Origin of the sequence: Flavobacterium sangjuense (assembly GCF_004797125.1) — a bacterium.
GTDB lineage: Bacteria > Bacteroidota > Bacteroidia > Flavobacteriales > Flavobacteriaceae > Flavobacterium > Flavobacterium sangjuense.
Map to the genome: position 1 here is coordinate 2,883,570 of NZ_CP038810.1, position 57,671 is coordinate 2,941,240.

Genomic DNA, 57,671 nt, shown 5'->3' on the forward strand with positions numbered 1-57,671 from the left:
AATTTACGATGGAAGTAGTGCTTCCGGAACATTATTGGGAACCTATACAGGTACAACTTTACCTCCAACTTATACTTCAAGCTCTCCGGGTGGATGTTTGACTTTTGTTTTCGATTCTGACTTTAGTGTTGTATCAACAGGTTGGGCTGCAAATATAACTTGTGGACCAGCTCCAACTTGTAGCAAACCTACAACTTTAACAAATACAACAGTTCTTTCTACTTCAGCTGTTATAGGTTGGACACAACCAGCAAATCCCGATACATCAGTTGCTACAGCATGGGAAGTTCTGGCTTTACCATGTGGTTCAACACCTCCAACAGCGGCTTCAACCGGATTTGTAAGTGCATCCACAAATCCATTTACTTTAACAGGATTAACTCCTTTAACTTGTTATGATGTTTATGTTAGAGCAGTATGTTCGGCTTCTGACAGCAGTGCCTGGTCAACTGCAACTACTTTCACTACGCAGGCTTTACCTCCGGTTTGTGGTGGAAACTTCGTGGATTCTGGCGGCCCAGCCGGAAACTATGGCAATAATGCAAACACCACTACGACTATTTGTCCAACCACTCCTGGTGATTTAGTTACGGTTACCTTTACCTCTTTCAACACTGAAGGTGGAGTGGATATATTAAGAATATATGATGGTGATAATACTTCAGCTCCTTTATTAGGCTCTTATTCGGGTACGACTGTTCCACCAACTTATACTTCAAATGCTGCAAATGGATGTTTGACTTTTGTATTCATATCTGACACTAGTGTTGTATCAACAGGTTGGACTTCCAATGTTACTTGTGCTCCGGCACCTTTATGCCGTAAACCTATTAATATAACGACCTCAGCGGTATCTGCCAATTCTGTCAATCTTGCCTGGACGAATATTGGTAATGCCACTTCTTGGGAGGTTTTAGCCTTACCATGTGGTTCTGCTACTCCAACAGCTGCAACTACAGGTTGGGTTCCGGCTGCAACTAATCCGTTTGTTCTTACTGGTTTATTCCCAAATACTTGTTACACTATATATGTTCGTGGAAATTGCGGTACTGATGGTGTTAGTGAGTGGTCAACTTCAGTGACAATAACAACTCAAATTGCACCGCCAGGTTGTGGTGGAAATTTCTTAGACTCAGGAGCATTAGGTAATTATGCAAATAATTCAAACATAGGGACGCTTATTTGCCCTTCGTCACCAACAGATAAAGTTACTGTAACTTTTACTTCTTTTGATACAGAACTCAATAATGATATTTTAAGAATTTACAATGGTGATAATGCTTCAGCACCTCTAATTGGCACCTATTCGGGAACAAATTTACCTCCGTCAGCTACATCATCTGCAGCAAATGGATGTTTGTATTTTGTATTTATCTCAAATAGTTCAGTTACGCAAACAGGTTGGTCATCAAATATTACTTGTGCGCCAGCGGCTGCTTGTCCTAATCCTTTAGGAGCATCTTCAACTACAGTAGTGACTACAACATCGCAATTAAGTTGGATTGAAGCCGGAAGTGCTACTTCTTGGCAGGTATTAATTTTACCTTGTGGTTCTCCACCGCCAACAAACAGTACCCCGGGTTGGATTTCAACCACTTCAAACCCATACACAGTAACAGGCTTAACACCTAACTGTTGTAATCAATACTATGTTAGAAGTGTATGTTCAGGTTCAGAAACAAGTACTTGGACACCCGCTTATATGACTCAGACTGGAAGTTATGTTGTTTGGAATACCGCTAATGGAGCAGCTTCGGTGAGTGGAACATTCCCTGGCGGAACAGTTACCGTTACTCAGACTGGAGGTGGAAACGCTGTAACACTTACAAGCCCAGCTGCTTTTCCTGCTAATTTAGTTGTGACTGGAAACAACACATTCTCAACATTTGGACCAACAACAAATCCACCATCGAGAAGTTTGACATTTACATTTTCAACTCCTGTAATTATTGATAGATATAGTATGTCCGATGTTGATTTAGGTGGTTCTTGGAATGATACATTTAATTTTGGTGGTGTTACATTTACATCAACAACATCAACAAACCTTACTACTACAGTAACTGGTGCTGTAGCTACTACTGAAACTGGTAATAATGCTGAGTACGGTTCGTGGTATATGAGTACGACACCTGTTTCAAGTTTTTCAATAGATTATGCAACAACAGGAGGACGAACACATGCTTATTTAGCTTATGCTTTAAAAGTATTTTTACCATGCCCAGTTCCTCTTGCCACTTTAGAAGTAACTGTCAATAGTCCAACCGTATGTCAAGGAACGCCGGCAAACGTAATTGCAACACCAAATACTCCCGGAACTTATAATTATGTATGGACTGTTCCATCGGGAGCTACCAATCCAGGAAATGTGGCTAGTTTCAATACTAGTGTGGCCGGAGTATATAGTGTCATTATTACTGACACCACTACAGGAGCAACTAGTTCTAGTGCTTCCGGAACTGTTACTATAAACACACCTATAGTTCCAACATTTATATCGCCAGCACCTATTTGTACCGGAACTCCTGCTCCAACATTGCCTACAACTTCGTTGAATGGTATAACAGGAACTTGGTCGCCTAGTGTTGTTAACAATACACTAACTGGAGTATATACCTTTACTCCAAATACTCCTCAATGTGCCGATGTAGTAACTTTAACGGTAACAGTTTTACAGGATTGTTCTTTTGGAAGTTTTGCCAGCGCAGTTTGGTTAACAAATTGTGAGGATAATAATTTCTTTAATACTGTTGGTTCAGGAACTTCAATAATTGGTCCGGTTGAAAATGTTTTCCCTGATACTGATTTTGGAACGTACATTTCTAATTCGAACACTTTCAAATTAAGAGGTGCCGAATTAAAAACATTTAAATCTGCTACAGCCAACGTTTGTAGTGCCCGATTGAATTATAGAATTTATCCGCAAGGAGGAACTCCGGGTACGTTTACGGTACTAAACCTACCTTTCTTTGAAGACTGTACATCTGGCAGCTTCCCTAGTGGTGGCCCTTGTAATACTGGTGATCAAAAATGGCAGGAAGTCCTGAGTGATGCTGAATTCCCGGTAGATTTAACAGCTTTCCCAGCTGGTGATTATGTATTGGAAGTGTTTTATGATATTACCGGAGATGTGGATTCTACAACACAATGTGATGATACTATTTTTATAAATAATGCCGGAAATAATTTTATAGCAACCTATACACTACAGGAAAACCCAACGTATACCTCAATAAATCCTTCGATTTGTAATGAGGATGATGGATCTATTACGATTGAAAATTTAGCTCCAAATACAACTTACACTATGACTTATACTCATAATAGTGCTGTTGTTGGTCCTATAACAATCATCACTGATAATTCAGGTCAATACATATTAAGCGGGTTAACAGTTGGCGTATATGCAAACTTTAATTATGCAGTAAATGGCTGTACTTTCGCCTCAACTGAAGTTATAACACTTACTGTCCAATCGACAGTTCCTGTTTTGGGTACTGATCCTTTAACTTGTAATAGTAATACCGGAACAATTACTATAAGTAATTTGGTTCCAAGTCAGGCTTATTCGGTAACGTATACAGATGACACGGTTGTTGTTGGTCCAACTACAATAATAGCTGACACGAGTGGTCAAATAGTATTAACCGGATTGAATGCGGGTGTTTATGCCAATTTCAGTCTTACTACTACTTATTGTACGGCTACATCTACTCAGATTATAACTTTGGTTAATCCTGCACCTCCGGTTGTAACTGTGAACAGTTCAACTATCTGTGCTGGTCAATCGACAACTATAACTGCCACTCCTCAAGTACCGGGTAGCTATACTTATGTGTGGACTGTCCCTGCTGGATTCACAAATCCAGGGAATGTGGCTAGCTTTAACACAAATGTTGCCGGAACTTATAGTGTGGTAATTACTCCAACAGGAACTTCTTTCTGTAATGGTAGTTTTGAAAGTCCGGCTACTAGTGGTGCTTTCCCAAATATGTTAAACGAAAATGTAATTGATTGTTGGGACACTACTGCTCCAGACGGAATTATGGAAGTTTGGCCTGCAGCCGGATTTGAAGGCTTTTTTGCTTATCAAGGAAGTAATTTTATAGAAATAAACGGAAATTCAACGGCAACAGCATTCCAAGATTTCACAACATATCCTGGAGCTCAATTACAAATTTCATTTGCTCATAGAGGTCGTCAAGGAAATGATGTTGTTGGAGTTGAAATCGGTCCAATTGGTGGTCCATACACAAGTTTAGGAAACTTTAACGATTCTAATGCTGCATGGGTATACCGCACTTTAAATTACACGGTTCCGACTTCTTCAGGAAGTAATTATACCTTACGATTTGTATCCGTGTCAAGTACTGGCGGCGATCCAACTGTTGGTAATTTCTTAGATGCAGTGAGTGTTACTTCGGTTGAATGTAGTTCGCTTGCAGCATCCGGAACGGTATCGCTATTGCCTACAGTGACAATGAATTTAACTTCGGCGAATAACATTCAAACTGTTTGTATTAATACTGCTATTGCTGCTATTACTTATGCTTCAACAAACACTACAAACGTTACCGCAACCGGACTTCCAACAGGAGTTAGTGGTAATTTTGACTCTGGAACCGGAGTATTTACGATAAGCGGAACTCCAACACAATCAGGAACGTTCCCTTACACTGTAAGTACCGTTGGTGGTTGTAATACAATAACTTTAAATGGAACTATAACTGTAAATCCAACTGTTACCGCAACATTTAATCCAATAACAATTTGTAGAGGAGATGTGGTAACATTGCCATCAACTTCATTAGAAGGATTTACGGGTACTTGGAATCCGGCTACAGTTGACAACACTCAAACTGGAACGTATACATTTACGCCAAATTCAGGTCAATGTGCATCAAACGGAAGTTTAACCATAAACGTTAACCAACCTACTCCAAGTACATTTGCCGCTATAGCTGCTATTTGTAATGGAGATACAGCACCTGTATTGCCTGCAACTTCATTAGAAGGATTTACCGGAACTTGGTCACCAAGTACAGTGAGCAATACACTAACGGGAACGTATACATTTACGCCAACTGCAGGACAATGTGCATCAGGAGGAAGTATAACAATAACTGTTAACCAACCAACGCCAAGTACATTTGCTGCAATAGCTGCGATTTGTAATGGAGACACAGCTCCTGTATTACCTGCAACTTCATTAGAAGGATTTACCGGAACTTGGTCACCAAGTACAGTGAGTAATACCGTATCGGGAACGTATACATTTACGCCAACTGCCGGACAATGTGCATCAAACGGAACCGTTTCGGTAACTGTTAACCAAAAAATAACTGCGACATTTAATCCTATTGCTCCGTTATGTATTGGAGAAACTGCTCCTTCACTTCCGGCAACATCTATTCAAGGATATACCGGAACCTGGACACCATCGGTAATTGACAATACACAATCCGGAACTTACACGTTTGTTCCTACTGCAGGACAATGTGCGAATAACGGAAGTCTTGCTGTAACAGTTCAAAGTGCTTTTGATTTTGAACTATCCGGAAATTGTGTTGGTGATGATTTTATTATAGAAGTTACGGCTTTAAATAATTCAATTGATCTCACTACGGCTAGTTTTGTTTGGAGTAACAGCAATGGGCAGACAGTTGGAAATAACGCAAGTACGTTTAATGTTACTGAATATTTAAATTCAACAACAGTAAATGAAGAAATGCCTATTACTTTCTCTGTGACTGTTACCAATGCGGAAGGATGTTATAAAACAGAACCAATTACGTTAGCTAGAATATTCTGCGGAATCCAAAAAGGAATTTCTGTAAATAATGATGGTGATAACGAATTCTTTGACTTAACCCAATTAAATGTGAAACATCTGAGCATTTTCAATAGATACGGAATGAAAGTCTATAGCAAAGGTGGTTATACAAATGAATGGAAAGGACAATCTGATAAAGGTGATGAACTACCGGATGGTACTTATTATTATGTTATCGACTTTAATGATAATCTACCGGCGAAAACGGGTTGGATTTATATCAACAGAGCTTATTAATTTAAATGAAAAACGTCCCGAATATCGGGACGTTTTTTTATAGTATGTTTTTACTTTTAGTCGATTCCATATTGATCAAACAAATACATCAGTGAAGCCATAGTTGCTGCGCCAAGTTCCAGCTCACGTTTATTAACAGCATCAAATGTATCATTAGCAGCATGATGATAATCAAAATAACGCTGCGAATCCGGAATCAATCCTGCTTTTACAATTTTGGCAGAAGTTAGATGTTCGATATCCGAACCAGTATGTCCAATAAAAAATTGATGTATTAAATAGGGCTCAAATAAATATTTCCAGTTGGTTACTTTTTGGAAATTTGTGGCGTTACATTCAAAAGAAAATCCTCTTGGCGAAAATCCACCTGCATCACTTTCAAGTGCAAAAATGTGGTTCTCTTTGTTCTGTTTAGATAATTCCTCATATTTTCTTCCACCTCTTCCACCAAATTCTTCATTCATAAAAAGTACAGCCCTAATCGTATTCTTTGGCTTGTAATTTAATTTTTTAAATAACTCCAAAACTTCCATGCTCTGCACAACACCGGCGCCATCATCATGTGAACCATCAGCCAAATCCCAGGAATCAAGATGCCCACCAACAATCATAATTTTTTCAGGATGCTCCGAACCTGTGATTTCACCAATCACATTATACGAAAGTACTTCGCCAAGGTTTTCACAGGAAAGTTTCATAAAGAATTTTAAACCCTTATTTTCTTTAAGTTTTTTGCTCAATAGTTCTGCGGCATTCGTACTAATCGCAGCCGTTGGAATATATTTATCTCTTGGCAAATCACCATAGCTCTGCGCACCAGTATGTGGAAAATCATCTAACCTAAAACCCATGGAACGGACAATAGTGGCAACAGCTCCCATTTTTGCTGCCTTTTCAGCTCCGGAATATCTTTGGTCAACACAACCACCATACGATTTAAAAGCATCAATATTAGCAGCTTCAAATGGTCGGTTATAAAAAACAATTTTACCTTTTACTTTGTCTATACCCAGAGTTTCCAATTCTTTTAAACTATGCACTTCAATAACTTCAGCCGTTAAACCATTTTTTGACGTCGCTATAGAACCACCAAGTGCACAAATTGGAATACTTACTTTTGTTTTATTATCAAAAAAATAGGCTGTTTCTTTTTCACCTCTCACCCATTTTGGCACCATTACTTCCTGAAGATAGACTTTATCTAAACCCAAAGTTTCGAGTTGCGCTTTTACATAAGCAACACCTTTTTCAGCTCCAACAGAACCCGACATCCGGGAGCCAATTTTATTAGACAAATCATCTAACCAGGGATAACATTTTGAATTGGTCAATGAAAGACTATAAATATTCTTAAGCATTTGTTGGTCGTTGCTTTGCGAATAAAGAATAGATGTGAATAACAGGGCGGAAATGGCAAATTTGTTCATAGTTTAATTTTTTATCAAAAATAAATCAAAAAACATTTGGTCACAGCAAAAATATTTATTTACTTTGTTTTTCAAAGTACTTTAAAAATGGAAAAAGAAAAATATCTTAAGGACATACAAGACATCAAGGACATGATGTCAAAATCAACACAATTTATTTCATTAAGTGGCTTATCCGGAATTTTGGCTGGGATTTATGCATTAATTGGAGCATATATAGTTAATACACTTTTAGAAAAAAACAAATATGATGTTGTTATTATCGAAGGATTAACCTTTAAACTAATTGTCCTGACTGCATTCGTTGTTTTAGTACTTTCATTGGTTACAGCTTTTATTATGACCAAGCAAAAAGCAAAAAAATTAGGAGAAAATGTGTGGAATGCTTCGTCCAAAAGACTATTGATAAACTTTTCTATTCCATTGTTCACAGGCGGAATTTTTGCTTTACTCCTATTGCGTCACAGTGTTTATGGTCTGATTGCACCAATAACTTTAATTTTTTATGGATTAGCTTGCTTGAATGCCAGCAAATACACTTTGAAAGACGTCCGTTATTTAGGCATAACTGAAATTATTTTGGGCTTAATTGCCGTTGAGTTTTCCGGATATGGTTTGTACTTTTGGGTTTTAGGATTTGGTATTTGCCATATAGTTTATGGAGCGGTGATGTATTTTAAATATGATAGAAATTAACATGAAAAAGGTCTATATAGCTTTTATCGTTATCCTATTAACTGCATTTTACTTTATTAGTAATGCCCGTGAAACGTCTATCTATAAAAATCCACACGTATTAGAAAAAATACAAGATGGCGATATCATTTTTCAAACTTCAGAATCTAGGCAATGTGAAGCGGTAAGGATTGCAACTAATTCAAAGTTTTCTCATTGTGGTATAATTTATGAAATCAAAGGCGAAAAATACGTATATGAAGCCGTTCAGCCAGTTAAAATTACTCCGCTGAAGGAATGGATTTCACATGGCAAGGGAAACAATTATTTGGTTAAACGCTTAAAAAATGCCAACACACTTTTAAAGCCAGACATTCTTGAAAAAATGAAATCTTATGGAAGCCAATTCAAGAACAAGGATTATGATCTATATTTTGAATGGAGTGATGACAAAATTTATTGTTCGGAATTAGTTTGGAAAATATATAAAAATGGTGCTAATATTGAGCTTTGTAAATTGGAAAGCCTGAAAAATTTTAATTTAAATAACCCAAAAGTTAAAGCCATTTTGGTTGAGCGATATGGAAATAAAATTCCATTAGAAGAACAAGTTGTTGCTCCTTCTCAGCTCGTAGACTCTCCTATTTTAGAAACTGTTATTGACACCTACTAACCTTGAAAACCATCATCCAAAATATAAATAAAGCCTTTGATCACCGAATTCGTCTCGGGATTATGTCTGTGCTGATGGTCAATGAAAGTGCCGATTTTAATATGCTCAAGGAAATGCTTGGCGTTACCGATGGCAATCTTGCCAGTCATACCAAAGCATTAGAAACCGAAAACTATATTATGATTGAAAAACAATTCATCGGAAAGAAACCCAACACAAAGTATATTGCGACGACAGCCGGGAAAAAAGCATTTAGGGAACACATTGAAGCACTTGAAAAATTAATATCAAAACCATAACCTATTTTTTTATTTACAAACTTTGAATTTCAAAGTACTTTTAAAAATACAAATAAAATGAACAAAATCTTAACCATTTACTTTTTAAACAAAAAACAAAATCCAGTTTTAATACTGTTAGCCATGTTATCATTGACTTTGATTCTATTGCGCGTAAAAATTACACAGGAAGTGTATTTGCTTTTTCTGATTTGGAATCTCTTTTTGGCTTACATTCCTTACTTTCTCTCCTCTGAAATAAAGAATATAGTTCCGGGCACTTTTACTTTTTATTCAGTTTTACTGATATGGTTGCTCTTTCTTCCTAATTCTTTCTATCTGATAACAGATTTTGTCCATCTGCATCACGTTACTAAATTCCAGTTCTTATTTGATGCTGTTTTATTTAGCTGTTTTACCGTTGCCGGATTTTATTCAGGCATACTATCGTTATTTGATATACACTTCTTGTTGCAAATGAAATATTCTTCACAAAAATCATGGATATTAATCGGAACTGTTGCTTATCTGTCGGCATTTGGAATTTATCTCGGGAGAATTTTACGTTTTAACAGCTGGGATATTTTACGTCATCCTTTTAGTCTTTTATCAACTAGCTGCAAAAGCATTCAAAACACCGAAACCTTGCTATTCACAATAGTTTTAGGAACATTTATTTTAATTTCTTACTGTTTAGCTCATTCATTTCTAAATAAAAAAACACTAAAATCATGACACAAACACAAGCAGCACCTGGTCCATTTTCAACCTATTTGGCCATTACGTCATTTGGCATTGGAACACTTTTATTACTAATTCATCTCAGCTTTCAGGACGACATCGATATTATGATTATGGGTTTTTTCTATATTCTTATAGCAATTCTTTTGAATAGTATAACATTAATACATCTGCTCTATAATTTTATTATCAATCGCTTAGAAAGAGAAATTATCGCCATTCGAATGCTTATTCTTTTGGCAAACATTCCAATTGCATTACTCTATTTAAACATCGTATTACATACAACTAATTAATTCTAATTTAAAAACAATTAAAATCATGGAAAATTCAGAAAATCAAGTTACCGAAGTCAAATCATTCTTTCAATCGAATACTGCCAAAATGATAATGGTCGGATTCCTAACCTTAGTGCTATTAATTCCGCTATTCTTTGTACAGGATTTAATCCGCGAACGTTCTATGCGAAAAACAGCAATGGTTGATGAAGTCACCGAACTATGGGGAAGAGATGTTATGTTCTACGGACCGATTTTAAGGATTCCGTACACAAGTTATGAAGCTTATAATGTAACAAATCCTAAAACCGGCGTAACAACAATCGAGAGAAAAGCAGTAAGCAATTATGCTTATTTCTTTCCGAATGAATTGAAGAACACTTCTAATATCAAGAAGAATGAATCGCTGAAACGAGGCATTTTTAATCATGTTGTCTTTACAGCAGATATGAATTTTAAGGGTGATTTTACAAAACCCAACTTTTCTAAATTGGGCATCACCGAAGAAAATATTCAATGGAATAAAGCTTCCATAATCGTAAAAACAACCAATTTAAAAAGCATCAAAAGCGAACTGAAAATTCAATTGAACAATGATAAATTTTCTTTTGAACCACAAAATAATGACAAAAGCGATTACAGCGTTTTAGCCACAAACAACTTTGATTATAAAACATTAATCAATAATGAAAAAATCAATTTTAATTTTGGAATCACGTACAACGGAAGCAATAGTGTGAAATTTATTCCAGTTGGAAAAATCACAACTGTAAGCGTAGATTCTGATTGGGAATCACCAAGTTTTGAAGGCTCATTCGCTGCAAGTGACACGACAAAAACCATCAGCAATAAAGGGTTTCACGCCGATTGGAAAATTCTGGACATCAACCGAACTTTTACACAGCAATATGTGAATGCATTACCCGATTTGGATGATTATCTTTTTGGCGTAAAACTTATTCAAACTGTGGATGAATACCAACAAAACGAACGCGCTTCCAAATATGGTTTTCTGGTTATTGGTTTGACGTTCCTGATTTTCTTCCTAATTCAATCAGTTAGCAAAATCAATATTCATATTTTCCAGTATTCGATGATTGGGTTGGCGTTAATCATGTTTTATACTTTGCTGATTTCAATTACAGAGCACAGTACGTTTAGCTTTGCCTATACTGTTGCCGGAACTTCTGTCGTCGCGATGATTACGATGTATTCTATTTCGATTTTGAAGAACAGAAAGTTTCCAATGTTTATTGGAGTATCACTTTCGGTTTTATACACCTTTATTTATGTGATTATTCAAATGGAAGATTACGCCTTACTTGTTGGCAGCATTGGATTGTTCCTAATACTTGGCGCTGTGATGTATTTCTCAAGAAAAATTGATTGGAGTAAGTAAATTTGTAACTGATAATAAAACTAAAATGAAACTGTTTGTTAAAAAAGATTCGATAGTTAGAGAAATCTGGGGAAAGAGCGATACGGTGCTTTTTATTTTTGCCGGAGCTTCTGGTGAGTTTGCCCTAAATAAGGCTGTAGACTGGCTATATTTTACCGGAAAACTACCTTCAGATCCTTTGGGAAGATTGTTCTCCACAGTAGAATATGCAAAGTATATCGTCTTTTCGCCTGTTGAAGAAGCAAATGCTTCGATAGATATGTTGCGAAAAATACACGGAGCTGTAGAACAAAACCGTGGTGCTGTGATTCCCGACTGGGCTTACCGAGATGTATTGTTCATGCTTATTCATTATTCCATTGCGTCTTACGAGCTTCTCGAAAGGAAATTGACTTATGAAGAAAAGGAAGAAGTCTATAACGTTTTTTATCGTGTTGGAACCCGAATGGGATTAGTTGAACTGCCGTCAACATACACTGAATGGTTGCCGGTAAGAGAATCACATTTAAAGGAAAACCTAAAACAAAGCAAATACACTTTTGATCTTTTTAAGCAATACAAAAAAAATCTCGGTTGGTTCCGATATGAAGTGCTGGTAGAAAGTCAAAAACTGGTGGTGCCAAAGCGTGTAAAAAAGCTATTGTATTTAAATGATTTTTCTTTGCTTGCGATTGTAATTCCGATTTACAAATTCAGCCGAAATATGAAAATGGGGAAATTTTTAAAAAATTTATTGCTCCCATCGGAGTACAAAACTCAAATTAAGAAGTTGGATATACAACCCGGATAAGATAATTTTTCAAAAGAAAAGCCTGTTCATTTGAGCAGGCTTTTTTTATAAATTAAAATTCCAATCTTTATTTTTATCATACCAAAGTTGTCCATCAGAAACTGTCAACGGACAATCAAAATTATTGGTAAATAAACTTCCGGTTCCTAATCCTTGTGGCATCAAATTATTTTGTAAAAAAGTAAATTGAGCTATTGCATTCAAACCGACATTACTTTCCAAAGCGGAAGTAATCCACCAACCGATATTTAATTTTTCGGCTATTGAAATCCATTCCAAGGTGCCGCGAAATCCACCAATAAAACTTGGCTTCAAAACAATGTATTGCGGTCTGATTTTTTGGAGTAAATTTTCCTTTTCTTCTGTTGTAAAGACACCAATTAGCTCTTCATCCAAAGCTATAGGAATTTGGCTATTTTTACATAACACTGACATCGTGTCAGTATAGTTTTTTTTGATTGGCTGTTCGATACTATGAATCTTAAAACCAGTTATTTGATTAATTTTATTTAAAGCATCATTTTCAGAAAAAGCACCGTTAGCATCAACCCGAATTTCAATTGTGTTTTCATCAAAATTAGCTCGAATAAAACGCAATAAATCAATTTCTTTATCAAAATCTATCGCTCCAATCTTTAATTTTATACAGCTAAAACCTTGGGATATTTTGTCCTCAATTTGGGTTTTCATAAACGTTTCATCGCCCATCCAAACCAAACCATTTATCGAAATGCTTTTAGTGTTTTTTGTGAAATCCGAAGGAAATAAAACGAACTGATTTTCCCTTTTTAAAGACAAAAAAGCCATCTCAATTCCAAATTGAATTGACGGAAATTCGATTAATTCATCCCAAAGTTTTTGTTCTCCAAGATGAATATTTTCACAAGTCCATTTTAATTTTTGTTCATAATCCGGTCGGTCATCTGCAGATAATCCACGTAGAATTCCGCACTCGCCTATTCCTTTTTTACCGTCTTTTTCAAGTATAATAAACCAGGTTTCTTTATCGGTTAAAATACCTCGTGAAGTTCCTGAAGGATTTTTAAAATGAAGTATGTATTTGAAGTAGGATGCTTTCATCATTAAAGCGAAATGCTTTCTCCAATATCTAAAAGCATTAAATCTTTTCCGGCATCAAAGAATTTCTTTTTGGCTTCGTCATGATTGATAATTATAAAACCAAACGTATCATAATGACATCCTAAAATCTTATCGCAATCTACAAAATCAGCCGCTAAAATAGCATCTTCAACATCCATAGTAAAGTTATTGCCAATTGGAAAAATCGCTAAATCCAGCTTAGTTCGCATCGGAATTAGTTTCATGTCCATCGTAAGAGCCGTATCGCCTGAAATATAGATGTTTTTGTGTTCACCTTCGATTACAAATCCACCCGGATTTCCACCATAAGTACCATCAGGAAATGAGCTTGAATGTACAGCGGCAACATATTTCACTTTACCAAAATCAAATTGCCAGCTTCCACCATGATTCATCGGATGATACTGAAAGCCTTTATTCCCATAATAAACAGCGGTTTCATAGCCGGAAACAATGATTGCATTAGTTCTTTTAGCAATAGCTTCAACATCTAACGTATGGTCGTTATGAGCGTGCGTAAGCAAAATATAATCCGCTTTTAGATTATTTATGTCAATATGGGCCGCCTTTGGATTGCCGGTAATAAATGGGTCAACAATAATATGTTTCCCACTAACTTCTATCCCGATGCAGGCATGGCCGTAGAATGTAATTTTCATAACGCTCTTTTAATTAATTAAACGTAATTAATAACCATATCCGAAATAAAATAAATCAAGCCCAATGCCAAAAGAACCGAAAGTAAAAAGGTACTAAGAGCAAGTTTTTTCAATTCAGGGTCCAAAAGTTTAGGGTTCTTGTTTTTATAAACCGTGATTAGATGACTTGTTAAAGGAAAATAAGCCACCAAAAAAAAGTAAATATCAAAATTAAACTCTTCAGGATGAGCGGCATCAATATAATAATCAAATAGGATCATAAATGCTAAGACAAAAACCATCGCTGAAATGATTAAGAAGAAATGATACTTTTTAGCCCAAGCGCCACCATTTTTAACCACAATGGTATATTTTCCTGATTTCCTATCGCTTTCTTCATCACGCATGTTATTTAAATTCAAGACACCAACACTTAAAAAACCTATAGCTGTGGCAGGCAGTAACAACAGCAAGTCAATCTCTTTGGAAAACATAAAATAAACACCAAATGTGCTTACCAATCCGAAGAAAATAAAAACAAACACATCTCCATAACCACGATAACCATAAGCGCCTTTTCCAACTGTATAACGAATAGCAGAAGCAATGGCCAAAATCCCTAAAATCAAGAAGATAAAAGAATATAACAAATAACTTTCCTTGAAAGCAAAGTAGATTAATAAAACAGCAAAAATCAAAGTGATGACGGATGTAATTACCATCGCTCTTTTCATTGCCTGAGGTGTAATCAATCCGCTTTGAATAGTCCTTTTTGGCCCAACCCTGTCATTATTATCTGTTCCTTTTACACCATCTCCATAGTCATTGGCAAAATTGGACAGAATCTGCAACCCTAAAGTGGTCAATAAGGCAAAAGCAACTATGTTCCAATTGAACATGTTTTTCGACATGGCGTAAAAACTTCCCACAATAATTCCGGATACCGAAAGCGGTAAGGTTCGAACTCGTGCGGCTTCAATCCAGTGTTTCATTTTAAAAGTGTATTTAATTCCGCGGCGCTCCATTCAGTTCGGCTTCGCCTCGGGTGGTTATGCGGTTATTTGGTTATTCGAATATTTAATCTGGTGGTTATAAGGCCTTTTTTCAAATAACCGAATAACTGAATCCACAAATTACGGTAACCATTTTTTATCAAAGTTTGGCTTTCTTTTTTCTAAAAAAGCATCTCTACCTTCTTTGGCTTCATCAGTCATATAAGCTAATCTGGTTGCTTCACCAGCAAAAACCTGTTGCCCAACCATTCCGTCATCAGTCAAATTCATGGCGAATTTTAGCATTTTTATAGATGTTGGTGATTTTTGCAAAATTTCCTTCGCCCATTGATAAGCAGTGTCTTCAAGTTCAGCATGCGGAATAACAGCATTGACCATTCCCATTTCAAAAGCATCCTGAGCCGAATAATTTCTACCCAAAAAGAATATCTCACGGGCTTTCTTTTGCCCAACCATTTTAGCCAAATAAGCCGAACCATAACCGCCATCAAAACTCGTTACATCAGCATCGGTTTGCTTAAAAATTGCGTGCTCTTTGCTGGCTAAAGTCAAATCGCAGACTACGTGCAAACTATGTCCGCCACCAACTGCCCAGCCCGGAACCACACAAATAACGGCTTTTGGCATAAAGCGAATAAGACGCTGCACATCCAAAATATTCAAACGATGATAACCATCATCGCCTACATAACCTTGATGACCACGCGCTTTTTGATCTCCGCCTGAACAAAATGACCAAACACCATCTTTGGAGCTTGGACCTTCAGCCGAAAGCAAAACCACGCCAATAGAAGTATCTTCCTGAGCATCCTGAAAAGCTTGTAATAATTCACTGGTAGTTTTTGGACGGAATGCATTGCGAACATCGGGACGATTGAAAGCTATTCTCGCAACGCCATTGCATTTTTTATAGGTGATGTCTTCAAAATCTTTAACTGTCTTCCAATTAATTGAATTCATGTAAATGCTAAAATTTGTTAAAATAAAATGTCAAAAAATAAATTCTATTATTTTAGCGTAAAAATAAAGCATTTTTATTCTTAATCTACAAAAACAATTAGTAATTCCTTATGAACAAATCGATATTTTACGTTGCAATCCTATTATTCGGTTGTGCCGGGTTTTCACAAACTTATGAATTCCATACCATTAAAGATATTGAAGCAATGCCGGTAATTTCACAAGATAAAACAGGAACATGCTGGAGTTTTTCCACCACATCTTTTTTAGAAGCGGAAATTATTCGTTTAACAGGGAAGAAAATCGACCTTTCTGAAATGTACAATGTCCGTAATACCTATCTTGACAAAGCTGAAAATTATGTCATGCGTCAAGGGAAAGCGCAGTTTAGTGAAGGCGGATTGAGTCATGATGTAATCAACAGCGCCCGAAAATATGGTGTTGTTCCAGAGAGCAATTTCACTGGAAAAACAAACCCTAATTCAAAATACAATCACGAAAAAATGGTTGCCGAATTAGAAAAAATTGTAAAAAAAGCGGTAGCCGAAACTCCTAAAAATTATCCAAACTGGAAAGCTGATTACGCAAAAGTTTTAGATACATATATGGGTAAATTCAATGAAAGTGATAAAATAGTTTCTTCCCAACAAGCTATCGATAATAACAAAATTAATTACGAAGGAAAATCGCTTACACCAAAACAGTTTTTGGCAACAACCAAATTGAATTTAGACGATTATGTAACCATCTCTTCTTTTACAAACGAACCTTTTTATACTAACTTTATTTTAAATATTCCTGATAATTTTGCCAATGGGAATTATTACAATCTACCTCTGGATGAGTTTATTCAAAATATTGACAATGCGCTGGATAAAGGATATACATTGGCTTTAGATACCGATAATAGTGAAAGAACTTTTTCAGGTGAAGAAGGAATTGCGGTTATTCCTGAAGACGAAAATGATTCAGATACAATTCTAACCCAAATCAAACCGGAAAAAAAAATCAGCCCTGAATATCGTCAAGCCGAGTTCGAAAATTTTGACACTGTGGACGACCATTTGATGCACATCGTTGGGAAAGTTGCCGACCAAAAAGGAAATCAATATTACAAAGTGAAAAATTCCTGGGGAAAACAATCCGGGAGAGATGGCTTTGTTTATATGAGTGTTCCTTATGTTCGGTTGAAAGCTATTTCGGTGATGTTACATAAAGATGGCTTAATCAAAAAGACAAAATCTTCTTTGGGAGTATAACAAAAGAACTACTATAATCAATGACCTGCCGGAATCAAATTCTTGCAGGTTTTTTGTTATATTTATCCTTCTAAAACCAACCAAATGAAACAATTTTCCACCAAAGAAAAATTCCGTATTCTTTTTAGTTTTCCCGTAATCATTGCCGCACTTGGCTATTTTGTTGACATTTATGATTTATTGCTTTTTGGTATTGTACGTATCCCAAGCCTAAATGACATGAATTTGGACGCTGATAAAGTCGGAACCATGATTATCAATTACCAAATGATAGGATTAGTACTTGGAGGAATCATTTGGGGTGTTTTTGGTGATAAAAAAGGGCGGCTTTCAGTGTTATTCGGTTCTATCATTGTGTATTCGTTGGCCAATATCGCCTGCGGATTTTTACCTGAAATGAATTTTGCCGACAAAGGAACTATTTATGCAGTGTTGCGTTTCATTGCCGGAATTGGTTTAGCGGGAGAATTAGGCGCCGGAATCACTTTAGTTTCCGAAACTTTGCCCAAAGAATTGCGGGCAATCGGAACCTCAATCGTGGCAGGTTTTGGTGTACTTGGTGCTGTGGTTGCCCAATTTACCGTTGAATTAGCCGGAAGCTGGACAACGGCCTACATCATTGGTGGATGCATGGGTTTGGTATTATTGGTATTGCGAATTAGTGTGGCTGAAAGCGGTATGTTTAAAAGCGTAAAGGAAAATACTGCTATAAAACGTGGTGATTTTTTTTCCTTTTTTACCAATAAAGTGCTTTTCCTAAAATACATGCGTTGTGTTTTTATTGGTATTCCGATTTGGTATGGCATCGGAATATTGGTTTTTATGGCAAACCAATTTGCACCCGAAATGGGTATTGCTTCCATAAATCCCGGAAAGGCAATCATGTGGACTTATACTGCAACTTCGATAAGTGATTTCACCAGCGGATGGTTTTCTCAAGTTTTAAAATCAAGAAAGAAAGCAATCTTATACATGTTGTTGTTTACGTTGCTCGGAGTAATATTGCTTCTTTTTAGCGGTAATAAAAGTGAAAACATGTATTATTTCTATTGCGCCTGGATTGGATTTGGTTCCGGTTTTTGGGCACTATTTGTTACTGTCGCAGCAGAACAATTTGGCACCAACCTGCGAAGCACAGCCACTACAAGTGTGCCCAATATGGTTAGAGGTTCTGTACCGATAATGCTTATTGGTTTTGATTATCTAAAACAAACCAACAGCGTTATATATTCAGCCGCTTTTGTAGGTTTGATTGCCTTTGGTTTAGCACTTTATGCTGTGCTCACAATAAGCGAAACGCACAATACAGATTTGGATTATGTGGATTGATTTTTCTAATGCATTAAATTATTCATAAGTTCCAAAAAGTCATCTTTTTTAGATCTTGAAATACTTACCGTATCATTATTATTCATTATAATGTAGCCTCCATCTGATTTTACAAATTTTTTAACTTCATTTAAATTGATTAAAAAACTATTGTGAACACGCATAAACTGTTGCTCCAGCAAAAGTGATTCATACTCTTTTAAATGTTTACTAACCAAGAGTTTTGAATTATTATTTAAAATGAATGTCGTGTAAGAACCCTCAGCTTTGCAATAAAGAATATCAGCGGTATTTATAAATTCAAAACCATCAGCCGTTGAAAGACAAATTTTGTTGAGTTTTGGATGTTGTTGCTTTAAATTAAGCATTAATGTCTCTAATTGCTTTTTATAGACATCTTGATTTTTCTTCTTTTTCGCTTTTTCAATTGATTTTTGCAATTCTTCTAAATCTATAGGTTTTAAAAGATAGTCGAGCGAACTGAATTTAACTGCTTTAATGGCGTATTGCTCAAAAGCGGTTGTAAAGATAACCTCAAAATTGATATCTCTTAACTGAGACAGCACATCAAATCCAGTTCCCGTTTGCAACTCAATGTCTAAAAAGACAACATCAGGATGTAATGCAGCAATTTTTGTAACTGCCTCATCGACGTTAGCTGCAGTTTCTATAACTTTTACATCTACACAAAACTCTTCAAGCAGGTTTTTTAAAGTTTCCCTGCTATGTTTTTCATCTTCTACAATTATGGCTTTTAAACTCATAGCTTAAAAATTTAGTTAATTGGAATTTTAATAATTACTTTGGTTCCCAATGATTGACCCTGATCATCATACTTATCGATAATCTCTATATTTTTTTCTTGAGGATTTTTAGTATTGAGAAGTCGTAACCTGTTTTCAGTGACTTCCATACCGCGCGATTTTACGTTTTTTTTAATCCTATTGGCAGCATTTGCAGCAGCATTTCTACCTACACCATTATCATCTATTTCGCAACTGATATAGCTTTCAAACATTTTGAAAGTGATGATTAATGTTTTAGCACCTTCTTTTTTATTCAATAAGCCATGTAAAATAGCATTTTCAACAAAAGGTTGTATGATGAGCATTGGAACCTCAACGGCATCACTATCTATGGCTTCATCAATTTCTATGGAAAAATTAAAGGCATTATCAAAACGTAAGGATTCCAATTCTAAATAATCTTTCAAAATCTTAATTTCATCAGATAATAATGAAGTTGCTTCAATAGAATTTTCCATAATATTTCTCATTAACCGACTAAATTTTGTAAGGTATTTTAGTGCCGCTTCTTTATGGTTAGTGGCAATTAAATGCTGGATAGAACTTAAGGAATTAAATATAAAATGTGGATTAATTTGAGCTTTTAATGCCTTTGTTTTATTGATATAAGAATCTTCCTGAAATTGCAGTTTTTCTTTTTGTGTTTGTTGCATTTTGTAAGTCAAACCAAATGCAAAAATGATAAATTCCAGAGATACACCCGTAAGCATAATGTAATACTGGTTGTAAAATATATGGGCTAAACCTCCAACCATATAACAAAACGAACCAATAATTATAAATAATGCCAGCTTATCTTTCTTGTTTTTTAGGAGATAAATCATTCCGCAAACTCCAAATAAAACCATCATAAATCGATGAAAAGACATTACATACAGATGTCCTGAGAAAAGGTTTAATAAAATAAAAGTAGCATTCAAAACCACTAGAGTTATCAGTATCAAAACCAGGATTTTTATGGTGAAGTGAAGTTTAGGATAGTCTATGGCAGTTTTTAAATAATGTAGAATAAAACTCAAATAAAATATGTTGATCACTATTTGCAAATTTTGATAGAACCAAAAACTATAAAACAGGTTTTTGTTAAAAAGGAAATCATATATTTTTAGATTATAACCACATAAGTACAGAAAAAAACTTAAAACATATAGTGTGTAAAACAAATACTCTTTTTGTCTAAAGTATACATAAAAGAAAAATGTAAATAAGCACATGATTATACAAACACCGGCAAACAAAAAAGAGGGAACTAATTTTTTGACATTAGTCCAGGTTAATCCTCTATTTATCTCATTTTCCTCGTTTTGTGACTGGTAGGTGAATTTCCATAGTGAAATAGGTTCAAAAGCTTTAACCCTTTTAACTTTAAGGTATAAATACCTATTGTCAATGAGATTGTGTTTATTGAAGTAAGTCCCATGACTGTAAATCATCAATTCTGAGTTTTTAATGCCGTCAAATCTTCCAATCTTGCGTTGGCCTATAGTTGCATTGTTTTGATAATAAAAAGTGGCATACTCAAAATCCTTAAATTTTAAATTATAGGTAGTATCCTTTTCTAATTGGTGCGCCATATTTTTAAAATCCAATTGAATCCAAAAAGTTTGCGAAGGATTTGTCTTTTTCTTAAATGTCTTTGGGTCTTTAAATAGTTTTTTAGTTCGTATTATATCTTGAAATGAAATCGAATCGTGTTCTGAAAGATATATTGAAAAGGGAATAGAATTATTGCTTTTTTGAGCAAAACCGCCAAAGACTGTGAAGCAAAACAACCAGCAAAACACTATTATCCTTTTGTCCTTAAACATGGTTTATTGTAAATTAGGCAGTATTAAGTTAATATTTCCGCCCGTTAATTTACCATTTTTATGGAAAGTAATCTTATTTTCTATCTTATAGTTTTTAAAAGTATTGAGTAATTGTATTTGATTTTGCCATTCCACAATTCGATCTCTATACTCTGGTAAATAGTTACTGTTTTTCGCCGACTTAGGATCATAACTATACGACAAGTTTACAATCACATTTTTTTGGGTTACTTTAAATAGCGTTGAAATCTTTTGATTAGTATGTTGGCAATAGATACCATGCTCAATAATGTTTTCGAATAGCGTTTGAAGAATAAAAGACGGTATCAAAGCATCGGTATTTTTAGCACTTTTATCAAGAGTAATTTCAAATTGAAATTGATCATCATATCGCAATTGCTGCAGTTTTAAATACCAATTAAGCATGGCAATTTCTTCATCGAGTGTAACGGTTTCTTTTTCAATATGTTTTAAATAAAAACGTATCAATTTACTAAAAACTGATAGGTATTCTAAAGCTGATTTTTTGTTTTCAGAAGTAATAAAATACTGAATAGCATTCAAGGCATTAAATACGAAATGTGGATTCATTTGCGTATTTAAGGCTTTTAATTTTAATTCGACAACCTCTTGTTTTATTTTGAGCAACTTGTCTTGTTTTTCCTGAATTAATTTGGATGCTCTAACATTCTCAATTTTAATAGCACATATAGATGCTATGGTGGATAACATTTTTAAATGTTGTTGTGTGAAGAATCCTTTACTTGGATGTTCACAGTCTAAAACGCCATATATCGCACTTTCTGTAGCAATAGGTACGGTGATTTCCGACAACCGTTGCTCGTCATCAACTATGTATCTTTCATCTTTTGAGGTATCATTAATAATTTCGGCCTTACCTGTAACAGCAACTGTACCGGTAATTCCATGTCCTAAATTAATCGTGACCGGATTATAGAGATTTTTATCTTTTGGGCTTTTGGGTCCATAAGCCGCTTTTTGTTCTAACACATTTTGTTGCGTGTTGATGATATAAATAACGCAATCAACAAAACCTAATTTGGCAATACAGTTTTTAGCTAAATCCCATAGCAAATCTTCTTCATTTTCTTTTCCTAAAATGGATTTAGAAAAATAAATCAATACATCTTCAAATTGTTCATTATTGAATGTTTTAGACTTTACTAAATCTGTCATACAATTAATTTTATTTAGATACTATTTAAAATAACACCACTACAAACTAACAAGTAAAGTAATAGTAAAAGCAAACTTATAATGCTTAGAGATTAGATCGTTTTCTCAATTGATGAATGGCTAGTCTTGATTGACGCATCGTTTTTTGGGCATCAATAAACAAGTAATTAAGCTCCTTTTGATCTGATTTAATGAAAAATTACCATTCATCAATTCAGAAGCTAAATCCGTCAATTAGGTGGGTTTTAGAATAAGAACAACAAATACTTTTGGTTCAGAATCACAAACAATAATTAACTACTAAAAAAACATAAAATGAAACACAAAAAAGTAAAATTAGGTGTTTTGCTATTAGGATTTAGTCTTTCAGCACATGCACAACAAGCAGCCACTGCTTCTGGCGGTAATGCTTCTGGTAGCGGAGGAACCGTTGCTTACAGCGTAGGCCAGATAGTTTACACTACCATCACAGGTTCTAATGGGTCGGTAGCTCAAGGTGTACAACAACCTTACGAAATTTCAATAGTATTAGGATTGGAAAACCATGAAGTAAATCTTATACAGGCATACCCTAACCCAACTATTGATTATTTAACACTGAATGTTGGCAACAGCGATCTTTCTTCTTTGAACTTTCAACTGTACGACATAACCGGTAAATTAATTGAAAACAAAAAAATTACAAGTTCCACAGAAACGATCCGCATGGAAAATTTGCCGAGTGCTACCTATTTTTTAAAAGTAACAAACAACAACAAACAAGTAAAAACATTTAAAATCATTAAAAAATAAAAAAGATGAAGAAAATTTATTCAATCATAGCTGGGCTTTTTATAACTGCAAGCGTATTTGCGCAAGCCCCACAAAAAATGAGTTACCAAGCCGTAATTCGCAACAATGGTAACACACTAATAACATCAACAGCGGTTGGAATGAAAATAAGTGTATTGCAAGGTACATCAAATGGTACAGTAGTATATAGCGAAACGCAAACCCCAAACACCAATGCTAACGGTTTAGTAAGTTTAGAAATTGGTAGCGGTACACCACTAACTGGCACATTTGAAGGGATTAATTGGGCAGATGGACCTTATTTTATTAAAACAGAGACTGACCCAACTGGAGGGTCGACCTATACTATTTCAGGTACCAGCGAACTTTTAAGCGTACCTTATGCTTTATTTTCTGCAAATGGAACTCCGGGACCTGCTGGTCCTGCAGGAGCGACAGGTCCTCAAGGTCCAATTGGTTTAACTGGTCCAGCTGGAGCAACAGGGCCTCAAGGACCACAGGGCAACCCTGGAATACTTTTGAGCGGTACTGCTGCTGGAAATACACCTTATTGGGACGGCACTTCGTGGTTAGTAAACAGCAACAATATTTTCAATAATGGTGCTAATATTGGTATAGGTACCACAACTCCTACTTCAAAACTGCATGTGAAAAGTACCACTGGTAACGCGATGAGAGTGGAAGGAACAAGCAATATGTTTGTTGGACTTTATGAAGATGGTGCTTACAGAGGTTATTTGGGTTCTTTTGCGGGTAACAGTACCGATGTTGATTTTGGTACCGGAGCTGGAAATTCAGCCGGTTCACTGCATCTAACAGTTCAGGCAAATCCAGCACTTAGTATTGATCCCAACATGAATGTGGGAATTGGTACAACAACACCTGACAGCAATAGGCTTAAAATTAATATAGCCGATGCTACCACACCTACAGGTTTATCTATCCAGAATGATTACACTGGTGCATCAAACAAATATGGCATCAATTTGAACGTGAATGAAGTAGGCACCGGAACTAAGTATGGCGTATATTCTTTGATGGAAGGCACCGCTGGAGATGCAAGTAATGTTTATGGTTCTTATCTAAACGCTATACCAAACGGCACCGGAAGTGCCTACGGAAATTATAACTACTTGGCACCTCTTGGTACCGGTTCAAGATATGGCACTTATAACTGGGTAGATGCAGCCGCAGCGAGTACATCCACCATTTACGGCAGCCACCAGTTGGTTAACCATAACGGATCTGGAACCACTTACGGATATGCTGCCGATGTGAACAAAGCAGCTGGACAAGCAGGCAATTTGTATGGTCTAAATATTACAGCTGATAATGACGGCACCGGCAATTCATACCTTCTTTATGGTAATTCGGTTGGTAGCACAACAGGCAACGAATACGGAGTATATGTAACTGGTGAAGATATAAATTACTTTAGTAATAAAGTGGGTATTGGAACCAATGCACCATCAACCAAACTAGAAGTAGTAAGCAACAATACCGCCGCATCACAAGGAGTCATACGAGGAGTGTTTACAGGCACCAATACAGAAGCTTATGGTGTACACGGTGTTAATAACAATAGCGCAGATTATGGCACTGGTGTTTGGGGCGATGGCGGAAGTGTTGGAGTTGGTGGACAATCAATCATTGCAGGTCCAGGCGACAGGTATGGTATGTATGCTGCAGGTAATAATGGCAATGATGACAATCACGGAATTTATGCAAGTGGGCAGTATGGAACCAACACATATGGAATTAAGGCATCTGGGCTGTATGGTACCTCTAACAATTACGGAGTTCATGCTACCGGAAGATTTGGGAACAATTCCCATGGGATTTATGCAACTGCACAGTATGGTAGTAATTCCAATTATGGTATTTATGGAATTGCAACTGGTGGCGAAATTGCTTACGGTGTGTATGGTTCTGGAAGTGGAGGCACAACTACCAGTTTTGGTGGTTATTTTAATGGAACTGTTTATACAACTGGTTTATTTATAGCAAGCGATAGAAAACTGAAAACCGACATAGTGCCTTTGAATGGCGCTTTAACGTTAATCAACCGTCTACAACCTTCGGCATACAATTATAACACAAGTGCTTACAAACAAATGAACCTGCCAGAGGGTTTACAATATGGTTTAATTGCCGATGAACTGCAGCAGGTAATACCAAGTGCGGTAAAAAAAACGGTGCAGCCTGCCGAATATGAAAATCATGATTCACAAAACGGTAAAAAGTTAAGCGACGAAGTAGAGTTTAACGCCGTTAATTACACAGCAATTGTTCCTATCCTTATTGCTGCTGTAAAAGAACAGCAACAAGTGATTGAAGGAATGCAACTGCAAATTGACGAATTAAAAAGACTTGTTGGAGAGCTGAACAAAAAGTAAAGGCTAAGTAATGAGTTACTGCCGCAAATGATGGTCTGGTCAGATCGTTGTTTGCGGCAGTTGCTTTTTTGTTTATTTTGGAAAGGATGAACAAAGGTTATGGCTCCACTTGGAGTGAAAACGCTATATGGTCATTTTTAATTTACTTCTTCAAAAGTCATAACAAATAGCACAAATTATGTAACACATTTACCCTGAGAATAAGGAATTTTATACCATGAAAAAGTATATCCTTATCCTTAGTATTTTTATGGTCTTAATTTCGTGTAAACACGAAAAACCTGTGATGCATAAAAAAGCCGCTCCAACTCGAACAAAGCCGAAAGCAGTTGGCTACCATTTTGAAAAAACCAAAAGCTGGCTGGCTACTACAAACGACAGCGCAAAAATTTGGATAGTTCTGGCGGTTAACAGAACTGATAAAGCCAATATTGTCAAGATGGATTCCATTATAGTCCCAAAAGATTTGAGCGGTGATATGGCATATTATTTACCGTTCCCGCTTGAAGTATCCGCGCTTGAGAATGTTAGCAAAATAATCTTCTTTTCGTATGCGACACAGACTTTTGCTACTTATGAATATGGATATTTAATTCGAACCGGACCAACCAATATGGGGCGAAAAGCAGACAAGACTCCAACTGGATTATTTTTTACCAACTGGAAAGCCGAAAAAACTACCAGCACGTTTAATGACGAATGGGATTTAAAATGGAACTTTAATGTCGCCAACAAACTAGGTGTTGGATGGCATCAATATGAGTTACCCGGTTATCCTGCGTCGCATTCGTGCTTACGATTACAGGAAAGAGATGCAAAATACCTTTATGATTGGGCTGATGAATGGGTATTGGTAAACGATCAAACCATTAAACTAAAAGGCACTCCAGTTGTCATTTTCGGTAGTTATAATTTCGATGCCCCGAAACCATGGCATCAATTGGTTAGAAAACCAAAAGCTTTGAATATTTCAGAAGCAACGATTGAAAAAGAAGTGCAGCCTTTTCTATCCAAAATACTATCAGAACAGAAAAAAAGAGAGAATTCCAAACAATAAAAAATCCAAACTTTCTTAACTAGATTCTAACATTTACCTTTGTATCTTTGTATCGCAAAAAAATGATAAATGGAATCAGTTATTGATACTAATTTACCGGTTGGTAAGCCAAAATGGCTAAAGGTAAAGTTGCCTATTGGTCAAAAATACTCCGAACTTCGTGGTCTGGTTGATAAATACAAACTCAACACTATCTGTGCTTCCGGCAGTTGCCCAAATATGGGCGAATGTTGGGGTGAAGGCACAGCAACCTTTATGATTTTAGGAAATATCTGCACGCGTTCGTGTGGTTTTTGTGGCGTAAAAACCGGTCGTCCGGAAACGGTAGATTGGGATGAACCCGAAAAAGTAGCGCGTTCTATCAAAATTATGAAAATAAAACACGCCGTGATTACCAGCGTTGACCGTGATGATTTAAAAGATATGGGTTCTATCATTTGGTTAGAAACCGTTCAGGCGATTCGCCGAATGAATCCGGAAACGACTTTAGAAACATTGATACCGGATTTTCAGGGTGTAGAAAGAATCATTGACCGAATTGTAGAAGCCAATCCTGAAGTAGTATCGCACAATGTAGAAACCGTGCGTCGTTTAACGCGTGAAGTTCGTATTCAGGCGAAATATGACAGAAGTTTGGCGGTTTTAAAATACCTGAAAAATCAGGGAATCCGCAGAACCAAATCAGGTATCATGCTTGGTCTTGGTGAAACTGAAGAAGAAGTGATACAAACCATGCGCGATTTGCGTGACCAAAATGTTGACATAGTTACCATTGGTCAATATTTACAACCGAGCAAAAAACATTTGCCGGTAAAAGAATTCATCACTCCGGAACAATTCGAGAAATACGAAAAACTGGGCAAGGAAATGGGATTCCGTCATGTAGAAAGTGGTCCGTTAGTGCGTTCTTCTTATCACGCTGAAAAACATATTCTTTAATACTTGAAAACAAAAATTGCCATCAACGGTTTTGGACGCATTGGAAGAAATCTTTTCCGATTGCTCCTCAATCATCCTTCGATTGAAGTAGTTACTATCAATGACATTGCCGACAATAAAACCATGGCACATTTGATAAAATACGACAGTATTCATGGTGTTTTGCCTTATGAAGTTTCCTTTAATGACAAATCGATAATCGTAGATGGAAAGCCCTATTTGTTTTTTCACGAAAAGGAAATCTCAAATCTTAACTGGAATAACATTGACTTCGTTATCGAAAGCACTGGTAAATACAATAAGTTTGAAGACATCAACAAGCATATTTTGGCCGGAGCCAAAAAAGTAATTCTCTCTGCACCTTCTGAAGTTCCTGAAATTAAAACTGTAGTTCTTGGTGTCAACGAAAATATATTGGACGGAAGCGAGAACATAGTTTCAAATGCAAGTTGCACGACCAACAACGCCGCACCAATGATTAAAATCATTGACGAACTTTGTGGCATTGAGCAGGCGTATATTACAACGGTGCATTCCTATACAACAGATCAAAGCTTACACGATCAACCACATAAAGATTTGCGTCGGGCTCGTGGTGCCAGCCAAAGCATTGTACCAACAACAACTGGTGCGGCGAAAGCATTGACCAAAATTTTCCCTGAGATGGAAGGGAAAATTGGTGGAAGCGGAATTCGTGTTCCGGTTCCTGATGGTTCTTTAACCGATATCACCTGTTATGTAAAAAAAGAAGTCAACATTGAAGAAATAAATACTGCCTTTAAAAAAGCATCGCAAACTTCTCTAAAAGGAATTTTGGATTATACCGAAGACCCAATAGTTTCGGTAGATATTATCGGCAACAAAAACTCTTGTCTTTTTGACGCACAACTAACTTCTGTTATAGGCAAAATGGTGAAAGTTGTTGGTTGGTATGATAACGAAATTGGTTATTCTTCCCGAATAATTGATTTAATACTGTTGTTAAAAAAATAATTTCGCTACTTTTAGCATTATAATTTTTATTGATTTCACTAATGAAATGGATTTGGATTTTCATATTTATTCCTATTGTCGTTTTTGGGCAAAAAGTATCAATAAAAAAAGTTGACAGTACTGCCTATTATATTCAGTTGGCTAACTTTAATAAAAAAACAAACAACTATAAATCTTCACTAGCTTTTTCTCAGAAAGCCTACAATTACGCGAAACTTAACAATGATACAAAAGGAAAAGCTGATGCATTATTTTCATTGGGCTCAACCTATTTTGAGTTAAAAAAGTGGAATGATGCTTTAGAATCTTATACAAAAAGTGCCGATTTATACAATCAGCTTATACCATCAACAGATTATGCCTTTTGTTACTACAACATTGGTCTTTGTTATATGGGACTAGAGGAATTTGACAAAGCTGAAGACAATTTCGACAAATCAAAATCCATTTATGATGCCCTAAAAATCGATGCTTCACCTTTTATGAATCTGCAAAAAGGTATTTTATATAAAAATAATGGTCAGACCAAATTGGCATCAAAGCTGTTTAATGAAATCATTTCAAAAGACGACACAAAAGATGTTTTCAAAACCAAAGCCGAAGCACTTTACCAACTGGGAACGATTGAGCAAAATTTAGAGCATTACAATTTGAGTGTAAACTATCTCAATAGAGCATTATTGTTAAGTACAAAAGAGAAAAACTTAGACCAAAAAGTGAAAATTTTGTTGGATTTGAGTAAGTCATATGAAAAACTGCTTGACTTAAAAAAATCGCATACTTATCTAAAAGCGCATTTGGAATTAAAAGACAGTCTTTCGCATTTGTATAATAAAAAATTAAATGCCGATGACTATGTAAGTTTCAAGGAAAGTGAGCGGATGAAAGCCATTGATCAGATGACAAAAGAAAATGAAACACAACAGAAAACGAATAAATTTGCCAAACTTATTAGCATTTTGGCTATTGCGCTGATTACGATTTTGTCGCTTTTGAGTTTGTCTTTATATAAAAACAACATCATTAGAACGCAATCCAACAATATATTAAAAGAGAAAAATTTCGAATTACAAATTGCAAAAGACAATGCCGAAAAAGCTTCAAAAGCAAGAGCTGAATTTTTATCAACCGTAAGCCACGAACTCCGAACGCCGCTAAATGCCATTAACGGAATAACCCATTTACTGATTGAAGATAATCCTAAAGAGAATCAAATACACTACTTAAATTCGTTGAAGTTTTCAGGAAATTATCTGTTGACATTCATCAATGAAATTCTGGAAATTAACCGAATCGAATCGAATAATATCGAAATTGAGTACATCAATTTTAGTATCAAACAATTGTTGCTCGATATTCAAAATTCAATGCTGGAAATTGCATCTAAAAACAATAATAAATTCATACTGGAAATTGACCAGGACGTTCCCGAAATGCTGCTTGGCGACACAACAAAGTTGTCTCAAATATTTATTAACTTAATTAATAACGCGCTGAAGTTTACCAAAAATGGTGAAGTGAAAGTGATTGCCAAAGTAATCGAAACCGGAGAAGATTACTCCAGAATAAATTTCGCAATTAGCGATACGGGAATTGGTATTCCTGAAGACAAGCAGGAAACCATTTTTGAAAGTTTTTCGCAAGGTTCTATCGAAATCAATAGAAAGTATGGCGGAACAGGTTTGGGCTTAACCATCGTAAAAAAACTGGTCGACTTATTAGGCGGAGACATTAATTTAACCAGCGAAGTTGGTGTCGGAACTACTTTTGATTTCGAATTAAATCTGCAACACGGCACTCACGAAATTGTAGTTGAAAAAGACAAAGTTTATTCGGATGACATATTAATTGGCAAAAAGATTTTGGTGGTGGAAGACAATAAAATCAACCAAATGGTAACCAAAAAAATGCTGGAGAAAAAAGGGATTATATGTCAAATTATCGACAATGGTGAAGAAGCCGTTGAAGTGCTCAGCAAAGAAAATGATTTTGATCTAGTTTTGATGGATGTTCATTTGCCAGGCATAAACGGTACAATTGCCACACAAAAAATTCGGGAATATGACACCAAAAAGCCTATAATTGCGTTAACAGCGATTTCCCTGAATGAAAACAGAGAAATGCTGATGTCTTTTGGCATGACCGATGTAATCACCAAACCTTTTGAACCCGAAAATTTCTATAAAATTATTGCTGCGAATTTGGCTTAGAATTGTATAATTAATTCCTTAATTAACTTTCTAACATGTGGTTCTGCTTTTGCGGCAGCTTTTAGAACTTCGTCATGGCTTACTTCTTCCATAGCGGATTCAACATCGCCCATATCGGTAATTACAGATAGCCCAAAGCATTCGATTCCCATATGTCGGGCAACAATAACTTCAGGAACAGTCGACATTCCAACACAATCGGCACCAAGAATTTTTACCATTTGATATTCTGCAAAAGTTTCAAATGTTGGGCCTTGTAAACCAAGATAAACACCATCAAACACTGTAATATTATTTTCAACAGCTATCGCTTTTGCTTTTTTAATCATAGCTTTATTGTAAGCCTCATTCATGTTCAAAAACCGAGGTCCAAAACGCTCGTCATTTTTTCCACGTAACGGGTGTTCCGGGAAAAAATTAATATGATCTTTGATTACCACTACCGAACCTACTTCATAATCAGAATTTACGCCACCCGAAGCATTGGAAACTACCAATTTGGTAACACCAAGATATTTCATCACACGCACAGGAAACGTTACCTGCTTCATATCATAGCCTTCATAAAAATGAAACCGTCCTTGCATCGCCATAACTTTTTTATCGCCGATAGTTCCGAAAACAAGTGCGCCTTTGTGGCCTTGAACAGTTGACACCGGGAAATTTGGAATTTCGTTATAAGGCAATGTAAACTCGATATTAATATCATCAGTAAAGCTTCCTAATCCGGAACCCAAAATAACACCGTATTCCGGAGTGAAATTGGTTTTCTCTTTTATATAATTAACGGTTTCCTGTACAAGTTCCCACATAGTTTAAAATGATTTGGTCAAAAGTTTCCTGATTACTCACAAATTTACTTTTGATTGGTAAATAATATAATTGTGCTTTTAAAATTTTAGCCTTCAAACGTACAAAATCTTTTTCAGTTGTGATGATGATTTTATCAACGGCTCTACTTTTAATGGATAAAATTTCGCTTTCGCTAAAATGATGATGATCCGGAAATGTCATAATTTCATCAGTATCAGCTTTTAAAAAATCGAAAAACGGTTTTGGTTTGGCAATTCCGGCAAGTAAAATTTTTTCTGTTAATTTTAAATCGCTAACCGCTAAACTTTCGGTGTCATTATATACTTTATCATCATAATCAATGGTACTGAAAAAAACAGGTAAGCTAACTCCAAGTTTCTTTTTGATACTTTCCTGCTCAGTTTCCGTAATGTTCGGCGGACATTTGGTTACTATAATTACGTTAGCTCTTTTGGCTCCGTTTCTGCTTTCGCGAAGGTTTCCTGTTGGTAATATAAAATCATCGCTAAACAAATCGCCATAAGCCGTCAAAAGAATATAAAATCCTGCTTTCACTTTGCGATGCTGAAAGGCATCATCCAGCAAAATAATTTCGGGCTTTGTTTTACTTAACAATTGTTCAATTCCGCTTCGTCTGTCAGCATCAACCGCAACCTGAATAGTTGGAAATTTTTTAAAATACTGAAAAGGTTCATCTCCCAAAATTTCAGCAGTTGAAGAAGCATCAGCCAAAACAAAACCTTCCGATTTTCTTTTATAACCACGACTTAAGGTTGCTACTTTATAATTTGGTGAAAGCAATCGGATTAAATACTCAATCTGCGGTGTTTTTCCTGTACCGCCAACGCTCAAATTTCCCACAGCAATAACAGGAATATCGAACGAATACGATTTTAGTATACCTTTATCAAAAAGATAATTTCTTAAAGAAGTGATAAAACCATACAATATGGCAAAAGGAAAGAGTAATTTTCGCAGCAAAATCATACTACGAAAGTAACGATTTTTTATATTTGAATGAAAATTATTCCAGTTGCAGTAAACAAATGAAACATTATTACTTAAAAATACTCTTGGTATTTCTGCTTATTTCTCCTGTAGCTTTGGCACAGGAAACCGACAATGCTGCCATTTTGAAAATAATTTTTTCCAAATACTATAAAGAAGAAAAAGTAATTGCAAAAGGCAGATTACAATTGCTGAGTTTTTATTGCAAAAAAGCACCGAATAATGAAGAAGTTCTTGAAGTAATTTCAAAAAGCGATTTCCTCAAAAAGAATGCTGCCGAAATCAAAAAACAAATCATCATCGGCATTGATGAAGATTGGTCTGCTGCTTACAATATTTTGTTTGACAATCAGAATCAGTACCTGAAAAGTAAAGTAAATAACTGTTTATCTTTGGAAGAATTTCAAGCTGTCTATGCCCAACACGGTGAAAACAACCAACGTTTGATGATTATCAGTAAACCTATATATTTTGGTGGTGGCAATAACGCTTTAGTAAAAGTCGCATTCTACCGAAGCATTGAACACAACAGCGGCAGCTATTTATTGCTCGAAAAAGTAAATGGTATTTGGACGATTAAAGACTATTTAAATAAGTGGGCGACATAACAATATGAAGATAAAAGAATTACTTTCAGTCCTAGAAGAAATGGCGCCTTTGGCTTATGCCGAAGATTTTGACAACGTCGGTTTGCTCGTTGGCGATGCGAATGCCGAAGCTACCGGAATCTTAGTTTGTCACGATGCATTAGAAAGTGTTATTGACGAAGCTATTGCCAAAAAGTGCAACCTGGTTGTGTGCTTCCATCCTATTATTTTTTCAGGTTTGAAAAAAATTACCGGGAAGAATTATGTGGAACGTTCTGTGCTGAAAGCGATTAAAAATGACATTGCTATTTATTCAGTTCACACGGCTTTAGACAATCATAAAAACGGAGTGAACAAAATTTTCTCTGATGCCTTAGGTTTGATTAACACCAAAATTTTAGTTCCGAAACAAAACTTCATCCAAAAATTGGTTACGTATACCATTCCCGAAAACGTAGAAGAATTACGCAACGCCTTGTTTGAAGCCGGTGCCGGAAAGATTGGCAACTACGAAGATTGCAGTTTCAATTCGAAAGGTATTGGAACCTATATGGGAAATGAAGACAGTAATCCCGAAATTGGTCAACGCTTCGAATTTGTAGAAAACGAAGAAATCAAAATTGAAGTGACTTTTGAAAAACACCTGCAATCCAAAATCTTAAAAGCGCTTTTCAAAAACCATGTTTATGAAGAAGTGGCTTATGAGATTTACGACTTGCAAAATGTACATCAGAATATTGGACTCGGAATGATAGGCGAACTCGAAAAACCAATGAGCGAAACCGAGTTTTTAAACTTCGTAAAAGACAAAATGCAGTGCGGCGGAATTCGTCACAGTGCTTTGCTTGGAAAATCCATTCAGAAGGTTGCTGTGCTTGGTGGTTCGGGAAGTTTTGCAATAAGCAATGCCAAACAAGCTGGTGCTGATGTTTTTTTAACTTCCGATTTGAAGTATCACAATTTCTACGAAGCTGAAAATCAATTAATTTTAGCAGATATTGGCCACTTTGAAAGTGAAAGATTTACAAAAAATTATATTGTTGATTTTCTTAAGAAAAAAATCCCTAATTTTGCAGTCAATTTTTCGGAAGAAAATACAAATCCTGTTAAGTACTTATAAAATATGGCGACTACAAAAGAACTAAATGTTGAAGACAAATTAAGAGCTATTTATGACCTTCAAATCATAGATTCAAGAATTGATGAAATCAGAAATGTAAGAGGCGAATTGCCTTTGGAAGTGGAAGATTTAGAAGATGAAGTTACTGGTTTAAGCACTCGTTTAGATAAATTGAAAAGTGATTTGGTTACGATTGAAGAGCAAATCAAAAACAAGAAAAATGCTATCGACGATCATCAGGCAGCAATAAAAAAATACACGGCACAACAAAAAGAAGTTCGTAACAACAGAGAATTCAACTCTTTAACCAAAGAAGTAGAATTCCAGGAATTAGAAATTCAATTGGCCGAAAAACAAATCAAAGAATTGAAAGCTTCTATCGAACACAAAAAAGAAGTAATCGCAAATTCTAAAGAAAAATTAGACCAAAAAACGACGCATCTAAAACATAAAAAAGCGGAACTGAGCGATATTATGGCAGAAACTCAAAAAGAAGAAGCCTTCTTAATCGAAAAATCTGCTGAATATGAGGCATTAATCGAAGAAAGATTATTGGCAGCTTACAAAAGAATCCGTTCTAGCGTACGTAATGGTTTAGCTGTTGTATCTATTGAGCGTGGCGCTTCTGCCGGTTCATTCTTTACAATTCCACCACAAACACAAGTGGAAATCGCTGCAAGAAAGAAAATCATCACTGATGAGCACTCAGGAAGAATCTTAGTAGATGCTTCTCTAGCAGAAGAAGAAAGAGAGAAAATGCAAAAATTATTTGCTCACCTATAATATTTTAATCCCGATACTCTCGGGATTTTTTTATGAAGAAAATTCAATACTACATCCTCACAAAATCCATTGGGTTATATCTCAACGCTTTGAGCTACGTCAATTTGGAAGAAGCTAAGAGCAAAGCCTACCGACTTTTTAGCCAACCCAGAAAAGGCAGAATCAAAAAAGAAAAATTGCCAAAAACGTTGCAGAATGTAACCTATGAAACCTTTGCATACCAAACCGAAAAATTTCAAACCTATATTTGGCATGGAAATGAAGAAATAATTCTATTGGTTCACGGTTGGGAAAGCAATGCTTCACGCTGGAAAAAACTATTGAATCATCTGAAACCTTTAGGGAAAACCATTATTGCCATTGATGGTCCGGCGCACGGATTAAGTGATGGCACCGAATTCAACGCACCCAAATATGCCGAATACATCAATGTATTAACCCAAAAATACCAACCTAAAATTGTCATCGGGCATTCCGTTGGTGGTGCGGCGATTTCTTTTTATCTGAACAAATACAAAAACCCCACAATCGAAAAAGTAATACTACTTGGTGCGCCTTCCGATTTTAAAATTTTGAGCGATAATTTTGTAAAACTGCTGAGTTTAAACGATAAAATTAAAGCCAAATTAGAGGATTATTATTTTCAAAAATTCAACATTCCTCTTGATGATTTTGCCGGGCATAAATTTGCCGAAAACTTTACCCAAAAAGCATTCATCGCCCACGATACCGAAGATAATGTCGTGCTTATCGACGAAGGCCGCAAATATGCAAACGCATGGAAAGACGCCATATATATCGAAACTACTGGTTTGGGACACAGCATGCATGACGCCGATTTGTATCAAAAAATAATCGATTTTATTTAGGACGGAGCGTTAAAAAAATGTCCTGTGGACATTTTTAGCGAACGGGCCAGGCGGCGCGATGGCCTAGCCTTTAAAAATCTGAAAATCAATACAACTTAAAAGGTCACTTTACTTTTTTACCATTTCTGTAAAAAAATTACAATTCAACAATAAAAATTTCCTATTTTTAACAAAATCATTACTAATTACTTTTACTAATTATTCCTAATCATGAAAATAGACAAAATACAAGCACTTCGCGGTCCTAATATTTGGAGTGTTCAACGTAAAAAATTAATCCAAATGCGTCTTGATTTGGAAGAAATGGAACAATTCCCAACCAATAAAATTGATGGTTTTCGTGAAAGGATAGAAGCTATGTTTCCAACAATGATTGAGCATCGCTGCTCTGAAGGAGTTCGCGGTGGATTCTTTTCCCGTATTGAACGCGGAACCTGGATGGGACATGTAATTGAGCATATTGCCTTGGAAATTCAAACACTTGCCGGAATGGAAACCGGTTTCGGAAGAACACGCGAAACCAAAACTCCCGGAATATACAATGTAGTTTTTAGTTATACCGAAGAAAATGTCGGAATGTTTGCAGCCGAAAGTGCCGTAGCCATTGCCGAAGCTTTAATAGCAGGAACGCCTTATGACCTTGAAGCGGATATTCAAAAAATGCGTGAAATCAGAGAGCGCGTTCGTCTTGGGCCGTCAACGGGAAGTATCGTTGAAGAAGCAGTTACAAGAGACATTCCCTGGATTCGATTAGGAACAAACTCTTTAGTACAGTTGGGTTATGGTATCAATCAAATGCGCTTTCAGGCAACCATTACCTGCAAAACAAGCAGCATTGCTGTGGATATTGCCTGCAACAAAGAACAAACTAAAAAAATGCTCGACGCTGCGTCAATTCCGGTTGCCAGTGGTGGCATTTGTGTTGATGAAGAAGATTTAGATGAGGTTATCAAAAAAATTGGTTACCCAATTGTTATAAAACCACTCGATGGAAATCACGGAAAAGGTGCGTCTATCAATGTAAAAACAAGAGAAGATGCAGTCGATGGCTTGGCTTATGCCAAAAAATATAGTCATCGTGTTATCGTCGAAAAATTTATAACAGGTTATGACTTTAGAGTTTTAATCATTGATAACAAATTAGTAGCTGCTGCCAAACGAGAACCGGCTCATGTTAAAGGTGACGGAAAGCAAACTATCCAGCAATTAATTGATGAAACCAACAAAGATCCTCGTCGTGGCTACGGACATGAAAATGTCTTAACCCAAATTGATGTCGATAGAGATACCACCGATTTATTAGAAAAATTAAATTACACCTTGGAAACCGTTCCAGGAAAAGGAGAAATAGTATATCTGAAATCAACTGCGAATTTGAGCACTGGCGGAACTTCTATCGATGTCACTGATATGATGCACCCTGAAAACATTTTCCTTTGCGAAAGAATTTCACGTGTCATCGGATTAGACATTTGTGGTGTTGATATCATGGCAGAAAATCTAACCCAACCTTTAAAAGAAAATGGAGGTTGCATTCTTGAAGTGAATGCGGCACCAGGATTCAGAATGCACTTGGCGCCATCAGAAGGATTACCAAGAAACGTTGCTGCTCCGGTTATAGATATGCTTTATCCTCCGGGAAAACCAAGTCGTATTCCGATTATTGCTGTTACCGGAACCAACGGAAAGACTACCACTACCCGACTTTTGGCTCACATTGTAAAAAATAATGGGTATCAGGTTGGATTCACCACATCGGACGGAATATATGTTCAAAACCACATGATGGAAAAAGGTGATACTACAGGACCAATTTCTGCTGAATATATTTTGAAAGATCCAACGGTAGAATTTGCTGTTTTGGAAACGGCTCGTGGTGGAATTCTACGTTCCGGACTTGGTTTTAGCCGTTGTGATATTGCAATTATTACCAACATTCAGGAAGACCATTTGGGCTTGAGTGACATTCACACTTTAGACGATTTAGCTCGTGTAAAAAGTACGGTTGTAAAGAGCGTTAAGAAAGATGGCTGGGCAATTTTGAATGCCGAAGACGAACAATGCTTGAAGATTGCTAACGAATTAAGCTGCAATATCGCTTACTTCAGTATGGATGAAAATAATCCAAAAGTGAAGCAGTTTTCTAAAGAAGGTAAAATCGTAGCTGTTTATGAAAACGGATATATCACCATCAAAAAAGGAGAATGGAAAATCAGAGTTGAGAAAGCGACGCACGTTCCGTTGACTATGGGCGGAAAAGCCAAGTTTATGATTGCCAATGTTTTGGCTGCAACTTTGGCAAGTTACTTACACGGATTTAAAACCGAAGATATTAGTCTTTCATTGCAAACCTTTATTCCAAGTGCGGCACAAACGCCTGGAAGAATGAATATTTTTGAGTTCAAAAAATTCAAAGTATTGATTGACTTTGCTCATAATCCGGCTGGATATAGAGGTGTTGAAGAATATTTAAGCTCCGTTGAAGCCAGCAAAAAAATTGGAATCATTGCCGGTGTTGGTGACCGTCGTGACGAAGACATCAAAGAATGTGCTACGATTGCGGCACGAATGTTTGATCATATTATCATCCGACAAGAGAAATATTTGCGTGGCAGAACCGAAGAGGAAATCATTGGTTTGATTATGGAAGGAATAAATGACAGCGGTAGAACTGTTACCCATGAAATTATTCCTAAAGAAGTGGAAGCGATTAAACACGCTATCAATAACGCACAGGAAGGCACTTTTATTACAGCCTTGAGCGATGTAGTAACCAATGCCATCAGCATTGTCCAGGAATATTTGGATAAGGAAAGTGAAGATGGGAATTTTTGAAAAATAATTCTCTGAAAATAAAATAATTTAAACACCTGATTCGTTTCAAACGGTTCAGGTGTTTTTTATATAATTTCTTGTAAAATTTACAGGATTACCATTTTAAAACGCATTGGCACGTTTCTTGAAATTTGCTTCATACACATTTAAACTGAGTATAAACTTAAATTTTGCAATCATGAAAACTATAACAAAAATAACATCCATTGTTGCTTTTTTATTTCTGATAATTCCTGAAGTAACTTCAGCTCAAGGTCCGCCACCATGGGCTCCAGCTCATGGATACCGAGCCAAAACACGACACGTCTATTTCCCACAATACAATATGTATTATGATATGAACCGTGGCTCATACTTGTATCTTAATGGTGGTCGTTGGTCAGTAAGCGCAACATTACCAAATATTTATGTGGGTGTCAATCTTGGAAGCACTGCACAAATTCAGTTAAACTATATGGGATATGACCCATATCGTTATAACGATGTTCATGTGGTAGAATACAGACAATACTGTAATGAAAGACATTACGACGACGATGATTACCGACATAATCACAAGCATTGGAAAAAACATAAAAAGCACAAAAAATATGATGATTAAAAACAAAACCCTTTCATAGTACTGAAAGGGTTTTGTTTTTATTAAATATTTTAAATCGTTAGACGAAAAGCACCAAGACTTTTTTCCTACTTTAGCTTACCGAAATTCTATTAACCATGACCAAACTCCAATTAATTTTAGACCAACTGGGATCACATATTCCCGATTTTGAAAAGACAAATCCTGTCGTTTCTCAATCTACTATTGGTTGGCAAATTGACAACAGTTTATTGGTGATTAATAATGTTGTTGACCGACTTAAAGATTCCGATTCTAAAAACTATAAATGGAAGTTTAATAAGTATCGAATTCTCATCCGGATTACCAATACAATCCCACGTGGAAAAGTCAGAGTGCCAAAATCGGTAAAGCCTATCGATGTAGCAACGATTGAAGAATTAAAAACCAAACTCGAACTTGCCAGAAAGAACATTGCTGACATTCCAACACTTCCTGCCAACAGTTATTTTACACATCCTTTTTTTGGCGATTTGAATGTAAAGCCTGCTATTTGGTTTTTGAAACTGCATACAAAGCATCATTTGAAGATAATTGAGGACATACTAAATAAATAGCATGACGAAGAAGAAAATCTCCCGAACAAAAAAAGTACTGCTTCTAATCCTAACCATCACGGTTATAGGACTCATAATTCCAGAGGATTTTAAAATTCCGGTAGTTGGTGCTACTAAAGACAGTTATAATAAAGAGTCCTTTTGGTATTATCCATGGGGAAAATCAGGAACTCACAAAGGGGTTGATATATTTGCTAAAACCGGCACACCAATTATTTCTTCAACTAAAGGTCTTGTTCTTTACTGTGGGCAAATTAGCATGGGTGGTAATGTTATTGCGGTCTTGGGACCAAAATGGAGAATCCACTATTACGCACATTTGGACGAAATAAAAACACATGCTTTTTCATTCGTTGGGCATAAAGACATAATTGGTACTGTTGGGACTTCAGGAAATGCAAAAGGAAAAACCCCGCATTTACATTATACAATCTCTACCTTAATTCCCTATTTGTGGCGCATTGATTCTGACCATCAAGGTTGGAAAAAAATGTGGCATTTAAATCCAATTGAAAAACTTAATAGAAAAACCAGCTATTAACAATGTCTAGGCTTTCTGTGGTTTCTTTCTAGCAGTAACATAACATTTTACTATGAATGCTTTCATTGCATTTATTTTTTAAACTTGTTAATATTTTTAATGATAGAATTCTCAAAGGTTTTGAATGAAAAATACTGTATTGCAGGAAATAAAGTAGAGCCTTTGCCCACGGGATGATTGAAATTTGGGTTTCCATTTTCAACAAGTTTCAATAGTGTTTCAACAACAGGAGTAGGTTCGGGTGCATTATCAAATAAATCTTTTGTATAAGCTGTAAGTTTTGTGCGATATCCGTCATAATCACTTATTTTATTATCCGCAACTATAGAGTTAGTGACAATGTTGGTTTTGAAGCCCACTGGCTCAACCATAGAAACTTTTATATTAAATTCATTTAGTTCGAAACGCAACGCTCTGAAATAACCTTCAAGTGCGTGCTTGGAAGCACCATAAAAAGAACCGCCCGGAAGACTGATTAACCCCATTATTGAGCCTACAGTAATTATTTTGCCAAAGCGTTGCTTTCTAAAATAGGGCAACAATTCATTGGTTAACTTTACCGTCCCCCAAAAATTAGTATCAAATTGCTTCATGCCTTGTTCAATAGAAGTTTCTTCTGCAAGTCCAGACAAATAAAAACCTGCATTGTTTATCAATACATCTAATTGGTTGATTTTAGTAAAAAGTTGCTTACCAAACGACTTAATAGAATCCTCGTTAGTAATGTCTAATGCTACCATTTTAAATGGCACTGATGATTGTGTCTTTTCGGGATTACGACTCGTGCCAATCACATTGTAACCTCTTTCATGTAGCTTGTTTGCCAGTAGCAGGCCGAAGCCGGAAGAAGCGCCGGTAACTAAAATATTTTGTTTCATTTTCATAATTTTAAATAATTAATTTATAAATTTGCTTGCGTTTTGCAAGTGCAAATATACAAACTACTTTTAATTTGCAAGTGGTTTTTAAAATTATTTTTATGAATACTGTAAAAAAAAGATCTGAATGTCCGTTAAGTTGCTCCCTTGATGTATTTGGTGATAAATGGTCGTTACTAATTATTAGGGATTTAATGTTTAATAAAAAAAATACTTATGGTGATTTCTTAAAATCGTCAGAAGGCATAGCGACCAATATCTTGGCTTCTCGATTACAAGCTCTTGAAGAAAATAAGATTATTGAAAAATTGCCACACCCCGAAAGTAAAGCAAAAGTTATGTATAAACTCACTCAAAAGGGGATTGACTTATTGCCTATTTTGGTTGAAGTTTATTTATGGTCTGAAAAATATTTAAGCATTCCTAATGACATTAAGACAACAATTAAAGAAACAAAAAAAGACAAAGAGGAATTTATAAAATTAATGACAAAAGAGTTGAAGAAACAACTTAAATCATAAAGTAGCTACTAAAGAGAGTTTACTGCAACTGCTCCGCAATTACGTTTTCTGCGGTTTCTTTCTGGCAGCAGGAAATAACACATTATTCAAAATCAATCGGAAGCCCGGAGAGTTTGGATGCAAGTCTAAAACGGTTGGCTCATCTCCTACCCGGTGTTGGTAATCTTCGGGATCGTGACCACCATAAAAGGTAAAAAATCCTTTTCCTTTTTGTCCGTGAATATAACGCGCTTCGTCATTCAATTCGTTTTTTCCTAAAACCAACACGCTTGACTTTATCAATTCGTTATCGAAAGCCGTGGTTTGTCCCATAAAACCTTTTACCAATTGGGTGTGGTTTTGGCACAGCATACTCGGAATGACATCCCATTTAGCCGAAAATTCCATCAAAGTGAAATAATCTTTTTCAAAAGGAATTCGACGTTTTTCGGTCATATCAATATCCGAAAACTCATAGTGATCGGGCTTTCTGTCTAATATAAAATTTTTGAATGCAAAGGTTTTTGAATAATCAATTTTAGATTGGTAATTTGATTCGCTGTCATCACCGTCAAACATGGGTTCACAAATATCAACACCTTCAGCGGAAAGCGCAATATCAAAACTATCCGTTGCAGAACACATGGCAAACATGAATCCACCGCCAATGACAAAATCCCGAATCTTTTTGGCTACAGCCAATTTATCCTGAGACACTTTAGCGAAACCTAATTTGGCCGCCAAAGCTTCGGCATCTTTCTTTTGTTCAATATACCAAGGCGCATTGCGATACGCTCCGTAAAACTTACCGTATTGGCCTGTAAAATCCTCGTGATGTAAATGCAGCCAATCGTATAACAACAATTGATCACTCAGCACTTCTTCATCGTAAACCACTTTAAACGGAATTTCAGCATAAGTCAAAACCATAGTCACCGCATCATCCCAAGGCTGTTTTCCCGGTGGCGAATAAACCGCAATTTTGGGAGCCTTTTCCAAAACTACGGTTTCCATATTTTGTGACGGACTTGAAATATCAGCTAATAAAGACTGCATTTCTGCGTCTGATAAGACTTCAAAACTCACACCTCTGATTTGACATTCTTTTCTGATTTCGGGAGCATCTGGCAATAAAAAAGAACCGCCGCGATAGTTTAACAACCAACTGGCTTTGTATTGTTTGTCTAATGCCCAATAGGTAATTCCGTATGCTTTAAGATGATTTTTTTGGGTGCTCTCATCCATTGGCAACAAAATAAAATTTGCCTTAGCGGAAAAGGAAATCAGTATTAGAAAAATATAGAGTGACTTTTTAAACATCTTTAGTGAAATAATAAGCTCAAAGATAACAGTTTTACTGTGAAGAAAAACATAAAAAAACCCGAGATTAATCGGGTTTAAATTTTTAAAATGGAACATCGCTGTCGTCATCATTGGAATTGATATTGCTTCCAAAAGCTTCATTCGGCGACGGTAAATTTTTCGTCATAAACGGATTATCATCGTGATTCATTTTTGATGGCAAATCGTCAAAAGCACTTCCGTATTCTTCAAGGTTATCAAACTTACCAAGATTTCCGATGAATTTCAATCGGATACTTTCTAGCGAACCGTTTCTGTGCTTGGCTATAATAAATTCGGCCTGACCGGCAGTTGGTGTTTGCTCTTCATCATCCCATTCATCAATTTTGTAATATTCAGGACGATAAATAAACGAAACGATATCGGCATCCTGCTCAATCGCACCCGATTCACGTAAGTCAGAAAGCAAAGGTCTTTTGCTCGAACCACGCGTTTCAACCGCACGCGATAATTGAGACAAGGCAATTACCGGAACTTCTAATTCTTTGGCTAATGCTTTTAGATTTCTGGAAATAGTTGAGATTTCCTGCTCACGATTACCGCCTCCTTTTCCGTTGCTTCCGCCGGCGGTCATCAATTGAAGGTAATCGACAATGATTAGTTTTATTCCGTGTTGTGATGACAAACGACGTGCTTTTGCTCTTAAATCAAAGATGGAAAGCGATGGTGAATCATCAATATATAATGGCGCTTTTTCCAAATCTTTTACTTTGGTAGAAAGCTGTTCCCACTCGTGTTTTTCTAATTTTCCGGTTCTTAATTTCTCGGAAGACAAACCCGTTTCAGATGAAATCAAACGTGTGATTAACTGTACTGATGACATCTCTAATGAAAACAATGCTACAGGCTGACCAAAATCGATGGCAATATTTCGTGCCATTGAAAGTACGAATGCGGTTTTACCCATACCTGGACGGGCAGCAATAATAATCAAATCGGAAGGCTGCCAACCCGAAGTTACTTTGTCTAATTTCTCAAAACCAGTTGCGATTCCGCTTAGACCTTCTTTATTTGCGATTTCTTCGATTCGCTTTTTGGCTTGGATTACCAAACTTTGCGCTGTTTCAGAACTACGCTTGATGTTTCCCTGCGTTACTTCATAAAGTTTAGATTCGGCTTTGTCTAACAAATCAAAAACATCTGTAGTTTCATCATACGACTCTTCGATGATTTCGGAAGAGATTTTTATTAAGCTTCGCTGAATGTATTTCTGTAAAATAATTCGGGAATGAAACTCGATGTGTGCTGAAGAAGATATCTTTTGCGTAAGCTGAATCAGGTAAAAATCGCCTCCGGCCAAATCTAATTTGGCGTTCTTTTTTAGCTGAGCCGAAACTGTTAATAAGTCAATAGGCTGAGAATCTGTGAATAACTGAAAAATAGCTTCAAAAATATGCTTGTGTGCTTCCTTGTAAAAAGCATCAGGCTGCAGTATATCGATAACCTCATCAACCCCTTTTTTATCAATCATCATCGCACCAAGCACAGCTTCCTCCAGGTCGAGCACTTGTGGTGGCAGCTTTCCTTTTTCTAAGTTTATAATAGTAGTTTTATCTACTTTTATAGGGTTCATATTTCTGAGATTTTCCATGTAGCGAAAGTAACCTTTTTGTTAGTTTAATTATAATCTAGTTATAAGATAGATGTGTTTATAAGTTTCTTTTTTTTGTTAACAACCAAAAAAAAATCCGAAACTGTAGGGCTTCGGATTTTAGTATAATTTATAAGAATTTACTCCTTGTATTCGCCCATTTTACTGTATTTATCCATCCTTTGAGCTACTAACTCTTCTGTTGATAAATCTTTCAATTCGTTAAACGCTTTCATGATATATTGTTCAACAGTTTTGAAAGCGGTTTCTTTATCATAATGTGCTCCGCCAAGTGGTTCCGGGATAACATCATCAACCAGTTTCATTTTTTTCATATCGGTTGAAGTCAGTTTCAAAGCTTCAGCAGCTTGTTCTTTATATTCCCAGCTTTTCCATAAAATTGATGAACATGATTCAGGTGAGATAACAGAATACCAAGTATTTTCCATCATTAAAACTCTGTCTCCAACTCCAATTCCCAATGCTCCACCGGAAGCGCCTTCTCCAATGATCACACAAATGATTGGCACTTTAAGACGAACCATTTCAAGAATGTTTCTGGCAATAGCTTCTCCTTGTCCTCGTTCTTCAGCTTCCAATCCTGGAAAAGCTCCCGGAGTATCAATTAAAGTTACTACAGGAAGATTAAACTTTTCTGCCATTTTCATCAAACGCAATGCTTTACGATATCCTTCCGGACTTGCCATACCGAAATTACGCAACTGACGCATTTTGGTATTGATTCCTTTTTGTTGTCCGATAAGCATAAAAGACTGCCCATCTATTTGGCCTAAACCACCAACCATGGCTTTGTCATCTTTAAAATTCCTGTCTCCAAAAAGTTCTAAAAAAGTCCCTTTAGTTAAGTTGGTAATATGCTCTAAAGTATAAGGTCTGTTTGGATGACGTGATAATTGTACACGTTGCCAAGCGGTAAGATTTTTGTATATTTTTCTTTTAGTTTCTTCTAATTTTTTTTCAATTTGCTTGCAGGTTGCAGTGACATCTACATTTGATTCGGCACCAATTATCTGGCATTTATCGAGTTGCTCTTCTAGTTCTTTGATAGGAAGTTCAAAATCTAAATATTCCATAGGGTTTGTTTTATTTCGCTGCGCTCCATACAATTCGGCTACGCCTCGGGTGTTTTGATTTAATCGAATAGCAAATATAAAATTTTAAATTGTGATAAAAAGCACTTTTCACAGATTATTGCAAACAAAATTAATCGTATTACAATGCGGGTTTAGTTTCTTTTTTTATAGCTTTTTATAACCGAATTTAACAAAACTGTAAGCAAAATAATGATGGCGCCAATATAAAACTCAAGGCTCATTCTTTCCTTTTCTTTGAATACTAATACCGCTAAAACGATTCCGTAAATAGGTTCCAAATTAATAGTAAGCATCACGGTATAAGGGCTTAAAAATTTCATTATTGCAGTGGAAGCTATAAAAGCATAGGCTGTGCAGACCGAACTTAAAATCATTAAATACATCAAATCTTTAGTCGAAAGTGAAAAGAAAGTTGGTGTAAAACTATGGGTAAATAATAATAGAAAAGTAAAAAATACTACGCCTCCACTAAGCTCGTAAAAAGAGATTACAGTAGCGTCGTGCGATTTCACCAACCTACTATTAATAACGGCAAACAAAGCCGATAGAAAAGCAGATGTTAAAGCGGTTAACATTCCCCAGAAATAGCTTCCTTCTACATTGAAAATAATGTAAAGTCCAAAAACTACGAGTAAGCCAAAGAACACTTCATACCAGACAATCTTTTTCCCATATAGAATTGGTTCCAATAACGAAGCAAAAAAAGCTCCTGTGGAGAGACAGGCAAGCGTTATTGAAATATTAGAAATCTTGATTGCATGAAAAAAAGTAAACCAATGCAAGGCGATAATAAGTCCGGAAAAAATAAACTGTAGAAAGGCTTTTGTTGAAATCCGTAATGGCAGTTTTTTGAAATAGATATAAATCCCAATAAACCCAACCGCAAATAGCATTCGGAACCAAACCAATGGCAATGCATCGAGCGAAATCAACGCACCTAAAATGGCGGTGAATCCCCAAATGAAAACAATTAAATGGAGATGCAAATAACTTTTGAGGTTATCGCTTAGCATTTCGTAAAAGATAAATTGCCAGAATTCCAAAAACAATGTTTGGTGTCCAAACTGCCAGTAATGGTGGTGCTGTAGATTTTTCGGCTAAAACTCCAAAAACTTTATCCAGAAAGACAAAAGCAAAGGCAAGAATAATTCCTATGGCCAGATTGGCTCCCATTCCGCCACGACGCTTCATAGACGAAACAGCCACAGCAATGATAGTTAGAATAAAAGCAGAAACCGGGATACTGTATTTTTTATAAAGCACTACCTTATACACATTAATATTGGAAGAACCACGTGCTTTTTCTTTATCTATAAACTTATTAAGTTCATTTAGAGGCAAGGTTTCCGCAATGTAAACCACAGGCGTTAAATCTTCTAAATCAAATTTAAAAACAGTGTCTTTGACTTCACCTGATTCGATAATATCTCCAAACTGCCCTACTTTCCTTTTGGTATAATTGTATAAGGTGTAATTTTTTGTTTTTGCATTCCATTTAATTCTACTGGCTAACAATTTATATTTCAACTTATCTCCTTCGAATTTTTCCATCGAAAAATTAAAAGCCATTTTAGAAACATCATTAAAGTTACTCACAAAAATATATTCGTCTTTACTGATTTGACGAAACACATCGGTATCATCACGCATACTATCCGGTCCACTAGCAGAAAGATACGTATATCTGAAACTTTTAAAACCCGCACTCGCATTGGGCACCAAATAAATTGTCATCACCAAAGCAAAAAGGGATACAATCGTTGCTCCTATAATATAAGGACGAAGAAATCTTGAGAACGAAATACCCGAACTTAGAATGGCAATAATCTCGGTGTTATTGGCAAGTTTTGAGGTAAACCAAATTACAGAAAGAAATAAAAATATCGGGAATAAAAGATTGGCAAAATAGATGGTGAAGTCAAGATAATATTTGGCAACAGCTGAGAAAGCAACGTGATTCTCAATCATTTTATTGACTTTTTCGGAAACATCAATCACAATCCCAATTGGAATGAACATTAACAACATAACGGCGAATGTTCCTAAGTAGCGTTTGAGAATGTATTTGTCAATTATTTTTAACATTGTTGTTTATTTTGTTATTCGGTTATCTGGTTATTCGGTATCAAATAACCGAATCCACAAATTACCAAATCAACTATAATCTTTGGCTCATATTTTTTACCATCATGTCTTTCCAAGTTCTAAAATCTCCCGCTAAGATATGTTTTCTTGCTTCACGAACCAACCACATATAGAAACCTAAATTGTGAATTGTGGCAATTTGCTTCCCCAAATATTCATTGGCAGCAAACAGGTGACGCAAATAGGCTTTGGTGTATTCTGTATCCACAAAAGTGTAACCCATTTCATCAAGTGGTGAAAAATCAGCTTCCCATTTTTTATTTTTGATATTCATCGTTCCGTTGGCCGTGAATAACATTCCGTTTCGTGCATTTCGTGTCGGCATTACGCAATCGAACATATCGATTCCCAACGCTATATTTTCCAAAATATTTATTGGTGTTCCAACGCCCATCAAATAACGTGGCTTGTCTTCGGGAAGAATGTCACAAACGACTTCGGTCATGGCGTACATTTCTTCAGCCGGTTCTCCAACTGAAAGTCCACCAATAGCATTTCCTTGTTGTCCGGCATTGGCTATATATTCTGCAGATTGTTGACGTAAATCTTTATACGTACTTCCCTGAACAATTGGGAAGAACGTTTGGTCATAACCATATTTTGTCGGCACTTTTTCTAAATGACTGATACATCTGTCCAGCCAACGATGTGTCATCTTCATTGATTTTTGTGCATAGCGATAGTCACATGGATAAGGTGTGCATTCGTCGAACGCCATGATGATATCAGCACCAATAGTACGCTGAATTTCCATTACATTCTCGGGAGTAAAAACGTGGTAAGAACCGTCAATATGCGATTTAAATTTTACACCTTCTTCTTTAATTTTTCGGTTAGCCGAAAGTGAATACACTTGGTAGCCGCCGGAATCCGTTAAGATATTTCTATCCCAATTCATGAATTTATGTAAGCCGCCAGCTTGTTCTAAAATAGCGGTTTGCGGACGCAGGTATAAATGATAGGTATTTCCAAGAATAATATCGGGATTGATTTCTTCTTTTAATTCGCGCTGATGCACTCCTTTTACAGAGGCTACAGTACCAACAGGCATGAATATTGGGGTTTCAATTACACCGTGATCAGTAGTAATACTTCCGGCACGCGCTTTTGAATTGATGTCTTTTTGTAATAAATCGAATTTCATCTAGTTCTTTTAATCAGTGGGCAAAGATAAAAGAATTAGCCCTTCGTCTGCGCTCAGGGTGACAAAAAAAAGGATTTATTTAACATAAAGATTTGACTGAAAGGTTTCAGGTTTTTATGCAATTTTATGATGTAAAAAATTACGCCTTGATAACTTCTATTTGTTTCAGTACCTCAGCAATATTCTGTTTGAATTCCTGAAAATTATGTCTTTTGACCAGACAAGATACTCCCAAATCGGAACAATATTGAAGTAATTTTTTAGGATAAGCTCCGGATACCATTACAACAGGAATGTCTTTTAAGTCATCCGATTTTTTTATTATTTCTAAAATTTCCTCTCCGTTAAGTACCGGCATGTGAATATCAAGGAAAATAACATCCGGCTTTTCAGCCTGAATTTCCAAAACTAACAGCATTTTTCGTCCATCGGAAAACACTTTTACATTATGTCCCAATTCTTCAGCTATCTCTTTAAAGAAGCCTAAATCATCGAAATCATCATCTAAATAATAAATAGTTTTTGCCTTTTTCATATTGTAGATTTTAAGGCGACAAGTTACTGGTCTTTTTCCCAAGATAAATTATAAGATATTTGTCAATTCTTATATAATTTCAATTAGAATATTATTTTATTGATAACGCTTCATAACTAATTTATAAAACTTTTGCCATTGGTAAAAATTAGAATTACTTTTGTCGACATTAAATTTTAACTACAAAAAATGTCTAACACACAACAACTTCAAGATTTTTCAACACAGGTTAGAAGAGACATTCTTCGAATGGTACATGCCGTAAATTCAGGTCATCCGGGAGGTTCTCTTGGCTGTACTGAATTTTTTACTGTATTGTACCAACAGCTTTTAGAAAGAAAGCCCGGCTTCAATATGGATGGCATTGGTGAGGATTTATTTTTCTTGTCTAATGGTCATATTTCGCCGGTATTCTACAGCGTTTTGGCTCGTAGCGGTTATTTCCCTGTAACAGAATTAGCTACGTTTAGAAAACTCAACTCACGTTTACAAGGTCATCCAACCACACACGAAGGATTGCCTGGAGTTCGTATGGCTTCCGGTTCATTGGGACAAGGAATGTCGGTTGCTATTGGTGCAGCGCAAGCTAAAAAACTAAACGGTGACAATCATTTAATTTATTCACTTCATGGTGATGGAGAATTGCAGGAAGGTCAAAACTGGGAAGCCATTATGTATGCTTCCGCAAAAAAAGTTGATAATTTGATTGCGACCATTGACTTAAACGGACAACAAATTGACGGTGCAACAGACGATGTATTGCCAATGGGAAGTATCAAAGCTAAGTTTGAAGCTTTTGACTGGGATGTTTTGGAAATCAAAGAAGGAAACGACATTGAAGCTATTATCAAAGGTATGACCGAAGCAAAAAGCAGAACCGGGAAAGGAAAACCGGTTTGTGTATTGTTGCATACAGTGATGGGACATGGTGTAGATTTTATGATGCACACGCATGCTTGGCACGGAAAAGCACCAAACAATGATCAATTAGCGGTTGGATTAGCTCAAAATGCTGAGACTTTAGGAGATTATTAAAAATGAAGTTATCGTACCTCTTCATTTTATTTTTAATACCTAATATTAGTTCTTCTCAAGATAAATTAAGTTATTATTTTAACCAGATGACTATTGAGCACAGGAATGATTATAAAAATAATTTTGAGGGTAAGTTCATCTTTTTAAGTAATTCGAACGACTCTACCTATCTAATGACTATTAAAATTGGGAAGTCTCTAAAAGATGCCACAATATCAGACCACAAAAAAAATTGGTTAATAAAGTTTGATATGGATTTTGAATATCAGCATTTAGAAGACCTTAACAACTTAACCAATAGCAAGCTATATACAGGTGTCAGTTCCGTTAGCAGAAAAAGTTATAAAAATGCTGTAGAAGATTTTAAATTTGAAAGAGATACGATTAACAACGAAACAATAGTTCACCTAAAGCGATATAAAAATAGTAAGAGAAAAAAAATAATATCGGACCATTACTATTTTTTTGGAAAAAAAAGTAATGTTTATGACACCAAAAAGAATTCGATTAAAAACTATTTGAATGCTAAGTATAATCTTGATTTAAGTGCTTTTAACCTTGAAAAGGCATATCATCTTGAAGATGGTAAATTGGCTATAAAATCAGAAGAAATATACAATGAGTCAATAGATTTTAATTTTAACTTTAAAATTGATTAAGTTTTCCCAAAAAACAATAGTTCACTAACATAATTTTGAATTAACAATAATGAAAAAATATACAAATACAGGAAGTAAAGATACACGTTCAGGTTTTGGTGCAGGAATGACCGAACTAGGACAAAAAAATGAAAACGTCGTAGCACTTTGCGCCGACTTAATTGGTTCGTTAAAATTTGACGAATTCAAGAAAAACCATCCGGAGCGTTTTTTCCAGGTTGGAATTGCTGAAGCAAACATGATTGGAATTGCGGCAGGTTTAACTATTGGTGGCAAAATTCCGTTTACAGGAACATTTGCTAATTTTTCTACCGGAAGAGTTTATGACCAAATTCGTCAATCGGTGGCCTATTCAGATAAGAATGTAAAAATTTGTGCTTCGCATGCCGGATTAACTTTAGGAGAAGATGGAGCAACACACCAAATTTTGGAAGATATTGGTTTGATGAAAATGTTACCCGGAATGACCGTAATCAATACTTGTGATTACAATCAAACCAAAGCGGCAACCCTTGCTTTAGCAGATCATCATGGTCCGGCTTATTTGCGTTTTGGTCGTCCGGTTGTACCTAACTTTACTCCTGCTGATGAGCCATTCATAATCGGAAAAGCGATTATGCTTAATGAAGGAACAGATGTAACGATTATCGCTACCGGACATTTGGTTTGGGAAGCGTTAATTGCAGCAGAAACATTGGAAGCTAAAGGCATTTCAGCAGAAGTTATCAATATCCATACTATTAAACCTTTGGATGAGGCTGCGATTTTAAAATCAGTAGCAAAAACGGGTTGCGTAGTTACAGCTGAAGAGCATAACTTTCTTGGCGGTTTAGGCGAAAGCGTGTCTAGAGTTTTAGCTTTGAATAATCCAAAACCACAAGAATTTGTGGCTGTAAACGATAGCTTTGGCGAAAGCGGAACTCCGGAACAATTGATGGAAAAATACAAGTTAAACAATCAGGCGATTGTGGAAGCTGTAGAAAGAGTAATCAAGAGAAAATAATTCTCTGTTTATATATCAAAAAAATCCCGCTCAAATTGAACGGGATTTTTTTTATGAATTAATTATGGTTGATAATGACAACTTGGATCTAAATATTTTTTCTTTCCATTTCCTGAGCTACCACAAGTTGGAATATCTGCAAAAGGATAAGACTGACCTGTTATAGGGTTTTTTATTTCGCTTTTGGTAGTAAAGAAATCTCCGTCATCATCCACATCCAGAAAATCAGGAATTTCGTCACCATCTGTGTCATCTGGATTTACTTTACCTTCTTCCATATTATAAACATAGCCATCAGGAACACCATTAGTCACAGTAAAAGTCCCATCACTATTTGTTGTCAAAGTTGCTAAATCTTCCTGAAATGAATAAATTCCATCACCATCTTGATCCATTCTTTGAATTTCATATAATTTGAAACTAAATATAAGTGGTGAATACGCTGGTATTCCTCCCGATGAAGTACTGTAATAAGCTAAACCAGATGGCAGAAACATTACTCCGGCTCCAAAATCATAATAAGATGTTGTGCCATCCGGATTTCCTGAATAGCTTCCGGTTTTGAACTGCGGGAAAATTTCACCCCATCCTCTAACAACACCTGTTAAATTAAAATAGTTTTGTGGATCAATTGATTCTTCAAACTCATTAGATTTTATTGTAGTTGTTGTTACTGGTGGAGTTCCTTCAGTTACAGTACTACTATAAATATATTCGCCTCTATAAGACGTTAATACTCTATCCACATTACATGGTGATTTACTGTTTGCACCTGAACCTTGTCTTAATTGAATATAATAAATTTTATAAGTAACATCAACATCGTTTTGTTCAACAGTAATATATCTCGTTAGTATTGGATATGTTGTTTGATCCCAAATCGAGGTTTGTGTTCCTCCTGCCGGAATTAAAGTAAAAGTAACATCCTGATCATTTGTCGCTCCTGGATTATTAACTACTTCCATATAATGCGTATGCATAAAGGTTTCGATATTGGCTATATCTTTTGTGTATTGTTCTGTAAAATCACGAAGCGGTTCTGAACTGCTACTATCACTTTTAGAGCAAGAGACCACAGTTAAACCTAAAGTAAAAAGAAATATAATTTTGAAAAAATTATTCATTATTGTTTGAATTTTAAGCCCGCAAGATACAATATTGATTTATTTTTGTGAACAATTTAACGTTGATTTTGGAAAAAAAATGAGAGTAGATAAATATTTATGGTGTGTTCGTTATTATAAAACCAGAAACATGGTTACAGAAGCCTGCCGAAAAAATCATATAACCGTTAATGGTCAAATTGCAAAGCCTTCCAGAGAAGTTTTTCCAATGGACAAAATTACCTTTAGAAAAGACCAGATTACCTATTTAATAACCGTTTTAGACATTCCGCAAAATCGTGTTGGAGCAAAGTTGGTTGATATTTACCGAAAAGATGAAACGCCTCCTGAAACTTTTGCTCATCTTGAATTGCTTAAACTTTCCAAAGAACATTATCGAAAATCAGGAACCGGAAGACCAACAAAAAAAGACAGAAGAGATTTAGATGATCTCGAATTAGGAACAGATTCAACTGAATTATAATAGTACTAATTTTTTTTCAACTACAGATAACAAAAAAAAGACCTTCGATTTCTCGAAGGTCTTTTCATTTATTAATTAGTTAATTATCTTTTAACTACTCTTACCGTTTGCACGCTTTCATCTTGTGATACAACCACGTTGTAAACACCGCTTGGATAACGTTCTCCGATAGCTGAATTAACTAAATCTGATACTCTAACATCACGTTGTTCAACCAATCTACCAATCATATCGTAAACTTTCAAGTTCACTGATGATTGACTTGACGATTTAACATCAATCATGAAGTTATTCGCGAATGGATTTGGATAGGCAACCGCTCTAAATGTAATAACATCTTTTGTTGCAGGAGCTGTTCCTGGTGTAGTTACACTACATGTTTTTCCATAAGGCGTATAGTTACCAAACAAATTAATAGCTACCTCTACACTATAAGCTGTATCCGGAGATAATCCAGTGAACTGACTTAAAGTGAAAGTAGTTGAAGTAGTAACAATGAATTGTGAATAGTTAACATCACCATTTTCATCATATCCTGTCAATAATACACGATACGAAGTAGCTCCCGGATAAGGAATTATATGGATTGCTTGAGTATAACTTGTAGCTACCAATTCACAATCATCTATTGTAAGTGACGTTGTTGGTGCTTCTGGTGTGAATATAGAACAAACCGCTCCAAATTGTGACCAAGCTTCAAATCCAGCTAATTTCACACGTATTTGTACATCAACTTTATACTCAGTCTCATAAGTTAATGGTAAACCAGCAACCATTGACAAGTTAAAGTTAGGCACTGAACGCTCTAGTAAGTAATATGTAGTAGGGGCACTTGCAAGAGCTACTCTGAAACGATACAAGTTAGTAGAACTTACTGAATTTGCATTGATATTAGAGTTTATAGCTGCTAAGGTAGCACCACATTGAGCGGTTACAACTTTTGTAGTTTGAACACTTGCAGTTGTTAATGTACAAGTATTACCAAAGAACCCTTGAACATGACCATTTAAGATAACTGCCACTCTAATAGCGAATGTAGTACCATAAGCATAAATACTCGTATCTGTCAATTTAAACATAGATTGAACTGTGTCAACATAAGCAACTTCACCGGTAGCAGTATTAGTAACTTCAAATCTATAACCAGTTGTAGTATATCCTGGTACACTTACATTTCCTGCCTGAATTTGATTATTCAAACCATTATTAACAGTACCACAATGGCTTGAAGTTATATTCGCCACAACAGGAATAGGGATGAGTTGATACGTTTTAGCAACTCCTGTACATCCATTTGCTACCGGAGTAACAGTTACTGTGGTTGGTGTTGTTATAGGAGTTGGAATAAACGATGGAATAGTATTCACGTTAGGTACATCAGCCAATCCGGCAGCTGCACCACCAGTAATATTGAAGGTTACACCTGCAGGTGTTCCGGTCAATGAAATGGCAGCAGTAGCAAAACCACTGTAATAACTAATATTATTTAATATAGTACTTACTGTTGGAATTGGATAAACATAGAAAGTGTAGGTTGCTGTAGCTGTGGCAGTTCCACAAGCATTATTACTAGTAACCGTCATCAATAATGTTACATTAGTTCCTGCATCAGCATTTACTGGAGTATACTTAGGAGTCAATGTAGTTGAACCAGCTGTAATTGAACCGGCACCGCTTTGAACTGTCCATAAGATAGTACCATAACTAGCTGTTGCTTCAGAAGCAGTTAACGTGTAAGACGAATAAGCACATATTGATTTAGTTCCACTTCCACTTGTTGATGCCGTTGGTAATGGATCTACATGTAAAGTATACGTAGCCGTTGCTGTTGTTGCACAAGTATTATTACTTGTAACAGTCATCAATAAAGTTACATCTGTACCTGCATCTGCAGCTACTGCTGTATATTGAGGCGTAACTGTAGTTGAACCAGCTGTTATTGAACCTAATCCACTTTGAACTGTCCATAAGATAGTTCCATAGTTAGCTGCTGCTTCTCCTGAAGTTAAAGTGTAAGTTGCATTAGAACATATTGATTTGCTTCCACTTCCACTTGTTGTGGCAACAGGCAATTGATCAGCTACTACATCAGTAGTTGCTGAAGTTTTACATCCTGCTGAAGTTGTCACTGTAACTTTATACGTTGTATTTTGAGTAGCATTCAATCCAGTTGGATTTTGCAAACTAGATGTAAATCCTGTTGGTATAGATTCCCAACTGTATGTTTGTGCTACCACATCAACAAGTGAAACAGTATCTATAGACCAGCCTGTTGAACCGGTAGAAGTGTCACTACCTAATCTCCAACGAAGCTGAATATTTTGACCTGCAGCAGCAGCTGGAAGGTTAACTGTTACTGTTTTATATCCTGATGATGTATTACACCAAGCACTTCTACCACCAAGTGGATTACTAAATCCAGTACTAATAGTACCATTATATCCGTTGGTAACAAAACTTCCTCCTGCAGTAACAATATCCGTGTAAGCACCTGCTCCAATTTTGATTTCCAAAACTCCACCATCAAAAAATGATGTAGTTCCTTCAAAAGTATAACTGTGTCTAAAAGTCAATTGTGCAGTTGTTGAACCAATTGGAATTACAGGAGTACTAAGAGATTTGTCACTTACTGTACTCACATCTGCGATGAAAGCAGTATTTGGTGCAGTATCAGCTCCTGTTGCTCTAGTAACACATGCAGTAGCTTCTCCTGTAACGGTTGAAGCCCAACCTGCAGGTAATGCAGGAGCAGTAACACTATCAAAATTTTGCGCGAAACCACCCGCAATAGGACTTGCAGACGAAGTCAAATTAAAGAAACTATTAACACATACCGGGCTAAGGCTTGCTGAAGCTGTTACATTTGATGGAACAGGATTAACAAGTATCGTTGCGGTTCCAGTTTGTGATTGAGAACAAGCTGTTGCTGAACTGTCAGAAACACTTTTTAAAGTGTAATTGTAAGATGTTGCAGTTCCTGTAGGCACCACAATAGTAGCTATCCCCGCTAAATTTGAAGTAATTGGTGTGTCAGCACCGCCATTTAAACTATATATAAATGTATAAGGAGCTGTTCCGTTACTTCCTGTAAAGGTCACAGATGATACTGGGTCGTTTTGACACTTAGTAACCGTACCTGAAATAGTAGCTGTTGGCAAAGGATTAATCTGTAAATGAACCGTATTACTTGTTACACCAGGTCCACATGTAGCAGTAACTACTACATTATAATCTCCAGTTGCAGCTGTAGTGGCAGAAGGGAAACTTAAAGTTGCTCCAGTTCCTACCGAAGCCGGAGTTCCTACTTTATACCAAGTGTATACTAAACCTGCACCTGAAGCTGAAGCTGATAAAGTAGCTGTTTGACCAGCACAAAAAGTTTGAGCCACCGGTTGAACAAAATTATTCACGCCACTTTCAGTTGTAACTGTAACCGTTTTGGTATCCTTACAACCTGTATTTGAGGTAACAACAACTTGATACGTTGTACTAGCAGCCGTTGGATTAGCAGAAGCAATAGCACTAGTTGTATTAGTCAAAGTTGGATCTGGAGTCA

Annotated in this window: 49 protein-coding genes (2 of these 49 cut by a window edge); 29 read left to right on the forward strand and 20 right to left on the reverse strand. The window is 36.0% G+C overall.

The genetic code is table 11. The features are described 5' to 3' along the window. Positions 1-6,070 carry the 3' portion of a CUB domain-containing protein gene (locus tag GS03_RS12270; RefSeq protein WP_136152832.1) on the forward strand. It extends 3,626 nt beyond the left edge of the window, so 6,070 of the gene's 9,696 nt are visible here — the last part of the coding sequence; its start codon lies beyond the left edge, outside the window; the stop codon is at positions 6,068-6,070. 56 nt (positions 6,071-6,126) lie between these two features. Here the strand turns inward: GS03_RS12270 and GS03_RS12275 are convergent, their stop codons facing one another. Continuing rightward, positions 6,127-7,497 (reverse strand): M28 family peptidase, encoded by a 1,371-nt coding sequence (locus GS03_RS12275; protein ID WP_136152833.1) that lies wholly within the window; start codon positions 7,495-7,497, stop codon positions 6,127-6,129. An 87-nt stretch (positions 7,498-7,584) separates the two neighbouring features. Between GS03_RS12275 and GS03_RS12280 the strand changes: the two genes are divergently transcribed. The 7 genes from GS03_RS12280 to GS03_RS12310 are packed head-to-tail and all read left to right on the forward strand — an operon-like array spanning position 7,585 to position 12,331. Then, positions 7,585-8,193 carry a hypothetical protein gene (locus GS03_RS12280; RefSeq protein ID WP_136152834.1) on the forward strand — a complete coding sequence of 203 codons (609 nt, stop codon included), beginning with the start codon at positions 7,585-7,587 and terminating at the stop codon, positions 8,191-8,193. Then, positions 8,180-8,845 (forward strand): YiiX family permuted papain-like enzyme, encoded by a 666-nt coding sequence (locus GS03_RS12285; RefSeq protein ID WP_246034089.1) that lies wholly within the window; start codon positions 8,180-8,182, stop codon positions 8,843-8,845. Before GS03_RS12280 ends, GS03_RS12285 begins: the two co-directional genes overlap by 14 nt. 2 nt (positions 8,846-8,847) lie before the next feature. Then, positions 8,848-9,144 carry a winged helix-turn-helix domain-containing protein gene (locus GS03_RS12290; protein ID WP_136152835.1) on the forward strand — a complete coding sequence of 99 codons (297 nt, stop codon included), beginning with the start codon at positions 8,848-8,850 and terminating at the stop codon, positions 9,142-9,144. 57 nt (positions 9,145-9,201) lie between these two features. After that, the gene (locus GS03_RS12295; RefSeq protein ID WP_136152836.1) at positions 9,202-9,858 is read left to right on the forward strand and encodes a DUF1361 domain-containing protein; all 657 of its coding nucleotides are present in this window, start codon (positions 9,202-9,204) and stop codon (positions 9,856-9,858) included. Further along, positions 9,855-10,160 (forward strand): hypothetical protein, encoded by a 306-nt coding sequence (locus tag GS03_RS12300; RefSeq protein ID WP_136152837.1) that lies wholly within the window; start codon positions 9,855-9,857, stop codon positions 10,158-10,160. Before GS03_RS12295 ends, GS03_RS12300 begins: the two co-directional genes overlap by 4 nt. 25 nt (positions 10,161-10,185) lie before the next feature. After that, on the forward strand, positions 10,186-11,541 hold the full coding sequence (creD, locus tag GS03_RS12305; protein ID WP_136152838.1) for a cell envelope integrity protein CreD: 1,356 nt from the start codon (positions 10,186-10,188) through the stop codon (positions 11,539-11,541). 25 nt (positions 11,542-11,566) lie between these two features. Continuing rightward, complete coding sequence (locus GS03_RS12310; RefSeq protein WP_136152839.1) at positions 11,567-12,331, forward strand: oxygenase MpaB family protein; 765 nt, start codon at positions 11,567-11,569, stop codon at positions 12,329-12,331. Positions 12,332-12,376: 45 nt separating this feature from the next. On the opposite strand, the gene GS03_RS12315 is transcribed toward GS03_RS12310, so the two are convergent. The 4 genes from GS03_RS12315 to GS03_RS12330 all read right to left on the reverse strand — a co-directional run bounded on the left by GS03_RS12315 (position 12,377) and on the right by GS03_RS12330 (position 16,043). Further along, positions 12,377-13,411: an o-succinylbenzoate synthase gene (locus GS03_RS12315; RefSeq protein WP_136152840.1), complete on the reverse strand. Its 1,035-nt coding sequence runs from the start codon at positions 13,409-13,411 to the stop codon at positions 12,377-12,379. Positions 13,412-13,413: 2 nt separating this feature from the next. After that, positions 13,414-14,091 (reverse strand): metal-dependent hydrolase, encoded by a 678-nt coding sequence (locus GS03_RS12320; protein ID WP_136152841.1) that lies wholly within the window; start codon positions 14,089-14,091, stop codon positions 13,414-13,416. A gap of 17 nt (positions 14,092-14,108) precedes the next feature. Continuing rightward, entirely contained in the window at positions 14,109-15,062 is a 954-nt protein-coding gene (menA, locus tag GS03_RS12325) for a 1,4-dihydroxy-2-naphthoate octaprenyltransferase (RefSeq protein ID WP_136152842.1), read from the reverse strand. A 141-nt stretch (positions 15,063-15,203) separates the two neighbouring features. Then, positions 15,204-16,043: a 1,4-dihydroxy-2-naphthoyl-CoA synthase gene (locus tag GS03_RS12330; RefSeq protein WP_136152843.1), complete on the reverse strand. Its 840-nt coding sequence runs from the start codon at positions 16,041-16,043 to the stop codon at positions 15,204-15,206. A gap of 110 nt (positions 16,044-16,153) precedes the next feature. Between GS03_RS12330 and GS03_RS12335 the strand changes: the two genes are divergently transcribed. Together GS03_RS12335 and GS03_RS12340 are read left to right on the forward strand one after the other, a co-directional pair. Continuing rightward, positions 16,154-17,302, forward strand: a complete 1,149-nt coding sequence (locus GS03_RS12335) for a C1 family peptidase (RefSeq protein ID WP_136152844.1) — start codon at positions 16,154-16,156, stop codon at positions 17,300-17,302. Between the two features lie 84 nt (positions 17,303-17,386). Further along, entirely contained in the window at positions 17,387-18,631 is a 1,245-nt protein-coding gene (locus GS03_RS12340) for an MFS transporter (protein WP_136152845.1), read from the forward strand. 5 nt (positions 18,632-18,636) lie between these two features. Here GS03_RS12340 and GS03_RS12345 read toward each other — a convergent pair whose 3' ends face one another. The 3 genes from GS03_RS12345 to GS03_RS12355 form a co-directional block, all read right to left on the reverse strand. After that, a complete protein-coding gene (locus GS03_RS12345; protein ID WP_136152846.1) occupies positions 18,637-19,395 on the reverse strand; it encodes a LytR/AlgR family response regulator transcription factor in 759 nt (252 codons plus the stop codon). A gap of 11 nt (positions 19,396-19,406) precedes the next feature. Further along, the gene (locus GS03_RS12350; RefSeq protein WP_168710308.1) at positions 19,407-21,026 is read right to left on the reverse strand and encodes a sensor histidine kinase; all 1,620 of its coding nucleotides are present in this window, start codon (positions 21,024-21,026) and stop codon (positions 19,407-19,409) included. A gap of 222 nt (positions 21,027-21,248) precedes the next feature. Continuing rightward, positions 21,249-22,442, reverse strand: a complete 1,194-nt coding sequence (locus tag GS03_RS12355; RefSeq protein WP_136152848.1) for a histidine kinase — start codon at positions 22,440-22,442, stop codon at positions 21,249-21,251. 315 nt (positions 22,443-22,757) lie between these two features. Here GS03_RS12355 and GS03_RS12360 point away from each other — a divergent pair, with 315 nt between their 5' ends. The 6 genes from GS03_RS12360 (at position 22,758) to GS03_RS12385 (ending at position 30,829) form a co-directional block, all read left to right on the forward strand. After that, positions 22,758-23,234: a T9SS type A sorting domain-containing protein gene (locus GS03_RS12360; protein WP_136152849.1), complete on the forward strand. Its 477-nt coding sequence runs from the start codon at positions 22,758-22,760 to the stop codon at positions 23,232-23,234. A gap of 5 nt (positions 23,235-23,239) precedes the next feature. Then, a complete protein-coding gene (locus GS03_RS13440) occupies positions 23,240-25,630 on the forward strand; it encodes a tail fiber domain-containing protein (RefSeq protein WP_136152850.1) in 2,391 nt (796 codons plus the stop codon). 217 nt (positions 25,631-25,847) lie between these two features. Then, complete coding sequence (locus GS03_RS12370) at positions 25,848-26,687, forward strand: L,D-transpeptidase (protein WP_136152851.1); 840 nt, start codon at positions 25,848-25,850, stop codon at positions 26,685-26,687. A gap of 69 nt (positions 26,688-26,756) precedes the next feature. Continuing rightward, positions 26,757-27,626 (forward strand): lipoyl synthase, encoded by an 870-nt coding sequence (gene lipA / locus GS03_RS12375; protein ID WP_136152852.1) that lies wholly within the window; start codon positions 26,757-26,759, stop codon positions 27,624-27,626. A gap of 3 nt (positions 27,627-27,629) precedes the next feature. Beyond that, positions 27,630-28,619, forward strand: coding sequence for a type I glyceraldehyde-3-phosphate dehydrogenase (gap, locus tag GS03_RS12380; RefSeq protein ID WP_136152853.1), 990 nt, complete (start codon positions 27,630-27,632; stop codon positions 28,617-28,619). A gap of 41 nt (positions 28,620-28,660) precedes the next feature. Beyond that, the gene (locus tag GS03_RS12385; RefSeq protein ID WP_136152854.1) at positions 28,661-30,829 is read left to right on the forward strand and encodes an ATP-binding protein; all 2,169 of its coding nucleotides are present in this window, start codon (positions 28,661-28,663) and stop codon (positions 30,827-30,829) included. Here the strand turns inward: GS03_RS12385 and GS03_RS12390 are convergent. After that, complete coding sequence (locus tag GS03_RS12390) at positions 30,826-31,641, reverse strand: purine-nucleoside phosphorylase (RefSeq protein ID WP_136152855.1); 816 nt, start codon at positions 31,639-31,641, stop codon at positions 30,826-30,828. The two genes, GS03_RS12385 and GS03_RS12390, sit on opposite strands and share 4 nt — an antisense overlap. Beyond that, positions 31,613-32,629: a tetraacyldisaccharide 4'-kinase gene (gene lpxK / locus GS03_RS12395; RefSeq protein WP_136152856.1), complete on the reverse strand. Its 1,017-nt coding sequence runs from the start codon at positions 32,627-32,629 to the stop codon at positions 31,613-31,615. The genes GS03_RS12390 and lpxK overlap by 29 nt, the downstream gene beginning before the upstream one ends. Positions 32,630-32,688: 59 nt before the next feature. Between lpxK and GS03_RS12400 the strand changes: the two genes are divergently transcribed. The 8 genes from GS03_RS12400 (at position 32,689) to GS03_RS12435 (ending at position 40,561) form a co-directional block, all read left to right on the forward strand. After that, positions 32,689-33,258 carry a hypothetical protein gene (locus GS03_RS12400; RefSeq protein WP_136152857.1) on the forward strand — a complete coding sequence of 190 codons (570 nt, stop codon included), beginning with the start codon at positions 32,689-32,691 and terminating at the stop codon, positions 33,256-33,258. Between the two features lie 4 nt (positions 33,259-33,262). Beyond that, complete coding sequence (locus GS03_RS12405) at positions 33,263-34,357, forward strand: Nif3-like dinuclear metal center hexameric protein (RefSeq protein WP_136152858.1); 1,095 nt, start codon at positions 33,263-33,265, stop codon at positions 34,355-34,357. 3 nt (positions 34,358-34,360) lie between these two features. After that, positions 34,361-35,140 carry a zinc ribbon domain-containing protein gene (locus tag GS03_RS12410; protein WP_136152859.1) on the forward strand — a complete coding sequence of 260 codons (780 nt, stop codon included), beginning with the start codon at positions 34,361-34,363 and terminating at the stop codon, positions 35,138-35,140. Positions 35,141-35,172: 32 nt separating this feature from the next. After that, positions 35,173-36,009, forward strand: coding sequence for an alpha/beta hydrolase (locus tag GS03_RS12415; RefSeq protein ID WP_136152860.1), 837 nt, complete (start codon positions 35,173-35,175; stop codon positions 36,007-36,009). A gap of 210 nt (positions 36,010-36,219) precedes the next feature. Continuing rightward, entirely contained in the window at positions 36,220-38,844 is a 2,625-nt protein-coding gene (cphA, locus tag GS03_RS12420) for a cyanophycin synthetase (protein ID WP_136152861.1), read from the forward strand. Between the two features lie 178 nt (positions 38,845-39,022). Continuing rightward, complete coding sequence (locus tag GS03_RS12425; protein WP_136152862.1) at positions 39,023-39,445, forward strand: hypothetical protein; 423 nt, start codon at positions 39,023-39,025, stop codon at positions 39,443-39,445. A gap of 116 nt (positions 39,446-39,561) precedes the next feature. Beyond that, entirely contained in the window at positions 39,562-40,020 is a 459-nt protein-coding gene (locus tag GS03_RS12430; protein ID WP_136152863.1) for a DinB family protein, read from the forward strand. A 1-nt stretch (position 40,021) separates the two neighbouring features. Further along, positions 40,022-40,561, forward strand: coding sequence for a M23 family metallopeptidase (locus tag GS03_RS12435; protein ID WP_136152864.1), 540 nt, complete (start codon positions 40,022-40,024; stop codon positions 40,559-40,561). Between the two features lie 71 nt (positions 40,562-40,632). On the opposite strand, the gene GS03_RS12440 is transcribed toward GS03_RS12435, so the two are convergent. Further along, positions 40,633-41,439: an SDR family NAD(P)-dependent oxidoreductase gene (locus GS03_RS12440; RefSeq protein WP_136152865.1), complete on the reverse strand. Its 807-nt coding sequence runs from the start codon at positions 41,437-41,439 to the stop codon at positions 40,633-40,635. Between the two features lie 101 nt (positions 41,440-41,540). Here GS03_RS12440 and GS03_RS12445 point away from each other — a divergent pair, with 101 nt between their 5' ends. Then, positions 41,541-41,960: a winged helix-turn-helix transcriptional regulator gene (locus GS03_RS12445; RefSeq protein WP_136152866.1), complete on the forward strand. Its 420-nt coding sequence runs from the start codon at positions 41,541-41,543 to the stop codon at positions 41,958-41,960. Positions 41,961-41,999: 39 nt separating this feature from the next. On the opposite strand, the gene GS03_RS12450 is transcribed toward GS03_RS12445, so the two are convergent. The 7 genes from GS03_RS12450 to GS03_RS12480 form a co-directional block, all read right to left on the reverse strand. Beyond that, complete coding sequence (locus GS03_RS12450; RefSeq protein ID WP_136152867.1) at positions 42,000-43,259, reverse strand: asparagine synthetase B; 1,260 nt, start codon at positions 43,257-43,259, stop codon at positions 42,000-42,002. A gap of 85 nt (positions 43,260-43,344) precedes the next feature. Continuing rightward, a complete protein-coding gene (dnaB, locus tag GS03_RS12455; RefSeq protein ID WP_136152868.1) occupies positions 43,345-44,892 on the reverse strand; it encodes a replicative DNA helicase in 1,548 nt (515 codons plus the stop codon). 140 nt (positions 44,893-45,032) lie between these two features. Further along, entirely contained in the window at positions 45,033-45,986 is a 954-nt protein-coding gene (locus tag GS03_RS12460) for an acetyl-CoA carboxylase carboxyltransferase subunit alpha (RefSeq protein WP_136152869.1), read from the reverse strand. 152 nt (positions 45,987-46,138) lie between these two features. Next, a complete protein-coding gene (locus tag GS03_RS12465) occupies positions 46,139-47,020 on the reverse strand; it encodes a DMT family transporter (RefSeq protein WP_136153115.1) in 882 nt (293 codons plus the stop codon). Continuing rightward, on the reverse strand, positions 47,007-48,092 hold the full coding sequence (locus GS03_RS12470) for an LptF/LptG family permease (RefSeq protein WP_136152870.1): 1,086 nt from the start codon (positions 48,090-48,092) through the stop codon (positions 47,007-47,009). Before GS03_RS12470 ends, GS03_RS12465 begins: the two co-directional genes overlap by 14 nt. 73 nt (positions 48,093-48,165) lie before the next feature. Next, entirely contained in the window at positions 48,166-49,296 is a 1,131-nt protein-coding gene (gene tgt / locus GS03_RS12475) for a tRNA guanosine(34) transglycosylase Tgt (protein ID WP_136152871.1), read from the reverse strand. Positions 49,297-49,435: 139 nt separating this feature from the next. Continuing rightward, positions 49,436-49,831: a response regulator gene (locus GS03_RS12480; protein WP_136152872.1), complete on the reverse strand. Its 396-nt coding sequence runs from the start codon at positions 49,829-49,831 to the stop codon at positions 49,436-49,438. A 189-nt stretch (positions 49,832-50,020) separates the two neighbouring features. Here GS03_RS12480 and GS03_RS12485 point away from each other — a divergent pair, with 189 nt between their 5' ends. The 3 genes from GS03_RS12485 to GS03_RS12495 are packed head-to-tail and all read left to right on the forward strand — an operon-like array spanning position 50,021 to position 52,528. Further along, positions 50,021-50,866, forward strand: coding sequence for a transketolase (locus GS03_RS12485; RefSeq protein ID WP_136152873.1), 846 nt, complete (start codon positions 50,021-50,023; stop codon positions 50,864-50,866). Between the two features lie 2 nt (positions 50,867-50,868). Then, positions 50,869-51,525 (forward strand): hypothetical protein, encoded by a 657-nt coding sequence (locus GS03_RS12490; protein ID WP_136152874.1) that lies wholly within the window; start codon positions 50,869-50,871, stop codon positions 51,523-51,525. A 49-nt stretch (positions 51,526-51,574) separates the two neighbouring features. Continuing rightward, positions 51,575-52,528 (forward strand): transketolase family protein, encoded by a 954-nt coding sequence (locus tag GS03_RS12495; protein ID WP_136152875.1) that lies wholly within the window; start codon positions 51,575-51,577, stop codon positions 52,526-52,528. 62 nt (positions 52,529-52,590) lie between these two features. Here GS03_RS12495 and GS03_RS12500 read toward each other — a convergent pair whose 3' ends face one another. Then, on the reverse strand, positions 52,591-53,652 hold the full coding sequence (locus GS03_RS12500) for an FKBP-type peptidyl-prolyl cis-trans isomerase (protein WP_136152876.1): 1,062 nt from the start codon (positions 53,650-53,652) through the stop codon (positions 52,591-52,593). 79 nt (positions 53,653-53,731) lie between these two features. Here GS03_RS12500 and GS03_RS12505 point away from each other — a divergent pair, with 79 nt between their 5' ends. Then, a complete protein-coding gene (locus GS03_RS12505) occupies positions 53,732-54,115 on the forward strand; it encodes an RNA-binding S4 domain-containing protein (RefSeq protein WP_136152877.1) in 384 nt (127 codons plus the stop codon). 83 nt (positions 54,116-54,198) lie between these two features. Here GS03_RS12505 and GS03_RS12510 read toward each other — a convergent pair whose 3' ends face one another. Beyond that, positions 54,199-57,671: the final stretch of an Ig-like domain-containing protein gene (locus tag GS03_RS12510; protein WP_136152878.1), read on the reverse strand. The gene runs 8,722 nt beyond the window's last position; only the last 3,473 of its 12,195 coding nucleotides appear in the window; the start codon falls outside the window, past its right edge; its stop codon occupies positions 54,199-54,201.

Coding starts and splice junctions, on each gene's coding strand:
- GS03_RS12430 (WP_136152863.1), top strand. CDS start 39,562: ATGACCAAACTCCAATTAATTTTAGACCAACTGGGATCACATATTCCC.
- GS03_RS12400 (WP_136152857.1), top strand. CDS start 32,689: ATGAAACATTATTACTTAAAAATACTCTTGGTATTTCTGCTTATTTCT.
- GS03_RS12355 (WP_136152848.1), bottom strand. CDS start 22,442: ATGACAGATTTAGTAAAGTCTAAAACATTCAATAATGAACAATTTGAA.
- GS03_RS12300 (WP_136152837.1), top strand. CDS start 9,855: ATGACACAAACACAAGCAGCACCTGGTCCATTTTCAACCTATTTGGCC.
- GS03_RS12315 (WP_136152840.1), bottom strand. CDS start 13,411: ATGAAAGCATCCTACTTCAAATACATACTTCATTTTAAAAATCCTTCA.
- GS03_RS12360 (WP_136152849.1), top strand. CDS start 22,758: ATGAAACACAAAAAAGTAAAATTAGGTGTTTTGCTATTAGGATTTAGT.
- GS03_RS12330 (WP_136152843.1), bottom strand. CDS start 16,043: ATGAATTCAATTAATTGGAAGACAGTTAAAGATTTTGAAGACATCACC.
- GS03_RS12435 (WP_136152864.1), top strand. CDS start 40,022: ATGACGAAGAAGAAAATCTCCCGAACAAAAAAAGTACTGCTTCTAATC.
- GS03_RS12425 (WP_136152862.1), top strand. CDS start 39,023: ATGAAAACTATAACAAAAATAACATCCATTGTTGCTTTTTTATTTCTG.
- GS03_RS12465 (WP_136153115.1), bottom strand. CDS start 47,020: ATGCTAAGCGATAACCTCAAAAGTTATTTGCATCTCCATTTAATTGTT.
- GS03_RS12445 (WP_136152866.1), top strand. CDS start 41,541: ATGAATACTGTAAAAAAAAGATCTGAATGTCCGTTAAGTTGCTCCCTT.
- GS03_RS12390 (WP_136152855.1), bottom strand. CDS start 31,641: ATGTGGGAACTTGTACAGGAAACCGTTAATTATATAAAAGAGAAAACC.
- GS03_RS12370 (WP_136152851.1), top strand. CDS start 25,848: ATGAAAAAGTATATCCTTATCCTTAGTATTTTTATGGTCTTAATTTCG.
- lpxK (WP_136152856.1), bottom strand. CDS start 32,629: ATGATTTTGCTGCGAAAATTACTCTTTCCTTTTGCCATATTGTATGGT.
- cphA (WP_136152861.1), top strand. CDS start 36,220: ATGAAAATAGACAAAATACAAGCACTTCGCGGTCCTAATATTTGGAGT.
- GS03_RS12320 (WP_136152841.1), bottom strand. CDS start 14,091: ATGAAAATTACATTCTACGGCCATGCCTGCATCGGGATAGAAGTTAGT.
- GS03_RS12500 (WP_136152876.1), bottom strand. CDS start 53,652: ATGAATAATTTTTTCAAAATTATATTTCTTTTTACTTTAGGTTTAACT.
- GS03_RS12340 (WP_136152845.1), top strand. CDS start 17,387: ATGAAACAATTTTCCACCAAAGAAAAATTCCGTATTCTTTTTAGTTTT.
- GS03_RS12295 (WP_136152836.1), top strand. CDS start 9,202: ATGAACAAAATCTTAACCATTTACTTTTTAAACAAAAAACAAAATCCA.
- GS03_RS12450 (WP_136152867.1), bottom strand. CDS start 43,259: ATGTTTAAAAAGTCACTCTATATTTTTCTAATACTGATTTCCTTTTCC.
- menA (WP_136152842.1), bottom strand. CDS start 15,062: ATGAAACACTGGATTGAAGCCGCACGAGTTCGAACCTTACCGCTTTCG.
- GS03_RS13440 (WP_136152850.1), top strand. CDS start 23,240: ATGAAGAAAATTTATTCAATCATAGCTGGGCTTTTTATAACTGCAAGC.
- GS03_RS12410 (WP_136152859.1), top strand. CDS start 34,361: ATGGCGACTACAAAAGAACTAAATGTTGAAGACAAATTAAGAGCTATT.
- GS03_RS12280 (WP_136152834.1), top strand. CDS start 7,585: ATGGAAAAAGAAAAATATCTTAAGGACATACAAGACATCAAGGACATG.
- GS03_RS12275 (WP_136152833.1), bottom strand. CDS start 7,497: ATGAACAAATTTGCCATTTCCGCCCTGTTATTCACATCTATTCTTTAT.
- tgt (WP_136152871.1), bottom strand. CDS start 49,296: ATGAAATTCGATTTATTACAAAAAGACATCAATTCAAAAGCGCGTGCC.
- GS03_RS12460 (WP_136152869.1), bottom strand. CDS start 45,986: ATGGAATATTTAGATTTTGAACTTCCTATCAAAGAACTAGAAGAGCAA.
- GS03_RS12415 (WP_136152860.1), top strand. CDS start 35,173: ATGAAGAAAATTCAATACTACATCCTCACAAAATCCATTGGGTTATAT.
- creD (WP_136152838.1), top strand. CDS start 10,186: ATGGAAAATTCAGAAAATCAAGTTACCGAAGTCAAATCATTCTTTCAA.
- GS03_RS12485 (WP_136152873.1), top strand. CDS start 50,021: ATGTCTAACACACAACAACTTCAAGATTTTTCAACACAGGTTAGAAGA.
- GS03_RS12405 (WP_136152858.1), top strand. CDS start 33,263: ATGAAGATAAAAGAATTACTTTCAGTCCTAGAAGAAATGGCGCCTTTG.
- GS03_RS12310 (WP_136152839.1), top strand. CDS start 11,567: ATGAAACTGTTTGTTAAAAAAGATTCGATAGTTAGAGAAATCTGGGGA.
- GS03_RS12440 (WP_136152865.1), bottom strand. CDS start 41,439: ATGAAACAAAATATTTTAGTTACCGGCGCTTCTTCCGGCTTCGGCCTG.
- GS03_RS12385 (WP_136152854.1), top strand. CDS start 28,661: ATGAAATGGATTTGGATTTTCATATTTATTCCTATTGTCGTTTTTGGG.
- GS03_RS12345 (WP_136152846.1), bottom strand. CDS start 19,395: ATGAGTTTAAAAGCCATAATTGTAGAAGATGAAAAACATAGCAGGGAA.
- GS03_RS12505 (WP_136152877.1), top strand. CDS start 53,732: ATGAGAGTAGATAAATATTTATGGTGTGTTCGTTATTATAAAACCAGA.
- lipA (WP_136152852.1), top strand. CDS start 26,757: ATGGAATCAGTTATTGATACTAATTTACCGGTTGGTAAGCCAAAATGG.
- GS03_RS12335 (WP_136152844.1), top strand. CDS start 16,154: ATGAACAAATCGATATTTTACGTTGCAATCCTATTATTCGGTTGTGCC.
- dnaB (WP_136152868.1), bottom strand. CDS start 44,892: ATGGAAAATCTCAGAAATATGAACCCTATAAAAGTAGATAAAACTACT.
- GS03_RS12495 (WP_136152875.1), top strand. CDS start 51,575: ATGAAAAAATATACAAATACAGGAAGTAAAGATACACGTTCAGGTTTT.
- GS03_RS12490 (WP_136152874.1), top strand. CDS start 50,869: ATGAAGTTATCGTACCTCTTCATTTTATTTTTAATACCTAATATTAGT.
- GS03_RS12480 (WP_136152872.1), bottom strand. CDS start 49,831: ATGAAAAAGGCAAAAACTATTTATTATTTAGATGATGATTTCGATGAT.
- GS03_RS12285 (WP_246034089.1), top strand. CDS start 8,180: ATGATAGAAATTAACATGAAAAAGGTCTATATAGCTTTTATCGTTATC.
- GS03_RS12470 (WP_136152870.1), bottom strand. CDS start 48,092: ATGTTAAAAATAATTGACAAATACATTCTCAAACGCTACTTAGGAACA.